General features: G+C 64.1%; 47 protein-coding genes and 2 pseudogenes (1 of these 49 only partly in view). 19 read left to right on the forward strand and 30 right to left on the reverse strand.

The window, feature by feature from the left end; translation table 11 throughout:
- Both P6U23_RS32955 and P6U23_RS32960 read right to left on the reverse strand, forming a co-directional pair.
- A protein-coding gene (locus tag P6U23_RS32955) for a hypothetical protein (protein ID WP_407176504.1) crosses the window boundary here: on the reverse strand, positions 1-371 show its 5' portion. It extends 52 nt beyond the left edge of the window; the window shows 371 of its 423 coding nt (coding positions 1-371); it begins with the start codon at positions 369-371; the stop codon falls past the left edge of the window.
- A gap of 54 nt (positions 372-425) precedes the next feature.
- Positions 426-1,850 (reverse strand): FAD-binding oxidoreductase, encoded by a 1,425-nt coding sequence (locus tag P6U23_RS32960; protein WP_407176505.1) that lies wholly within the window; start codon positions 1,848-1,850, stop codon positions 426-428.
- 84 nt (positions 1,851-1,934) lie between these two features.
- Here P6U23_RS32960 and P6U23_RS32965 point away from each other — a divergent pair, with 84 nt between their 5' ends.
- A complete protein-coding gene (locus tag P6U23_RS32965) occupies positions 1,935-2,453 on the forward strand; it encodes a thioesterase family protein (protein WP_407176506.1) in 519 nt (172 codons plus the stop codon).
- Between the two features lie 78 nt (positions 2,454-2,531).
- Here the strand turns inward: P6U23_RS32965 and P6U23_RS32970 are convergent, their stop codons facing one another.
- Positions 2,532-2,702 (reverse strand): DUF1328 domain-containing protein, encoded by a 171-nt coding sequence (locus P6U23_RS32970; RefSeq protein WP_407176507.1) that lies wholly within the window; start codon positions 2,700-2,702, stop codon positions 2,532-2,534.
- Positions 2,703-2,980: 278 nt separating this feature from the next.
- On the opposite strand from P6U23_RS32970, the gene P6U23_RS32975 reads away from it, so the two are divergent.
- From P6U23_RS32975 to P6U23_RS32995, 5 genes are all read left to right on the forward strand, one after another.
- Complete coding sequence (locus tag P6U23_RS32975; protein ID WP_407176508.1) at positions 2,981-5,551, forward strand: ATP-dependent helicase; 2,571 nt, start codon at positions 2,981-2,983, stop codon at positions 5,549-5,551.
- A 74-nt stretch (positions 5,552-5,625) separates the two neighbouring features.
- A complete protein-coding gene (locus tag P6U23_RS32980; protein ID WP_407176509.1) occupies positions 5,626-6,039 on the forward strand; it encodes a hypothetical protein in 414 nt (137 codons plus the stop codon).
- Positions 6,039-6,716, forward strand: a complete 678-nt coding sequence (locus P6U23_RS32985) for an OmpA family protein (protein WP_407176510.1) — start codon at positions 6,039-6,041, stop codon at positions 6,714-6,716. Before P6U23_RS32980 ends, P6U23_RS32985 begins: the two co-directional genes overlap by 1 nt.
- A gap of 279 nt (positions 6,717-6,995) precedes the next feature.
- Positions 6,996-7,919: an ABC transporter ATP-binding protein gene (locus P6U23_RS32990; RefSeq protein WP_407176511.1), complete on the forward strand. Its 924-nt coding sequence runs from the start codon at positions 6,996-6,998 to the stop codon at positions 7,917-7,919.
- Positions 7,916-8,677 (forward strand): ABC transporter permease, encoded by a 762-nt coding sequence (locus P6U23_RS32995; RefSeq protein WP_407176512.1) that lies wholly within the window; start codon positions 7,916-7,918, stop codon positions 8,675-8,677. Before P6U23_RS32990 ends, P6U23_RS32995 begins: the two co-directional genes overlap by 4 nt.
- 166 nt (positions 8,678-8,843) lie before the next feature.
- Here P6U23_RS32995 and P6U23_RS33000 read toward each other — a convergent pair whose 3' ends face one another.
- Positions 8,844-9,173 carry a hypothetical protein gene (locus P6U23_RS33000; protein ID WP_407176513.1) on the reverse strand — a complete coding sequence of 110 codons (330 nt, stop codon included), beginning with the start codon at positions 9,171-9,173 and terminating at the stop codon, positions 8,844-8,846.
- A gap of 286 nt (positions 9,174-9,459) precedes the next feature.
- Between P6U23_RS33000 and P6U23_RS33005 the strand changes: the two genes are divergently transcribed.
- Entirely contained in the window at positions 9,460-10,242 is a 783-nt protein-coding gene (locus P6U23_RS33005; protein WP_407176514.1) for a L,D-transpeptidase, read from the forward strand.
- A 249-nt stretch (positions 10,243-10,491) separates the two neighbouring features.
- On the opposite strand, the gene P6U23_RS33010 is transcribed toward P6U23_RS33005, so the two are convergent.
- Positions 10,492-12,768, reverse strand: coding sequence for a spermidine synthase (locus tag P6U23_RS33010; protein WP_407176515.1), 2,277 nt, complete (start codon positions 12,766-12,768; stop codon positions 10,492-10,494).
- Positions 12,769-13,000: 232 nt separating this feature from the next.
- On the opposite strand from P6U23_RS33010, the gene P6U23_RS33015 reads away from it, so the two are divergent.
- Entirely contained in the window at positions 13,001-14,608 is a 1,608-nt protein-coding gene (locus tag P6U23_RS33015; RefSeq protein ID WP_407176516.1) for a phytoene desaturase family protein, read from the forward strand.
- Positions 14,609-14,983: 375 nt separating this feature from the next.
- On the opposite strand, the gene P6U23_RS33020 is transcribed toward P6U23_RS33015, so the two are convergent.
- Positions 14,984-15,151 carry a Flp family type IVb pilin gene (locus P6U23_RS33020; RefSeq protein WP_407176517.1) on the reverse strand — a complete coding sequence of 56 codons (168 nt, stop codon included), beginning with the start codon at positions 15,149-15,151 and terminating at the stop codon, positions 14,984-14,986.
- Between the two features lie 155 nt (positions 15,152-15,306).
- Here P6U23_RS33020 and P6U23_RS33025 point away from each other — a divergent pair, with 155 nt between their 5' ends.
- Positions 15,307-16,209 carry a 50S ribosomal protein L11 methyltransferase gene (locus P6U23_RS33025; protein WP_407176518.1) on the forward strand — a complete coding sequence of 301 codons (903 nt, stop codon included), beginning with the start codon at positions 15,307-15,309 and terminating at the stop codon, positions 16,207-16,209.
- Here P6U23_RS33025 and P6U23_RS33030 read toward each other — a convergent pair.
- Positions 16,206-16,394, reverse strand: coding sequence for a hypothetical protein (locus P6U23_RS33030; RefSeq protein WP_407176519.1), 189 nt, complete (start codon positions 16,392-16,394; stop codon positions 16,206-16,208). The genes P6U23_RS33025 and P6U23_RS33030 overlap by 4 nt on opposite strands.
- 187 nt (positions 16,395-16,581) lie before the next feature.
- Between P6U23_RS33030 and P6U23_RS33035 the strand changes: the two genes are divergently transcribed.
- Complete coding sequence (locus P6U23_RS33035) at positions 16,582-18,414, forward strand: aminopeptidase P family protein (RefSeq protein ID WP_407176520.1); 1,833 nt, start codon at positions 16,582-16,584, stop codon at positions 18,412-18,414.
- Between the two features lie 354 nt (positions 18,415-18,768).
- Positions 18,769-20,049, forward strand: a complete 1,281-nt coding sequence (locus P6U23_RS33040; RefSeq protein ID WP_407176521.1) for a multidrug effflux MFS transporter — start codon at positions 18,769-18,771, stop codon at positions 20,047-20,049.
- Between the two features lie 150 nt (positions 20,050-20,199).
- Here the strand turns inward: P6U23_RS33040 and ligA are convergent, their stop codons facing one another.
- From ligA to rsmH, 19 genes are all read right to left on the reverse strand, one after another.
- Complete coding sequence (gene ligA / locus P6U23_RS33045; RefSeq protein ID WP_407181666.1) at positions 20,200-22,347, reverse strand: NAD-dependent DNA ligase LigA; 2,148 nt, start codon at positions 22,345-22,347, stop codon at positions 20,200-20,202.
- 172 nt (positions 22,348-22,519) lie between these two features.
- Entirely contained in the window at positions 22,520-24,193 is a 1,674-nt protein-coding gene (gene recN / locus P6U23_RS33050) for a DNA repair protein RecN (RefSeq protein ID WP_407176522.1), read from the reverse strand.
- 75 nt (positions 24,194-24,268) lie between these two features.
- Positions 24,269-25,159: an outer membrane protein assembly factor BamD gene (locus P6U23_RS33055; RefSeq protein WP_407176523.1), complete on the reverse strand. Its 891-nt coding sequence runs from the start codon at positions 25,157-25,159 to the stop codon at positions 24,269-24,271.
- A 278-nt stretch (positions 25,160-25,437) separates the two neighbouring features.
- Positions 25,438-26,397, reverse strand: coding sequence for a UDP-3-O-acyl-N-acetylglucosamine deacetylase (gene lpxC, locus P6U23_RS33060; protein WP_407176524.1), 960 nt, complete (start codon positions 26,395-26,397; stop codon positions 25,438-25,440).
- A 352-nt stretch (positions 26,398-26,749) separates the two neighbouring features.
- Positions 26,750-28,543: a cell division protein FtsZ gene (ftsZ, locus tag P6U23_RS33065; RefSeq protein ID WP_407176525.1), complete on the reverse strand. Its 1,794-nt coding sequence runs from the start codon at positions 28,541-28,543 to the stop codon at positions 26,750-26,752.
- An 87-nt stretch (positions 28,544-28,630) separates the two neighbouring features.
- Positions 28,631-29,953 carry a cell division protein FtsA gene (ftsA, locus tag P6U23_RS33070; RefSeq protein ID WP_407176526.1) on the reverse strand — a complete coding sequence of 441 codons (1,323 nt, stop codon included), beginning with the start codon at positions 29,951-29,953 and terminating at the stop codon, positions 28,631-28,633.
- Complete coding sequence (locus P6U23_RS33075) at positions 29,950-30,960, reverse strand: cell division protein FtsQ/DivIB (RefSeq protein WP_407176527.1); 1,011 nt, start codon at positions 30,958-30,960, stop codon at positions 29,950-29,952. The genes ftsA and P6U23_RS33075 overlap by 4 nt, the downstream gene beginning before the upstream one ends.
- 313 nt (positions 30,961-31,273) lie before the next feature.
- A complete protein-coding gene (locus P6U23_RS33080; RefSeq protein WP_407176528.1) occupies positions 31,274-32,272 on the reverse strand; it encodes a D-alanine--D-alanine ligase in 999 nt (332 codons plus the stop codon).
- A 76-nt stretch (positions 32,273-32,348) separates the two neighbouring features.
- Positions 32,349-33,269: a UDP-N-acetylmuramate dehydrogenase gene (gene murB / locus P6U23_RS33085; RefSeq protein ID WP_407181667.1), complete on the reverse strand. Its 921-nt coding sequence runs from the start codon at positions 33,267-33,269 to the stop codon at positions 32,349-32,351.
- A gap of 5 nt (positions 33,270-33,274) precedes the next feature.
- Complete coding sequence (murC, locus tag P6U23_RS33090) at positions 33,275-34,678, reverse strand: UDP-N-acetylmuramate--L-alanine ligase (RefSeq protein ID WP_407176529.1); 1,404 nt, start codon at positions 34,676-34,678, stop codon at positions 33,275-33,277.
- A 212-nt stretch (positions 34,679-34,890) separates the two neighbouring features.
- The gene (murG, locus tag P6U23_RS33095; RefSeq protein ID WP_407176530.1) at positions 34,891-35,991 is read right to left on the reverse strand and encodes an undecaprenyldiphospho-muramoylpentapeptide beta-N-acetylglucosaminyltransferase; all 1,101 of its coding nucleotides are present in this window, start codon (positions 35,989-35,991) and stop codon (positions 34,891-34,893) included.
- A 179-nt stretch (positions 35,992-36,170) separates the two neighbouring features.
- The gene (gene ftsW / locus P6U23_RS33100; protein ID WP_407181668.1) at positions 36,171-37,325 is read right to left on the reverse strand and encodes a putative lipid II flippase FtsW; all 1,155 of its coding nucleotides are present in this window, start codon (positions 37,323-37,325) and stop codon (positions 36,171-36,173) included.
- 197 nt (positions 37,326-37,522) lie between these two features.
- A complete protein-coding gene (murD, locus tag P6U23_RS33105) occupies positions 37,523-38,923 on the reverse strand; it encodes a UDP-N-acetylmuramoyl-L-alanine--D-glutamate ligase (RefSeq protein WP_407176531.1) in 1,401 nt (466 codons plus the stop codon).
- Positions 38,924-39,115: 192 nt separating this feature from the next.
- On the reverse strand, positions 39,116-40,225 hold the full coding sequence (gene mraY / locus P6U23_RS33110) for a phospho-N-acetylmuramoyl-pentapeptide-transferase (RefSeq protein WP_407176532.1): 1,110 nt from the start codon (positions 40,223-40,225) through the stop codon (positions 39,116-39,118).
- A 10-nt stretch (positions 40,226-40,235) separates the two neighbouring features.
- On the reverse strand, positions 40,236-41,675 hold the full coding sequence (locus tag P6U23_RS33115; RefSeq protein WP_407176533.1) for a UDP-N-acetylmuramoylalanyl-D-glutamyl-2,6-diaminopimelate--D-alanyl-D-alanine ligase: 1,440 nt from the start codon (positions 41,673-41,675) through the stop codon (positions 40,236-40,238).
- On the reverse strand, positions 41,672-43,132 hold the full coding sequence (locus P6U23_RS33120) for a UDP-N-acetylmuramoyl-L-alanyl-D-glutamate--2,6-diaminopimelate ligase (RefSeq protein WP_407176534.1): 1,461 nt from the start codon (positions 43,130-43,132) through the stop codon (positions 41,672-41,674). Before P6U23_RS33120 ends, P6U23_RS33115 begins: the two co-directional genes overlap by 4 nt.
- A 79-nt stretch (positions 43,133-43,211) precedes the next feature.
- Complete coding sequence (locus P6U23_RS33125; RefSeq protein WP_407176535.1) at positions 43,212-44,957, reverse strand: peptidoglycan D,D-transpeptidase FtsI family protein; 1,746 nt, start codon at positions 44,955-44,957, stop codon at positions 43,212-43,214.
- Positions 44,954-45,346, reverse strand: a complete 393-nt coding sequence (locus tag P6U23_RS33130; protein WP_407176536.1) for a hypothetical protein — start codon at positions 45,344-45,346, stop codon at positions 44,954-44,956. Before P6U23_RS33130 ends, P6U23_RS33125 begins: the two co-directional genes overlap by 4 nt.
- Positions 45,347-45,350: 4 nt before the next feature.
- A complete protein-coding gene (rsmH, locus tag P6U23_RS33135) occupies positions 45,351-46,346 on the reverse strand; it encodes a 16S rRNA (cytosine(1402)-N(4))-methyltransferase RsmH (protein WP_407176537.1) in 996 nt (331 codons plus the stop codon).
- A gap of 497 nt (positions 46,347-46,843) precedes the next feature.
- On the opposite strand from rsmH, the pseudogene P6U23_RS33140 reads away from it, so the two are divergent.
- From P6U23_RS33140 to P6U23_RS33150, 3 genes and pseudogenes are all read left to right on the forward strand, one after another.
- Positions 46,844-47,703: pseudogene (locus P6U23_RS33140) on the forward strand (N-acetylmuramoyl-L-alanine amidase).
- Between the two features lie 240 nt (positions 47,704-47,943).
- Positions 47,944-49,755 (forward strand): FAD-dependent oxidoreductase, encoded by a 1,812-nt coding sequence (locus P6U23_RS33145; RefSeq protein ID WP_407176538.1) that lies wholly within the window; start codon positions 47,944-47,946, stop codon positions 49,753-49,755.
- A gap of 108 nt (positions 49,756-49,863) precedes the next feature.
- Complete coding sequence (locus tag P6U23_RS33150) at positions 49,864-51,627, forward strand: MOSC domain-containing protein (protein WP_407176539.1); 1,764 nt, start codon at positions 49,864-49,866, stop codon at positions 51,625-51,627.
- A gap of 122 nt (positions 51,628-51,749) precedes the next feature.
- Here the strand turns inward: P6U23_RS33150 and bla are convergent, their stop codons facing one another.
- Positions 51,750-52,538, reverse strand: a complete 789-nt coding sequence (gene bla / locus P6U23_RS33155) for a class A beta-lactamase (RefSeq protein WP_407176540.1) — start codon at positions 52,536-52,538, stop codon at positions 51,750-51,752.
- A 280-nt stretch (positions 52,539-52,818) separates the two neighbouring features.
- Here bla and P6U23_RS33160 point away from each other — a divergent pair, with 280 nt between their 5' ends.
- Positions 52,819-53,307 (forward strand): VOC family protein, encoded by a 489-nt coding sequence (locus tag P6U23_RS33160; RefSeq protein ID WP_407176541.1) that lies wholly within the window; start codon positions 52,819-52,821, stop codon positions 53,305-53,307.
- A gap of 232 nt (positions 53,308-53,539) precedes the next feature.
- Here P6U23_RS33160 and P6U23_RS33165 read toward each other — a convergent pair whose 3' ends face one another.
- Complete coding sequence (locus tag P6U23_RS33165) at positions 53,540-53,911, reverse strand: cupin domain-containing protein (protein WP_407176542.1); 372 nt, start codon at positions 53,909-53,911, stop codon at positions 53,540-53,542.
- A 267-nt stretch (positions 53,912-54,178) separates the two neighbouring features.
- On the opposite strand from P6U23_RS33165, the gene P6U23_RS33170 reads away from it, so the two are divergent.
- The 4 genes and pseudogenes from P6U23_RS33170 to P6U23_RS33185 form a co-directional block, all read left to right on the forward strand.
- Positions 54,179-54,613: a MarR family winged helix-turn-helix transcriptional regulator gene (locus tag P6U23_RS33170; protein ID WP_407176543.1), complete on the forward strand. Its 435-nt coding sequence runs from the start codon at positions 54,179-54,181 to the stop codon at positions 54,611-54,613.
- 50 nt (positions 54,614-54,663) lie between these two features.
- Positions 54,664-54,993 (forward strand): hypothetical protein, encoded by a 330-nt coding sequence (locus tag P6U23_RS33175; RefSeq protein WP_407176544.1) that lies wholly within the window; start codon positions 54,664-54,666, stop codon positions 54,991-54,993.
- Positions 54,990-55,547 (forward strand): hypothetical protein, encoded by a 558-nt coding sequence (locus tag P6U23_RS33180; RefSeq protein ID WP_407176545.1) that lies wholly within the window; start codon positions 54,990-54,992, stop codon positions 55,545-55,547. Before P6U23_RS33175 ends, P6U23_RS33180 begins: the two co-directional genes overlap by 4 nt.
- Positions 55,548-55,697 (forward strand): annotated as a pseudogene (locus P6U23_RS33185) (BBE domain-containing protein); the annotation flags it as partial.
- Positions 55,698-55,825: 128 nt separating this feature from the next.
- Here P6U23_RS33185 and P6U23_RS33190 read toward each other — a convergent pair.
- On the reverse strand, positions 55,826-56,392 hold the full coding sequence (locus P6U23_RS33190) for an autotransporter domain-containing protein (RefSeq protein WP_407181669.1): 567 nt from the start codon (positions 56,390-56,392) through the stop codon (positions 55,826-55,828).
- Between the two features lie 497 nt (positions 56,393-56,889).
- A complete protein-coding gene (locus tag P6U23_RS33195; RefSeq protein ID WP_407176546.1) occupies positions 56,890-57,294 on the reverse strand; it encodes a DUF1330 domain-containing protein in 405 nt (134 codons plus the stop codon).
- Between the last annotated feature and the right edge of the window lie 377 nt (positions 57,295-57,671).

Consider the following 57,671-nt stretch of genomic DNA (forward strand, 5'->3'; position numbering starts at 1 on the left):
GCCTGGATCGCCCGAAACAGGACCCGCGCCGTTCTGAGATCATTGGCCTTCAGGCAGAGGTCCACGATCTGGCCGACCGCGGCGTCGCGCATGAGATCGTCGCAGACCTTCAGCGCGATCTGCATCGCACATCTTGCGGCACGTTCGTACCGCTCGGCGTCGTGCCCGCTGTCCCGTCGCGGCTTCTTTGTCTTTTTTGCCTTTCGGCCGCTGCCGTCGGCCAACACCGCACGGCCGCCGACGACTTCCGCGCTATCGGCGGCGGAGCGGCAGATGTTGCGGATGCGCTCTGCCGCCTCGATGTCGCCGATCGGCCATTTGATCTCTTCGTCCCAGATGTCCTTTGGCTCTTCCTTGCGAAACCACCACATCGCCCCTGCCCCAAAAGCACAGACGGCCGTGGTCCCCGTTGCGGCCGATGTGAATTACGCCGCCGGCACGATCTTTCCGGGATTGAAAATATTGTCGGGATCAAACGCGCGCTTGAGCGCACGCATGGCATCCAGCGCTTCCGAGCCCAGTTCGGCCTTCAGATATTTCTGCTTGCCCTGGCCGATGCCATGCTCGCCGGTACAGGTGCCGCCCATCGCCTGCGCGCGCTCGACCAGGCGGTGCATGAACTCCTCGCCGCGCCCCATCTCATCCGCATCGTTCACGTCGCAGATCAGCGAACAATGGAAATTGCCGTCGCCGACATGGCCGACGATCGGCGAGATCAGGTTCAGCCGCTTCAGGTCGGCTTCCGTCTCGGTGACGCAATCGGCAAGCCGCGAGATCGGCACGCAGACGTCGGTCGCGACCACGCCTATGCCGGCACCGGGTCGCAGCGCCTTCACCGACCAATAGGCGTCATGCCGCGCCTGCCAGAGTTTGGTCCGATCCTCCGGCTTGGTGGTCCAGGTGAAATCGCCACCGCCGCATTCTTTCGCGATCTCGCCGAAATTCTTCGACTGCTCGCCCACCTCGAGCGCCGTGCCGTGAAATTCGAGCAGCAACAGCGGTGTCTCCGGCAGCGTCAATTTCGAATAGGCGTTGCAGGCCTTCACCTGCTCGGTATTGAGCAGCTCGATGCGGGCAAGCGGAATGCCGGTCTGGATCGCGAGGATCACCGCCTGGCAGGCGCCGCCGAGCGTCGTGAACGAGCAGGCCGCGGCCGCAATCGTTTCCGGGATGCCACGCAGTCGCAAGGTGATCTCGCTGATGATGCCGAGCGTGCCCTCGGCGCCGACGAACAGATGCGTCAGATCATAGCCGGCGGAGGATTTTTTCGCCCGCGTGCCGGTCGTGATGATCTCGCCATCGGCGCGCACCACTTTCAACGCCAGCACGTTGTCGCGCATGGTGCCGTAGCGCACCGCGTTGGTGCCGGAGGCGCGGGTCGAGGCCATGCCGCCGAGCGAGGCGTCGGCGCCGGGATCGATCGGGAAGAACAGGCCCTGGTCGCGCAGATGCTCGTTCAGCGCCTTGCGCGTGATGCCGGGCTCGATCACGCAGTCCAGATCCTCGGCGTGGACTTCGAGCACCTTGTTCATGTCGCGCAGGTCGATCGAGATGCCGCCGGCCGGCGCATTCACCTGGCCCTCCAGCGAGGTGCCGGTGCCGAACGCGATCACAGGCACGCGGTGCTTGGCGCAGATCCGCACCACGTCCTGGATATCCGCCGTCTCCTGGGCCATCACCACACCATCAGGCGGCTGCGTGGGCAGCCAGGTCGTGGTGTGGGCGTGCTGCTCGCGCACGGCCTGCGAGGTGATCAGGCGGTTGCCGAAGCGGGCCGCCAGCGCCTCCAGCGTGCTTGCAAGCGCGGCCGGATCCGGCCGCTTCAAATTCTCGGTTATGGTGATATTCAAACTGTCCTCCCGGCTCGATCCGACCGTGGCAAAGCTGAGACGCGGGGTCAAGATTTTACGCCCGCCCGCGTACGGAAAGGTACCATGACAGGCCCACTTAGCGTTGAAGACCCGCTGCTCCGTCCGGTCCCGTTCTTGTCGTCGGTGATGCAGGTCGAGCCACAATGGATCGACTACAACGGCCATCTCAACATGGCCTATTATAACGTGATGTTCGATCGCGCCATCGATGAATTATGGTTCAAGCTCGGGATCGGTCCGGCCTATATGCGCGAGCGCCACGGCTCGACGTTCACCGCCGAATGCCACGTCCGCTATCTGCGCGAGATCCATCAGGGCGATCCCGTGCAGATCGCGATTATTGTCATCGCCGCCGACGAGAAGCGGCTGCACACTTTCGAGGAGATGCGCCATGCCAGCGAGGGCTGGCTCTCGGCGACCTCCGAGAACATGACCATCCACATCGATATGAGGGCGCGAAAGGTCGCGCCATTTCCGCCTGACATCCGCGCCCGCATTCAGGCGGTCGCGGATGCCCATGCCGCTATCCCGCGGCCCGACGGCCTCGGCCGCAAGGTCGGCATGCCAACCAGGACGGCCTAGAGCTAGCGCATGATCCGGACCGGTACGGCCACGCCCGCGCAAAGTGGGTACCGGTTTCCGAAAAGATCATGCGCAAACCTAGATTCGTCTGCCGCGCGCGACGTGGGCCACGGCCGAGATCAGGAACAACACGATCGCGATGAAGAAGATGATCTTGGCGATTTCGATCGACGCGCCGGCAATGCCGCCGAAGCCGAGGATACCGGCTATCAGCGCGATGATCAGGAAGGTGACGACCCAGCCTAACATGATCAGGACCTCTGTTTCCGAAAAGGATGGCGAACGTCGCTGAGGCGTCCGCCTTGACTGGGAGACCAATCCGGGCGGGGAACAATTCGTTCCGCGCCATTGCCGCTGAAAAACCGCGTGAGCGGCGGAACAAATCGGCCGTTGGAGGCCAAATCGCTCCCCTGGCCTGCCACAAAGCCCTGCAAAACCGGTCCAAAATCCCTATATGCCCGACAATCCTGCTAAGAAGGCTCAACTTTACCGCCCTGCGGTGCCATCGTGGGGCTAGATCGATTCGCATGACTGAGCCGAACAAGTTCAATCCTTCTCCCGTTTCCGACCACACGCCCGCGGCCGGCGGGATTGCCGCGCGCGCACGCGCTTCGTTCGCGCCGCGCTATCTCGACGGGCTCAATCCCGAGCAGCGCGAAGCCGTGGAGACGCTGGACGGTCCAGTGCTGGTGCTGGCCGGTGCCGGCACCGGCAAGACGCGCGTCCTGACCACGCGCATCGCGCATATCCTGAGCACGGGGAAAGCGCGTCCCGGCGAAATTCTTTCGGTGACCTTCACCAATAAGGCCGCGCGCGAGATGAAGATGCGGCTGTCCCAGATGCTGGGCCAGGCGGTGGAGGGCATGCCGTGGCTCGGCACCTTCCATTCCATCGGCGGACGCATCCTGCGCACCCATGCCGAGATGGCGCAGCTCAAATCCAATTTCACCGTCCTCGACGTCGACGACCAGGTGCGGCTGCTCAAGCAACTGCTGCAGGCCGAGGACATCGACGACAAGCGCTGGCCGGCGCGCATGCTGGCCGGCCTGATCGACGGCTGGAAGAACCGCGGGTTGATGCCGGGCCAGGTGCCCTCGGGCGAGGCCGCCGTGTTCGCCAACGGCAAGGGCGGCAAGCTCTATGCGAGCTACCAGGAGCGCCTGAAGATCCTCAACGCCGCCGATTTCGGCGACCTGCTCCTCGAGAACATCCGGATCTTCCGCGAGCATCCTGATGTGCTGAGGCAGTATCAGAACCGCTTCAAGTTCATCCTGGTCGACGAATATCAGGACACCAACGTCGCGCAATATTTGTGGCTGCGCCTGCTGGCGCAGGCGCCGAGTTCCCCCAAGACCACATCACCGGTCATTCCGGGGCGCGTCGAAGACGCGAACTCCGATGCGCAATTGCGCATCGGGGAATCTCGAGATTCCGGGTCTGCGCTTTCAGCGCATCCCGGAATGACGGAGAAGATGTCGGCAGCCCACCCCAAGAACATCTGCTGCGTCGGCGACGACGACCAGTCGATCTATGGCTGGCGCGGCGCCGAGGTCGACAACATCCTCCGCTTCGAGCACGATTTTCCCGGCGCGAAGGTGATCCGGCTGGAGCGCAACTATCGCTCCACCGGCCATATCCTCGCCGCCGCCTCCTACCTGATCGCGCACAATGAAGGCCGTCTCGGCAAGACGCTGCGCACCGAGGATGTCGACGGCGAGAAGGTCACCGTCACCGGTGCCTGGGACTCCGAAGAGGAAGCCCGCGCGATCGGCGAGGAGATCGAGGAGCTGCAGCGCAAGGGCGAGAGGCTCAACGAGATCGCGATCCTGGTGCGCGCCTCCTATCAGATGCGCGAGTTCGAAGACCGTTTCGTCACGCTCGGCCTGCCCTATCGCGTGATCGGCGGCCCGCGCTTCTATGAGCGGGCGGAAATCCGTGACGCGCTCGCCTATTTGCGCGTGGTCAATTCGCCCGCCGATGACCTTGCATTCGAGCGCATCGTCAATGTGCCCAAGCGGGGCTTAGGCGATGCCACCGTGCAGCTCCTGCACGATCACGCGCGCAAGCGCCGCATTCCCTTGTTCGAGGCGGCGCGCGCCGTGGTCGAGACCGACGAGTTGAAGCCGAAGGCGCGCGGGTCCCTGCGTGACCTGGTCCAGCAGTTCGACCGCTGGCGCGCGCAAGCCGAGGTCACCGCGCATACCGAGCTCGCCGAGATCGTGCTGGACGAAAGCGGCTACACCGACATGTGGCAGAAGGATCGCTCGGCCGATGCCGCAGGCCGGCTCGAGAACCTCAAAGAGCTGGTGCGATCGATGGAAGAGTTCGAGAACCTGCAAGGGTTTCTCGAACACATCGCGCTGGTCATGGACCGCGAGGACGGCGGCGAGGACGAGGCCGTCTCGCTGATGACGCTGCATTCGGCCAAGGGGCTGGAGTTCGACAATGTCTTCCTGCCCGGCTGGGAGGAAGGCCTGTTTCCGAGCCAGCGCACGCTGGACGAACAGGGCCGTGCGGGGCTGGAGGAAGAGCGTCGCCTCGCTCATGTCGGGCTGACCCGGGCGCGGCGGCGCGCGAAGCTTTATTTTGCGACCAACCGTCGCATCCATGGCACCTGGAGCACCACCATTCCCTCACGCTTCCTGGACGAATTGCCGGCGGCAAGCGTCGAGATCACGGAATCCAAGGGCGGCTCCGGGTGGGGCGGCGCCGGCGGCTACGGCCCCTCGCGCTTCGATAATGTGGAAAGTTTCGGCTCCAGCTATTCCACACCCGGCTGGCAGCGCGCGCAGGCCCGGCGCGGCGGCCAAGGCGGAGGGAGCCGCGGCGGCTTTGACGAGGAGCAGTCGCCGTTCTCGGGCGCGCGCGGCGGTTTTTCCGGCGGCTTCGGCCGCAACAAGCGTGCCCCCCTGACGATCGAAGGCGAGCTGGTGGCAAAATCCACCGGCACGGTCTCGGAATTTGCGCTCGACGACCGCGTCTTCCACCAGAAATTCGGCTACGGCCATGTCGTGAAGGTCGACGGCAACAAGCTCACCATCGCCTTCGACAAGGCCGGCGAGAAGAAAGTGGTCGATACATTCGTCGAGCGAGCGTGAGGCGTCGCGCTTATCCGCCCACAACCCCTTCGTAGCTCTTGACCCCCGCGGCACGCGTCGTATGACATGGCCGCATGGTCAGGGGAGGCATTTTCCTGTTTGTCGCTCTTCTTGCGGCGGCGCCGGTGGCGTCGGCGGAGACGATGAGCTTTGCCGATTCGGCCGCACTGCTCGCCAAGAGCTGCGGCGCCGAGATCGATGCCAATTGCCGCGGCGTGAGCCTCGATGCCAACCGCATGAGGGAGTGCCTGTCGCGCAACACCGACGTGCTGTCGGCGCAGTGCCGGACCGATTATCTGCGCGCCTTCAACGCGATCCAGAAGCGGATTGCGGCCCGCGTTACCGTCGCCAATGCCTGCTCGCGGGAAATCGTCAAGCTGTGCAACGGCTCGACCAAGGAAACCAGCAAATCGATTCCCTGCCTGATTGCAGCGCACGGCGTTAGCCGCAACTGCAGCCAGGCCATGGATGATGCGGGGTATCGGTGATGCCAGCAAAGCGCCTGCGCGGCATCGGCCTGCACCTTGCTCTTGTTGCCGCGCTCGCCGCGGCTGGCTCTCCGTCGCGCGCTCAGAGCGTGCCGGAGAAGGACGCGATCATCAGCCAGCTCAGCCGCTTTGATGCGGCGCCGGAGCTCGATATCGCGAGCTTGCGCCAGCGCATCCTCGAGAAGTCCAGATCGCGGTCGCGCAACGAGCCGGAGCCGTCGAAACGGCCGCCGATCGTGCCCGAGCTGCTCAATCTGCCGACCGTCGCACTCGACATCCATTTCGATACCGATACGCCGGTGGTCCGGCCCGATTCCTATAAGACAGTCGGTCGCCTCGCCGACGCGCTGGTCAATGCCAGCCTGCTGCCCTACGGCTTTCTAATCGTCGGCCATAGCGACTCGACCGGCAGGCGCGAGGCCAACGTGATCTTAAGCCAGCGCCGCGCGGACGCGATCCGCGACGTGCTGGTCAACACCTTCAAGATTTCCGCAAAGCGGCTGCAGACCCTCGGCGTCGGCGAGGAGCAGTTCATCGACCAGGCGCATCCGACCTCGCCGGCCAATCTGCAGATCCAGATTTTGACGGTGGCCAAAGTGCCGGAGCAGAGCGAGCAGCCGGGCCAGGCGGCCGCGGCAGCGCCACCGGCAGTGAAAAAGCCGGCGAAGAAGAAATAGGCGGTCGCGCAACCGTATGATGCGGCCGCGAACTCCGTCGCCTCTCCCCGCCGGGGAGAGGTGGACCGACTCCGCAGCACCGACCCACCAGATCCAGGACAACATGCTTGCCCTGATCGAACTGCGCGCGACCGCCCAAGTGGTCGCATAAAAATTCCACATCGAAGCCCGATTGCAGAACGCCCATAGCGTTCCTATCTAAAAAGCCCCGCCTTTCTCCTGCCGCAAAGCGGTCCGATGTGCCGCGTCCCCGCTTTCCGGCCCCAGCCACCAAATCCCATGTCATCAATCATTTCCGTCGCAAACCTGTCGAAGACCTATGGCTCCGGCTTCAAGGCGCTGAAGAACATCAACCTCGACATTCAGCGCGGGGAGATTTTCGCGCTGCTCGGGCCGAACGGCGCCGGCAAGACCACGCTGATCAGCATCATCTGCGGCATCACCAACCTGTCGGAAGGCCGCGTCATCGTCGGCGGCCAGGACATCAACAAGGACTACCGCACCGCACGCTCGCTGATCGGGCTGGTACCGCAGGAGCTGCACACCGACGCGTTCGAGACGGTGTGGGCCACCACCAGCTTTTCCCGCGGCCTATTCGGCAAGCCGAAGGACCCCGCGCTGATCGAAAAAATTCTCAAGGACCTGTCGCTGTGGGACAAAAAGGATTCCCAGATCCGCACACTGTCCGGCGGCATGAAGCGGCGCGTGATGATCGCCAAGGCGCTGTCGCATGAGCCGCAAGTGCTGTTCCTGGACGAGCCGACCGCGGGCGTCGATGTCGAGCTACGCAAGGGCATGTGGGACGTGGTGCGCGAGCTCCGGGCGTCCGGCGTCACCATCATCCTGACCACGCATTACATCGAGGAAGCCGAGGAGATGGCCGACCGCGTCGGCGTCATCAACAAGGGCGAGATCATCCTGGTCGAGGACAAGGCGACGCTGATGCAGAAGCTCGGCAAGAAACGCCTGACGCTGCATCTGCAGCATCCCATCGACGGCGTTCCCGATGCGCTCGCACCCTATCACCTCGAGCTTTGCGACGGCGGCCGCGCGCTGATCTACGACTACGACACCAAGAGCGACCGCACCGGCATCACCAGCCTGCTCAGCGACTTGCGCAACGCCGGCATCCGCTTCTTCGATCTCGATACCACGCAGTCTTCGCTGGAAGACATCTTTGTCAGTTTGGTGCACGCGCCATGAATCATCAAGCGATCCGAGCAATCTATCTGTTCGAAATGTCGCGCACCTGGCGCACGCTGCTGCAAAGCATCGTCTCGCCGGTGGTCTCGACCTCGCTTTATTTCGTGGTATTCGGGGCCGCGATCGGCTCGCGCATCAGCCATGTCGAGGGCGTGAGCTACGGCACCTTCATCGTGCCCGGGCTGATCATGCTGTCCGTGCTGACGCAGAGCATCGCCAACGCCTCCTTCGGCATCTATTTCCCGAAATTCGTCGGCACCATCTACGAAATCCTCTCCGCGCCGATCTCCTATTTCGAGATCGTGCTCGGCTATGTCGGGGCGGCCGCGACCAAGTCGATCATCTTAGGCTTGATCATTCTCGCCACCGCCGGCCTGTTCGTGCCGCTGCAGATCCACCATCCGGTCTGGATGTTGGCGTTTCTGGTGCTGACGGCGGTGACCTTCAGCCTGTTCGGCTTCATCATCGGCATCTGGGCCGACGGCTTCGAAAAGCTGCAGATGATCCCGATGCTGGTGGTGACGCCGCTGACCTTCCTCGGCGGCAGCTTTTATTCGGTCAACATGCTGCCGCCGACCTGGCGCACGATCGCGCTGTTCAACCCGGTGGTCTATCTGATCTCGGGCTTTCGCTGGAGTTTTTACGAGATCGCGGACGTCGATGTCGCCGTGAGCGTCGGCATGACGCTGGGCTTCCTGGTGACCTGCATGGTTCTGGTGTGGGCGATTTTCAAGACCGGCTATCGCCTGAGGAATTGAGCCCCACTGTCATTCCGGGGCGCTCGCAACGCAAGCGAACCCGGAATCCAGAGGTTGTGGCTGGAGATTCCGGGTTCGTGCTTCGCACGCCCCGGAATGACGGTGCCTGAAACTGCGAGCGCCCGGGGACGGCGCCTAGAACTGCCAGAGCGCGCGCGCAAAAAGATCACCTGTAGCAGTGATAGCGGCCATAGCCGTCGTAGAAGCCCCGGCAGTGGTGATGCCAATGCTGATAATGGGGAATCCCGAACACCCCCTCGACCGCGCCGACGGCGCCGCCGACGCCGGCGCCGACCGCACCTCCAACCACACCGCCCACCGGGCCGGCGATCCGGTTGCCTTCCGAGGCCCCTTGCTGCGCGCCGCGGACGAGGCCCTGGGCGTGGCCGGGATGGCTGGCTGCGATTAGCGCCAGCGCCAGCCCGGCGGTCGCGAATATGAATGGCAGCCGCAGACTCAAGGGCAGGTGCGTGCTCTTAACCATGGTCTTGTTCATCTGGATTTCCTAGCGATTCGGCAGCAACGACTTGCCGACAGGCGGGAATCTGAAACGCCGATGCGGCCAAATGGTTGCGCCTCTGTGACCAATTGGAGATCGAGATTGGCGGCGGCTCGCGAAAATGTCAGCGCCGCAATTTGCTCAAGCACATTGCTAAAGCCGCGCACTCCATTAACGATGCAGGTCCGGGCCGCTGGAACAAACCACGGATTCCAGGCATATTGCATGCCGGGGACGGAGAGACTGCGGCGTTGTGGAATTGGGCCAGGAGGCCAGAGGTAAGATGCGTACGTTCTTCGCTGCTTTCGCCGGTTTGACCCTGCTGACCTGCGCCGCTGCGCAGGCCCGTGTCGACATCACCGTCGACAAGAACAACCAGACGATGACCGTCGCGGTCGACGGTGTCGAGCGCTATCACTGGCCTGTCTCGACCGGCATTCCCTCCTACGAGACGCCGAACGGCAGCTTCCGTACCTTCCGCATGGAGGAGGACCATTACTCCAAGGAGTTCGACGACGCGCCGATGCCGCACTCGATCTTCTTCACCAAGATCGGCCATGCGATCCACGGCACCGACTCCGAAAGCAAGCTCGGGACGCCCGCATCCCACGGCTGCGTCCGGCTCTCGAAGGCCAATGCCACGACCTTGTATGAGCTGGTGAAGGAGCAAGGCGTGCTCAACACCACGGTCACGCTGACCGGCTCCTCGCAGATCGCGCTGGCGCGCAACCCGCGCCGCAACACCGCGATCGCCCGCACCGAGCCCCAGCAATATCAGCAGCAATATTCCGACTCCGGCGAGCCGGTCGTGCTGACGCCGCAGCCGCAGTACTATCAGGGCCGCCGTGCCCAGCCGCAGGAGCGGCCCGATGACGGCTACATCTATCCGGCCGACGGCAGCTCCACCGCGCAGATCTATCCGGCGCCGCGCTCGAGCCGCAGGCTCTACGATGCGCAGGCCTATCCGCAGCCGCAATATTACGGCAACCAGGGCTACCAGCAGGCGCCGCAGGGCTATTACCAGCAGCGGCAATATTATCAGCCGCGCGGCTTCTTCCAGGACTGAGGCGACCCGCGCTGCGCGCTACGCTTCATCATCAACATGAGAGCGGGATGACGGATGAGCATCCCGCTCTATCTTTTTGTTCGTGCATCGCTATTGCCGTCAGCCAGCGCCGATGCGAGCTGGGCGGCGCTGGCACCGGAAATGGCCAGAGTTAAAGCGGGATCTATTCCTCCTTCTCCCGGCATCCGCCTCCGCTAAAGCGTCGGCGGACGAGCGCGGGGCGAGGTGGCCCGCCATGCCCGGAAGGACTTACTCCCCGTCCCGCAGCCGCCGGTACACCGCGCCCAGAATGTTGGAATAATCGTCGGTCCAGACCCGCTGGTTCTCGGTGGGCTCGGTTTCAACCCATTTGTCCGAGGACGCGAGCGCGCCGACGTCGGCCTCCTCGCGGGCGGAGATCACGACGTCGGTTGCGAAGATATATTCGTCGTCGCGGCCGGAGTCTTCGTTGTAGACCCAGCTCTTCAGATGATTGGCATCGGCAATGCCGACCACGACGCTTTCGAGCTCGAGATGCCGGTTGGAGACATGCATCACCACCGCGCCTTGCGGGGCGAGCTTGTCCTTGTAGATCCTCATGGCCTCTTGCGTCGCAAGATGGATCGGAATCGCATCCGACGAATAGGCGTCGACGATGATCAGGTCGTAGATGCCGTCGGGCTCCTTCGCGAAGGTGAGCCGCGCGTCCCCGATCACCGGCTTGAAGTCCGGCTCGCAGTTCTGGACATAGCTGAAATAGCGGGGATCGCGCGCGGTATCGACCATGCTCTGGTCGATCTCGAAGAACTTCCAGGTCTCGCCACGCTCGGAGGCGCAGGCCAGCGTGCCCGCGCCGACGCCGATCACGGCGACCCGCAGCGGCGTGCCCTTGCGGGCCCGGATTGCGGTGATCGCCTGCCCGATGCCGCCGTCCTTGTGATAATAGCTGATCGGCTCGGGACGGCCTTCGACCTTCGAACCGTCATCGTTGAGGAATTTCTGCGCGCCGTGAATCGTGGTGCCGTGCATCAGCACGTGATACTGCCCGTCCGGCGTCACCACGATCTTGTGCACGCCAAAAAAGCTGCGCACGGTTTCCACGCGCCCGTTGTCCGACGGATAGGCACGGATCAGGATCAGCGCCACCACAATCGTCGCGAAGATCTTCCAGCGGCTGGCATTGAGCGCGAGCGCCAGCAGAGCGGCGAGCACACCGACGCCGCCGGCCACCCACGTCCGATGGTTCTCGAACCACAGGCCGATCTTGCCGCTTGAAGAGGCCGGTGCGATCAGCGCAACAGCGAGCACGGCAAGAAACGGCCAATACCAGCGGCTCCAGCGCGGCAGGCGTTCGCTCGCCTCCGGCCGGCACAATGCCGCCAACGCCAGCAGGATCGGATATTCGGCGACCCAGGAGAAGCTGTAGGGCGCGATCAGCCCGGCGAACAGGCCGCCGAGCATGCCGCCGAACGACAGCGCGACATAAAAGCCGGTGAGATATTTCGCGGCCGGCCGCGTGCGTGCGAGTTCGCCGTGACAGCCCATGGCGATGAGGAAAAAGCAGACTTGATGTCCGCCGAGCGTCAGCAACAGGTTCTGCTCGCCGCCGACCGCAAGCAGGATGACCACGCCTGCAATCGCCAGTGGCTGGACCATCAGCATCCATTTGTGCGGCAACAGCGGCCGCGACTGGAACACCAGCACCCAGGTCAGAAGATAAAGCGAGAGCGGCAGCACCCACAGCAGCGGCGCCGCCGCGACGTCGGTGGAGATATGCGCGGTCACCGCGATCAAGAGGCCGGAAGGCACCGCGGCCAGGAAGATCCAGCGCGCGCGCAGGCTCCAGGCGGGCGGCGGCGCGTCTGTGTCCTCGGCCTCCATGTCGGCGACGGCAAGGACGGGGGAACGCAGCAACAGCGCGCCGCAAGCAGCGATCAGAACGATCAGCAGCCCATAGCCGAAGGTCCACATCAGGTCCTGGCCGTGCAACGTGAACATCGGCTCCAGCAGCACCGGATAGGACAACAGCGCGAGGAAGCTGCCAATGTTGGAGGAAGCGTAGAGGAAATAGGGATCGGGTCCGGCCGGATGGCCGGTGCGGACGAACCAGGCCTGCAGCAGCGGATTGTTCGCGGCGAGCGCAAAGAACGGCAGGCCGATCGAGACCGCAAACAGCCCAAGCAGCCAGAATGCATAACCCGTGGTCGGCGGCTCGCCCCAGCCGCCGGCGATCGATAGCGGCAGCGTCAGCATCGCCACCACCAGCAGCGCAAGATGCACGGCAACGGGAACGGCACGGTTTCTGATCCGCATCAGAAAATGCGCGTAGGAATAGCCTGCCAGCAGCAGCGTCTGGAAAAACACCATTGCCACCGACCACACCGCCGGCGAGCCGCCGAGACGCGGCAGCACCATCTTGGTGAACAGCGGCTGCACCGAGAACAAGAGCAGCGCGCTCAAGAAGATCGACGCGGTATAGACCGACAACACCAGGCGGTTACGCGAAGCGGAGGGCTGATCCTTGGTGGGGACTTCGGGAGATCGCATGAAAACTCCGGCTGGGGACCCGCTTGGAGGCCGCAATGGAGCACATGGAACGGCACGGAGCAATCTGGCCCGCGATCAAACCGCTGTGCTGGATTGAACGAGTCCGCTATGTAGCGTGGATGTCATTCCGGGGCGTGCGAAGCACGAACCCGGAATCTCGAGATTCCGGGTTCGTCGCTGACGCGACGCCCCGGAATGACGGTGTAGCAAACAGACGGATCCTGAAGCGCGCATGAACGAGACGGACGTCGTCATCATCGGTGCGGGGCACAATGGGCTCACTTGCGCGGCCTATCTTGCCATGGCCGGACTGCGCGTGAAGGTGGTGGAACGGCGCAAAGTCGTCGGCGGTGCTGCGGTGACCGAGGAATTCCACCCGGGTTTCCGCAACTCGGTCGCGGCCTACACCGTCAGCTTGCTCAATCCGCAGGTGATCGCCGATTTAAAGCTTGCCCAGCATGGCCTGAAGATCGTCGAGCGCCGCGCGCAAAATTTCCTGCCTGCACCTGACGGAAGCCATCTGCTCACTGGCGAGGGCCGCACCTTGCCTTCCGTCGCGAGGCTCAGCGCGCGTGATGCGGAAACGATCACGACTTTCTCGCGCGACCTCGAGACCATCGCCGACGTGCTGCGCCAATTGGTGCTGCGCGCGCCGCCGAACCTGATCGAAGGTTTTGGTCTCGACGCGCTCCGTGAGAGCATCAACGCGTTCGGCACCGCTGGTATCCTGCGCAAGCTCTCGCTGGAGCAGACGCGCGATCTGCTCGATCTGTTCACGCGCTCCGCCGGCGAGATGCTGGACGAGCGTTTTGAAAACGATTTGGTCAAGGCGCTGTTTGGCTTCGATGCCATCGTCGGCAATTATGCCAGTCCCTACGCGCCGGGCTCGGCCTATGTGATGCTGCACCATGCCTTTGGCGAGGTGAATGGCAAGAAGGGCGTCTGGGGCCACGCCATCGGCGGCATGGGCGCGATCACGCAAGCGATGGCGCGCGCCGCGCGTCAGCATGGCGCCGAGATCGAGGTGAACGCCGCCGTGCGCGAGGTGATCGTGGAAAACGGTCGCGCGGTCGGCGTCCTGCTCGACAACGGCGAGACCATTCGCGCCAAATATGTCGCCGCCAACGTCAACCCCAAACTGCTCTACACAAGGCTGATCGACAGCGGCGCGCTGCCGCCGGAATTTCTGGCGCGCATGAAGCGCTGGCGTAACGGCTCCGGCACCTTCCGCATGAACGTGGCGCTGTCGCGCCTGCCCTCGTTCACGGCGCTGCCGGGCGAAGGCGATCACCTCACCGCCGGCATCATTCTCGCCCCCAGCCTCGCCTATATGGACCGCGCCTTTACCGATGCCCGCGCGCATGGCTGGAGTCGCGAGCCGGTCATCGAGATGCTGATGCCCTCCACGCTCGACGATTCACTGGCACCTGGAGGAGCGCATGTCGCGAGCCTGTTCTGTCAGCATGTCGCGCCCGATCTGGGGGGCGGAAGATCCTGGGACGCCCACCGTGAGGAGGTCGCCGACCTCATGATCGCGACGGTCGACAAATACGCGCCGGGTTTCGCGCAAAGTGTCCTCGGGCGGCAGATCTTGTCGCCGCTCGACCTCGAGCGCGAATTTGGCCTGCTCGGCGGAGACATCTTCCACGGCGCCCTGACGCTGAACCAGTTGTTCTCGGCCCGGCCGATGCTGGGCCATGCCGATTACCGTGGTCCGCTCAAGGGGCTCTACCATTGCGGCTCCGGCGCCCATCCCGGCGGCGGCGTCACCGGCGCGCCTGGCCACAACGCCGCACAGGTGATCTTGCGCGACCACCGGGCGCTGTTTGGGAGACGTTGAACATCTAAGACCCCGGCTTCTCCCAACGACGATGGGGCCGGCGTCCTGTGGACAGCCTTGTGGATGGTTTGTGGAAAACCGGTTTGTAACCGGTTAACGCATACGCTGAAAATTGATGTTCATCGCCGCGCCGGTGCCACCGCAACGGCCCTGCGGCATGAAGGCTGTGGAGACCAGCGCCGCCGGCCCCGCGCGTCGGAGACGCTACCAAAGCACCGGCACAATCCTGTGCGCAAGGTTTGGATAAGTGTCCCGGAACGTTTTGGAAAACCCGGTCTCAAAGCTAAAAACCCGCGCGAGGCATCGCGCGGGGTCTCGTTTTTATCCTGATTGCGGCAAAGGGAGTTCTCCCCCTGAGAAAGGGAGCGCCAGAAACTACTTCAGCGAACTGTTAATGGACGAGAACTTGTCGTTCAGAGTGCCCCCGATGCCGTTCACCACGAGGATGATCGCGAGCGAGATGCCGGCGGCGATCAAGCCATATTCGATCGCGGTCGCGCCCGAGTTGTCGGCCCAAAATTTCGAAAATAAAAGCTTCACCATGACCTCCGGATGGTTGTGTTGGTTCGATCCAACATCCGTAAATATACGGCGCGCATCCTAAGGTTGTTTGAACGGGGGCTCTCCAAGTTTTACGGATAATGCAAGGTGATCATTCCTCAAATTTTACGCAAAGTCCTAAGGCTTCACGCACACAAATGACTTCCAGCCACCCCCCTGCGACGTATCGGGCCAGCTTCGCGATCGGCGACGAAGAGGCCGCCAAGCGCGTCGTCGATGTGCTCACCGAGCTCTTCTTCGAGGCCGAGACTGCTGTCGCCGCGTTCGAGCGGCCGGACGGGCGCTGGGACGTGACGCTGCATTTTGCGGACGCGCCCGACCAGGCGCTCTTGCGGGAACTCGTCGGCAACACGGCGGGCGAGGACGTCGCCCGGGGCATGAGCTTCGATACGGTGGAGGCCAAGGACTGGGTCAAGGCAAGCCTCGACGACCTGGTTCCCGTGCCCGCGGGGCGCTTTGTCGTGCACGGGCAGCATGACCGCGCCCGCGTGCCGAGCAACAAGCTCGGCATCGAGATCGAGGCGGCGCTTGCCTTCGGCACCGGCCATCACGGCACGACGCGCGGCTGCCTGTTGCTGCTCGACCATGTCCTGAAGGCGCACCGCATCGAGCGCGTGCTCGACCTCGGCACGGGAACCGGCGTGCTCGCCATCGCCGCGGCCAAGGCGCTGCGGCGGAAGGTGCTGGCCAGCGATATCGATGCGGCATCGGTGCAGGTGGCGCGGGAGAACGCGCACCTGAACGGAGTCGGCAATCTCGTGACGGTGATCCGCGCGAGCGGGTTCGGAGCGCCGGATTTCGCGCAAGCCGGGCCGTTCGACCTGGTGCTGGCGAATATTCTGGCCAATCCGTTGAAGCAACTGGCTGGCCCGATGTCGGCCCATCTGGCGCCGCGGGCGCTGGTCATCCTGTCGGGACTGCTGACTCCCCAGGCGAGGGGCGTCATCGCCGCCTATCGCGCCCGTGGGCTGGTGCCGCTGCGGCACCTCAAAATCGAAGGCTGGAGCAGCCTCTTGCTCGGCTCAGTCGGCTCAAGCTAATCCGGCGACTTCGGCTCGCGGGTATCAAAAGGCTGCTTGCGGAGCGAGCGCCTGACCCGCGCCTCGGACAGACGGTCCAGGAGCTGGACGATGAGGCCGCGCGGGCGCTTCTCGCCAGCATCGGCTTGTGTGATCGGGTTACGCCGAACCGGCGGCGAAATCTTCTCAAAACTAAAGGCCGGCATTGTGTATCCCCTCGTCGTTGAGTTGAGACACCCTGGCGTTTCCAAAGATTATCATTTGACATCACTGTGACAGAAAACATTCGACCTCGTCAACGCAATCGCGCATTCCGCCAGGAGTTGTGCCAAGTTCCCCCAAATGGCATTCACGTGGCGCATGTCCTTTCACCATTCCTGAGATCGCCGGACCATGTTCGAAGCTCGTTTTCAAACGTTTGAGGAACCGGAGACCGGTGTCGCGCTGACAGCACGGCTGGCCGCCTTTCGCGAGGAGCTGAGACGGCGCAAGCTGACCGGCTTCGTGGTTCCCCGTGCCGATCAGCAACAGAATGAATATGTGCCGCCCTCGGAAGAACGGCTGGCATGGCTCACCGGCTTCACCGGCTCGGCGGGACTTGCGGTCGTGCTGCCGAACGAGGCCGCCTTGTTCGTCGACGGCCGCTATACCCTGCAGGCGGCCAAGCAGGTCGACGGCAAGGCGTGGGCGATCGAATCGCTGGTCGATCCGCCGCCGGAAAGCTGGCTCGCACAGCATCTGAAACCCGGCGACCGCCTCGGCTATGACCCGTGGCTGCATACATCCGCCGCGGCGGAGCGGCTGGCTGGGGCCTGCGCCAAGGCGAGCGCGGAACTGGTTGCGGTCGAGGGCAATCCGGTGGACGCGATCTGGACCGAGCGCCCGGCTGCGCCGCTGGCGCCCGTCGCCATCCACGACATCGGCTTTGCCGGCGAGAGCGAGGCCGACAAACTCTCCCGTATCAGGACTGAGATCGGCCGCTCCGGTGCGGACGCGCTGGTGCTGTCGGACCCGCATGCGGTGGCCTGGACCTTCAACATCCGCGGCGCGGATGTCGCTCATACGCCATTACCTCTATCCTACGCCCTGGTGCCGAAAGAGGGCCGGCCGACCATCTTCATCGACCATCGCAAGCTCTCCAATGCAACGCGCGACCATCTCGAACGGTCCGCCGACGTTCGCGAGCCGGATGCGCTGACGCGCGAACTCACCGCGCTGGCCCAACGCGGCGTGCAAGTCGCGCTCGACAGCGCAACAGCGGCGGACGCGCTCAGCCGGCTGATCGGTTCCGCCGGCGGCAAGGTCGTGCGCGGCAGCGATCCCGTCAGCCTGCTCAAGGCGGTCAAGAACGCCACCGAGATCGACGGCACGCGCAACGCTCACCAGCGCGACGCGGTGGCACTGGCGCGTTTCCTGGCCTGGGTGGACCGGGAAGCTCCCAAGGGCACGCTGACCGAAATCGACACTGTCGAGGCGCTCGAAACCTTCCGCCGCGAGACCGGCGCGCTAAAGGACGTGTCGTTTCCAACCATCGCCGGCACCGGGCCGAACGGGGCCATCGTGCATTACCGCGTCACGCGCAAAAGCAACCGGCGCATCGTGCCTGGCGACCTCCTTCTGATCGATTCCGGGGCGCAATATGAAGACGGCACCACCGACGTCACGCGCACCGTCGCCGTCGGCGACCCCACCGACGAGATGCGCGACCGCTTCACCCGCGTGCTGCGCGGGCATATCGCGATCGCCCGCGCGGTCTTTCCCGACGGCACCACCGGCGCGCAGCTCGACAGTTTTGCGCGGCAGTTCCTGTGGCAGGCCGGGCTTGATTTCGAACATGGCACCGGCCATGGCGTCGGCAGCTATCTCTCCGTGCATGAGGGGCCGGCGCGAATCTCCAAGCTCGGCACCACACCGCTCAAGCGCGGCATGATCCTGTCGAACGAGCCCGGCTACTATAAAACCGACGGCTACGGCATCCGCATCGAGAATCTGGAACTGGTGGTCGCGGCCGATCTCCCGGGCGCCGAGAAGCCGATCAACGCGTTCGAGACGCTGACGCTGGCGCCGATCGATCGGCGGCTGATCGATGTCGCGATGCTGTCGGAGGCGGAACTCGATTGGCTCAACGCCTACCACGCGCGCGTCGCGCGCGAGGTGCGCGGGCAACTCGACGCTGCGACCACGGCGTGGCTGGATCAGGCGACGGCGCCGCTTTCCGCCAGTTAGCCGTCTTTCCTCAAGGCCGTCATTCCGGGGCGCTCGCTCAAAAGCGAGCGAACCCGGAATCTCGCGCAACATATGATGCCGTCATCCCCCGCGCAGGCGGGGGATCCAGTACGCCGCGGCCTTTCCGCATTCAACTCAGGTCTCTGGAATACTGGATCACCCGCCTTCGCGGGTGATGACGACCCGGTGTGTAGTTGATCGCGGCTGACCACCACACACGCATCGCCGCCTCATTCCGCGCCACGTTATAATAACGGTCCCGCAAACGGCATGGCTGCATTCCGAAACAGGCGTATTCGTCTTGTGTAAGGACGCTACAGTCCGCGCCATGTTTACAGCGGATTTGAACTCTCGATGCATGGCGTGATGGGCAGGCCGCCAAGTGCGGCCACGGACAAGACGCCCGCGACCTCGTGCATCATGCTGATGCTGCTCGTCGTGATGACGGGCGTCGCCCCGATTTCCCTTTATCTGCTGGTGCCAGCGCTGCCGCTGCTCGCGGTCAGCTTCGGGCGCGATATCGCCATCGCGCAGATGACGGTGTCGCTCTACATGGTCGGCATCGCCTGCTCGCAGATCGTCATGGGGCCGCTGTCGGACCGGTTTGGCCGCCGGCCGGTGCTCCTGGCCGGGCTCGGCCTGATGGTGGCCGCCAGCATCGGCTGCATCTTCGCGCAATCCCTGCCGCAATTGATCGCGGCGCGGTTTCTGCAGGCGCTCGGCGGCGCGTCCGGCATGGTGATCAGCCGCGCCATTATCCGCGATCTCTATCCGCGCGAGCGCATCGGCGCCATGATCTCGCTCGTCATCGCCGTGATGATGATCGCGCAGATGCTGAGCCCCCTGACGGGCGGCCTGCTGGAGACCGCATTCGGCTGGCGCGCGATCTTCTACGTCATTACCGCATTCGCGCTCGTGACCGCGGTGGCGATCGCGCTGGCGCTGCCGGAAACGCGGCGCGAGGGCAGCGGCAAGAGCGGCTTTCGCGGCGATGTCGGCAAGCTCCTTGGGAGCCGCGCCTTCGTCGGCTATATGCTGTGCCAGGTGCTGGCCTCCCAGATCATCTTCGCGTTCGCCGGCGGCGGCCCGTATATCGTGGTGACGCAGATGGGACGCTCCAGCGCCGAATACGGCGCCTGGTTTGCGACCACCGCCTTCGCCTATCTGATCGGCAACGTCTTCTGCGTGCGCTTTTCCCCGCGCCATTCGCTGGAGAAGCTGATCTGGTTCGGGCTCGCGCTGCAGGTCGCGGGCAGCCTGTTGAATTTCCTCTTGAGCCTCGGCGCAGTGAACCAGGTGCCGTCCTGGCTGTTCGGCACGCAGATGATCGTGATGTTCGCCAACGCCTTCGTGATGTCGAACTCGGCGGCCGGCGCGATCAGCGTGCGCCCCGAAGCCGCCGGCACCGCTTCGGGCGCGATGGGTTTCCTGCAGATGGGGCTGGGCTCGCTGATCTCGCAGCTAGGAGCCTATCTCGGCGGCCATTTCGTCACCACGCTGCCTTTGACGAGCGCGATCCTCGTACTCTCCGCGGCTTGCGTCTCGACGATGATCTTCATCGTGCCGCGCCAGAAGGTGATGGTGAGCGAGAGCTTGATCGAGCAGGCGGAGGAAGAAGAGTCGGGGATGCCGTGACGGGCGCGGTCGCGAGCGAGCGACCCGCCACCCAAGCAAAAGGTCCTCATGCCCGGGCTGTCCCGGGCATCCACGTCTCAACGATGTCGCGGCGAGAAAGGCATGGATGGCCGGGTCAAGCCCAGCCATGACGAGAGGAGAGGCCGCCCCTCACTCTCCCACCAGCTTCAACCACTCTTCTTCCGTCAGCACGGCGACGCCGTGCTTCTTCGCCTCGGCAAGCTTCGAACCGGCGCCGGGGCCGGCGACGACATAGTCCGTTTTCTTCGAGACCGAGCCCGAGACCTTTGCGCCCAGCCGCTCCGCCTTCGCCCTGGCCTCATCGCGCGTCATGCGCTCCAGCGTTCCCGTGAACACCACCGTCTTGCCGGCCACCGCCGAATTGCTCTTCGGCCTCTCGGCGTCGAGAATGGTGACTTCCTTCGTCAGCCGCTCGACGATGCCGCGGTTGTGGCTTTCCTTGAAATAAGCGGCAATGCTGTGGATCACGGTGTCGCCGATCTGGTCCAGCGCATCCATGTCGGCGATCGCCTCCTCATCGTCCCGCGCGACCTTCAGGCAGGCCTCATGAAAGGCCTCCCAGGAGCCATAGCCGCGCGCCAGCGCCAGAGCCGTGGTTTCGCCGACATGGCGCATGCCCAGCGCATAGATGAAACGCTCCAGCGCGATCCGGCGGCGCGCCTCGATCGCATTGAAGAGATTGCGCACCGAAGTCTCGCCATAGCCCTCGATCTCTTCCAGCTTGATCTTGGCGTTGCGGGCAGAAAGCGTGAAAATATCGGCGGGCTCCTTCACCCAGCCCTGCTCGAAGAAAAATTCGATCTGCTTCTCGCCGAGACCATCAATGTCGAACGCACGGCGCGAGCAGAACAGCTTTAGGTGCTCGATCTTCTGATAGGGGCAGGCGAACTCGCCGGTGCAGCGCGCCCGCGCGCCCTCCTCGCCGGTCGCCGTCTCCTCGCGGACCACGTCGGTGTGCAACGGGCACGGACATTTCTTCGGAAACTGGAACGGCCTGGCGTCCTTCGGCCGTTTGTCGATGATGACGTCCACCACCTGCGGGATGACGTCGCCGGCGCGCTGGATCACGACGGTGTCACCGATCCGGATGTCGCGCCCCTCGCGCAGGCTCTCGCCCTTGTTGCCGACGCCCTTGACGTAATCCTCGTTGTGCAGCGTCACGTTCTGCACGATGACGCCGCCGACCCCGACCGGCTCGAGCTTGCCGACCGGCGTGAACGAGCCGGTGCGCCCGACCTGGATCTCGATGTCCTTGAGCACGGTCATGGCGCGCTCGGCGGGGAATTTGTGCGCGATTGCCCAGCGCGGCGTGCGCGACACGAAGCCGAGCCGCTCCTGCCAATCGATGCGATCGACCTTGTAGACCACGCCGTCGATATCGTAGTCGAGCTCGGCGCGCTGCTCCTCGATCTTGTGGTGGAAGGCGAGCAATTGATCGACCGAGTGACAGAGCTTTGTCAGCGGATTGGTCTTGAAGCCGCAGCGCTCGAACCAGTGGATCATCCCGGTTTGCGTCTGTTCCGGCATCGCGCTCATCTCGCCCCAGGCATAGGCGAAGAAGCCGAGTGGGCGCGAGGCGGTGATGCTCGGATCCTTCTGGCGCAACGAGCCCGCGGCGGAGTTGCGCGGGTTGGCGAACACGGTGTCGCCCGCCGCCTTCTGCCGCTCGTTCAGCGCCAGAAAAGCATGCTTGGTCATGTAGACCTCGCCGCGCACCTCGCAGATGTCCGGGATGTTGCGGCCCTTGAGTTTTTGCGGCACGTCTTCGAGGGTGCGGATATTGGCCGTCACGTCCTCGCCTTCCGCGCCGTCGCCGCGCGTCGCGGCGGTGACGAGCTCGCCGCCTTCATAGCGCAGCGACATCGAGAGCCCGTCGATCTTCGGCTCGGCGGAAAAATCGATCCTGTCGTCGGCGAGTTTGAGGAAGCGCGCGATGCGGCCGACGAAATCGCGCACATCCTCTTCCGCAAAGGCGTTGTCGAGCGAGAGCATCGGCAGCGCATGGCGGACTTTCCTGAACCGCCCCAACGGCGCGGCGCCCACCTTCTGCGACGGCGATTCCGGCGTGACGAATTCCGGAAAGCGCGCCTCGATCGCATTGAAGCGCGCTCGCAGCGCATCATATTCGGCGTCCGAAATTTTCGGCGCGTCTTCCTGATAGTAAAGCCGATCGTGCTCTTCGAGCTCCAGCGCCAGCCGTTTCCATTCGGTCTTGGCCTGGGCCTTGGTGAGATCGGCGACGTCAGGAAGGGTCTTTGCTTTTGCTGCTCTGGCCATCATGCATATTATGGTTCGTCATTCCGGGGCGATGCGCAAGCATCGAACCCGGAATCTCGAGGTTATGAGCACCGTCATGGCTTACTATGTATATATTCTCGCCAGCCAGAAGGATGGGGCAATTATCTTGGTGTGACGAACGACATGAGCGCCCCGGAATGACGCGCGTCCCTTACGCCGTCGCCGCCTTTAACAACCGCTCCGCCGCCGCCCTCGCCTCCGCGGTGATCTCGGCACCTGCCAGCATGCGGGCGATTTCCTCGCGGCGGTGGTCGGCGGCGAGTGCGTTGACGCGGGTGGCGACGCGCTTGCCCTTGTCGAGCGCGTCCTTGGAAATCAGGAAATGCCGATCGGCGCGTGCGGCCACCTGCGGCGCGTGCGTCACCGCCATCACCTGCACCTGGCTCGCGAGCCGCGCCAGCCGCGCGCCGATGGCGTCCGCGACCGCGCCGCCCACTCCGGTGTCGATTTCGTCGAACACCAGCGTCGGCGCCGAGCCGCGGTCGGACAGCACGACCTTCAGCGCGAGCAGGAAGCGCGACAGCTCGCCGCCGGAAGCGACCTTCATTAATGGTCCCGGCTTGGTCCCCGGATTGGTCTGCACCCAGAACTCGACGCGATCGAATCCTTCCGGCCCCGGCGCCTTCTCATCGCTCTCGACCTGGGTCATGAACTTGGCGCGCTCGAGCTTGAGCGGCGCGAGCTCGGCATTGACGGCCTTGTTGAGCTTGTCCGCCGCCTTGGCACGCGCGGCGGACAGTTTTGCCGCGGAGGCCCGGTAGCGTTCGTCGGCCTCGTGCGCCGCGGCTTCCAGCTTCTTGAGCTGCTCGGCGCCGGCATCGATCAGCGCGACGTCGGCGGCGTATTTGGCGGCGAGCGCGGCAAGCCCATCCACCGGCGTCGAATATTTGCGGGAGGCGGCGCGCAAGCTGAACAGGCGCTCCTCGATTCGCTCGAGCTCCAACGGATCGAAATCGGCGGCGGCAAGCGCCGCGGAGAGATGCTGGTCCGCCTCCTCCAGCGCGTTGATCGCCGCATCGATCGCCTTCACCGCCGGCTCGACCAGCGCCGGCGAATTGGCCGCACGGCGCTCCAGCCGCCGCACCGCCGCCGAGAGCGAAGCGATCGGCGAATGATTGCCGCTGACGGCATCTTGCGCCTCGCGCAAATCGGCGGCGATCTTCTCGCCCTGCATCATCACGGTGCGACGTTCGGCGAGCTGCGTCTCCTCGCCGTCCTTGGGCGCGAGCACCTTCAGCTCGTCGGAGGCATGGCGCAGATAGTCGGCCTCGCGCGCGGCGCGCTCCATCCCGGCACGGTGCTCGTCGAGCGCGGCATTGGCGGTGCGGCGTGTCTCCCAGAGGCGCTCCAGCGCGGTGACATCCTTTTCCAGCCCGGCGAAGGCATCGAGCAGGCGGCGATGGGTCGCGGCGTCGACCAGCGCGCGCTCGTCATGCTGGCCGTGGATCTCGACCAGCGCGGCGCCGACCGCCTTCAGCGTCTGCACGCTGATCGCCTGATCGTTGATGAAGGCGCGGGTGCGCCCGTCCGCCATCTGCACCCGGCGCAGAATCATTTCGCCGGTGTCCTCGAGCCCGTTCTCGGCGAGGATCGCAGTCGCCGGATGGTTCTTCGGCACATCGAAGACCGCCGTCACTTGTCCCTGCTCGGCGCCGTGGCGCACCAGGCTCGCATCGCCGCGGCCGCCCAGCGCCAGCGCGAAGGCATCGAGCAGGATTGATTTACCGGCGCCGGTCTCCCCGGTCAGCACGGCCAGCCCTTTGGAGAATTCGATATCGAGCCGTTCGATCAGGACGATGTCACGGATCGACAGACGCGCCAGCATGGAAGGCAAGTTCCCTAGGAGATTCGAAGTTCGCTTGAGTTTAGCACGCTGCCGGCGAACCCCGCTTCCGGGACGCTAGCCCAGGCCAACTTTCTTGAAGGCCCGGCTGATCCAGGATCCCTGATTCTCGGTCGGCTCCGCACCGCCGGATTTTACAAGATTATAGGCGTCCTGGTACCAGCGGCTATCGGGAAAATTGTGCCCGAGCACGGCCGCCGCCGTCTGCGCCTCGCCGACGATGCCGATGGCCATATAGGCCTCGGTGAGCCGGAACAGCGCTTCCTCGACATGGCGCGTGGTCTGGTACTGCGTGACGACGGTCTTGAAGCGGTTGATCGCCGCCGTGTAGTCACGCTTTTCGATGTAGTAGCGGCCGATATCCATCTCCTTGCCGGCGAGCTGGTCGCGCGCGGCCTGCAGCTTGGCCTTGGCGCTGACGGCGTATTCGGAGGTGGGATATTTGCGAACCACTTCTTCGAGCGCGGCAATCGCCTTCTCGGTGCGGTTCTGGTCGCGGGAAATGTCGGGAATCTGGTCGTAATGCGAGGACGCGATCAGATATTGCGCATAGGCCGCATCCGGGCTGCCGGGGTGCAGCGTCACGTAGCGCGTCGCGGCCCCGATGCAGCTATCATAGTCGCCTGCCTGGTAGAACGAGTAGGCCGACATCAGAAGCGATTTGCGGGCCCAATCGGAATAGGGATGCTCGCGGTCGACTTCCTCGAACTTCTTCGAGGCCGCCTTCGGATCCTTCTTCTGGTTCATCAGGTACAAGCCCTCGTTGTAGAGCTTGTCCGCCGGCTCATCGACGAAGGTCTCGTCCTTGGCCAGGAACTTGTCCCACAGCGGGCCGGTGCCGCAGCCACTCAGGGGAATGGCGAGCGCGATCAGGGATGCGGCCAGCCGTAGCTGCCGCGCCTTGGCCACGCCCTTGCGTCGTTCACGCGTTACAGGGATTGCCGCCATCGCCTACGAACCTGACCCGTGTGTACTGCGGCGCCTGCTGCCCGCGATAAAAGACGATCACGCAATGATTGCGGTGCCGCAGATTGCCCGAAAGCTCGTTGACCGGACCTTGACGCCTGCCATGCGACCAAGACCCCTTAGCTGAAAACGCTCCGTCAACCAACCGCATAGGGACGTATTTCGCCCGGATTAAGGCGGCGCGAGGGCATGCAAACCGTCATCATCCGCTTTACAGGACATCTGGAAAGGACGCCCTGACAAGGGCCGGCGGTCGCCGCTTAGGACACGTCCGGGCCATAGGCCGGCGCCACCAGCCCTCCGGCCATGCCACGGCCAACTTCGGCCTGGGTGCGGGGGCGGCGCGCCGCCTCGCCTTCGACCAAACGCCAAGCTGTGCGATCGGCAAGGAGCGCCGTCAGCACCGCGTGGTTGAGCTTGTGGCCGCCGCGGAACGAGCGATAAGCCCCAAGCAGCGGACGCCCTGCCAGCGCAAGGTCGCCGATCACATCGAGCACCTTGTGACGGGCACATTCGTCGGCATAACGCAGCCCTTCCGGATTGAGCAGTCGCTCGTCATCGAACACGACGGAATTTTCGAAGGACGCACCGAGCGCGAAACCGGCGCTCCACAGCCGCGCCACGTCGTTCATGCAGCCGAAGGTGCGGGCGCGGGAGACCTCGCGGCGGAAACCTTCCGGGCTGACATCGAGGCTGTATTGCTGGCGGCCGATCACCGGATTGGCGAAGTCGATTTCGACCTCGGCGCGGAAGCCGCCTGCATAGGGACGGAATTCGCCGAACGAATCGCCCATCGCGACTTTCACGGGTTTGAGCACCTGAATAAAACGACGCGGCGCGGATTGGGCGACAATGCCGGCCTGCTCGATGGCATTCACGAACGGCGCGGCGCTGCCGTCCATGATCGGAACTTCCGGACCGTCGATTTCGATCGTTGCGTTATCGACGCCCATTCCGCGCAGAGCCGCAAGGACATGCTCCGCAGTGGAGACGAGCGGACCTTCGCGATCACCGAGGACCGTTGCGAATTCGGTGGAGATGACCGAGTCGGCAGTGGCGCGGATCGCGCGGTCACGGCCATCAAGGCCGGAGCGAATAAAGATAAAGCCTGCATCGATCGATGCAGGGCCGATGGTCAGGCTGACGGCCGAACCGGAATGAACACCAACGCCCGACACAGTGGCTTGCGCACGCAGCGTTGTTTGCCGGCCAAATTTCATTGGAAACCCGCCCACCACGACATTTACCTTACAGCTCGATTCACCGGAGTTCCGGCTGCGTCGAGCCAAGGCATCCCCAAATCACGCGCAGACGATAGCACCGCCCCCAAGAGCGCCAACTCACGCTTTTTTACGGATTGTTACCCTATCTCCGCCGTATTCGCGCCAAAGCTTAACCAAATTGAACCTGCGCTGGACACGATTTCCGCATCTGCATCAAAACCAGGAATAGATAATTAATCATTTAAAATCAGCCGCTTGCAAAAATGATTCGATGCCGCCGCCGGTGCAAAAGAAGAGGCCCCGGCGGCTTTCACCAGGGCCTTTTCCACAAGTTCGCTTGTAACAATTGTCAGGTTGCCTGCCGGCGCAGGAAGGCGGGGATATCAAGATGATCGTCTCCCTGTGGCGCCGGCGCAACAGGTGCCGGACGGCCATGCGGGTCCAATCCCTGTGGAGTCGGCCGACGCGCGTACTCTGATACCGGCTCGTTCGCCGCGATTTGCTGTTGCACGCTGCGCTGGGGCTTGCGCTCCGGCAGCGGCGGCATCGCCGGCATGGCGGGCCCTGCGGCGCGGGCGGCGACCGGCGGCTCGCTGTCCTCGTCACGACGGCCGAGGCCGACATTGGCGAGGCGCTGTAACAAGGAGAGCCGGCTCTTCTGCGGATGCTCTTCCTCGGCCTCGCCACGGGCCTGCCGAATCTCGGCCTGGGCCGGCATTGGCAGTTCCTCGAATTTCGGCATCCGCGGCGCGCGCGGGGGCGCCTTCTCCGCCGCCTGCGGAATGAAGGTTTCCGGCGTCATCGGCTCGCTGGCCTCGGCCCGCGCCACTTCGGGCTCGGGGAATAGCGAAGGCTTCGGAGCGATCGGACGGACCGTGACATCGCCATAGGAGGCCGGCTGCACCGGCGCGGTCGGGGCCGCCATCGGGGCTTCCGGGGCGACCGCCGCGGCGATCGCGGCCAATGCGGCGCGTTCGACATTGCCGGCGCCACGCGGCGGGTGGACACCATGTGCCGTCGCAGGCACCTGGGCTTCGAGCTTGGCCGCGCGTTCGGCAAGCCGCTGATTGTCCGCACGCAGACGCGCCGTGAGGTCGGCGAGCCGGTTTTCCGGCGAGGCATTGGTGGCAGGCGCGGCGGCTGGCGCCGAGGGACCTGCGATGCGGTGCGCGATCTGCGACTGCTCGATGCCGGTCGCAACCACCGAGACCCGAATCAGGCCGTCGAGCGCCTCGTCGAAGGTGGCGCCGACGATGATGTTGGCATCCTGATCGACCTCCTCGCGAATTCGCGTAGCGGCCTCGTCGACCTCGAACAGGGTCAGATCCTTGCCGCCGGTGATCGAGATCAGAAGGCCCTTGGCGCCCTTCATCGAGGAATCGTCGATCAGCGGATTGGCGATCGCGGCTTCCGCGGCCGTGAGCGCCCGCTTCTCGCCGGAGGCTTCGCCGGTGCCCATCATCGCCTTGCCCATTTCGCGCATCACGGCGCGGACGTCGGCGAAGTCGAGGTTGATCAAGCCTTCCTTCACCATCAGGTCGGTGATGCAGGCCACGCCCGAGTAGAGCACCTGGTCCGCCATGGCAAAGGCGTCGGCAAAGGTGGTCTTCTCGTTGGCGACCCGGAACAGGTTCTGGTTCGGGATGATCAGCAGCGTGTCCACCACCTTGTGCAGTTCGGAGATGCCGGATTCCGCGGTGCGCATGCGACGCCCGCCTTCGAAGTGGAAAGGCTTCGTCACCACGCCCACCGTGAGGATGCCCATTTCGCGCGCGGTCTTGGCAATCACGGGAGCGGCGCCGGTGCCGGTACCGCCGCCCATGCCGGCGGTGACGAACACCATGTTGGCGCCGGAGAGATGGTCGCGGATCTCATCGATTACCTCTTGCGCGGCGGCAGCCCCCACGTCCGGCTGCGACCCCGCCCCCAGGCCCTGGGTCACCTGGGTGCCCATCTGGATGATGCGCTGCGCCTTCGACATCGTGAGCGCCTGCGCGTCGGTGTTGGCGACGACGAAGTCGACTCCCATGAGGCCGGCCGTGATCATGTTGTTGACGGCATTGCCGCCCGCTCCACCGACGCCGAATACGGTAATCCGCGGCTTCAACTCGTGGATGTCAGGGGGAGTAATATTGAGTGCCATGGTTGCCTCTCGATCACGCGCGCGTGGGTTCACCCCGGCCGGCGGCCGCGGGAGTTGGTGGAATGGATGAGGGACGGAACGAAGCCATCAGAAGCCCTCGCGAAGCCATCGTCCGACCTTTCCGAAGTAACCGTCCGTCCCTGTCCTGAGCTGCCGCGTATGCCGCGGTTCGACATGTTCAAGGTGAGCGTATTGCGGATAGACCAGGAGCCCGGTGGGCACCGCGAAAGATGCGTTCTTCGCCTCGCTCGGCAGGCGGCCGAAGCCGAGCGGCCGGCCGAGCCGCACCGGGCGGTTGAGGATCTGGGTGGCAAGCTCGACGACGCCGGTGAGCTGCGCCGCTCCGCCGCTCAAGACAACGCGCGCCTTCGGCTCCGCCGCAAAAGGAGAATCCGCAAGCCGGTCCCGGACCATCTCAAAAATCTCCTCGGCACGATGACGGATAATGCTTCCGATCGTGGCGCGGGACACGATCTGCGGAACGTCCCGCTCTTGGTCGCCGGCCGTCGGCACGGACATCAGCTCCCGCGCATCGGACCCGCCGGTCAGCACGGTGCCATATAACGTCTTGATTCGCTCGGCATCCGCAATGCACGCCGAGAGGCCGCGTGCAAGATCCATCGTGATGTGACGGCCGCCGACGGCAAAGCCCGAGGCATGAACGAAGCGGCCGCCGGAATAGATCGCGATCGTCGTCGTGCCGGCGCCCATCTCGACCACGGCGGCGCCGAGATCGGCTTCGTCGTCGGTCAGGACCGACAGGCCCGCCACATAGGGACTCGCCGCCATCGCCTCGACGTTGAGATGGCAGCGCTCCACCACCAGCATCAGGTTGTGCGCCACGGTCGCGTCCGCCGTCACGACATTCATCTCGACGCCGAACTGGCGCGCCACCATGCCCTTGGGATCGCGAACGCCCTTGACGCCGTCGAGCGCGTAGCTGGTGGGCAGCGCGTGCAGGACGGTGCGGCCGACGCCGGTGGCGTGGCGCATGCCGGTCGAGGTGAGCCGCGCCACATCCGCGGCCGTCACGGTGCCGCCGCGGATATCGGTGGCGGCTTCGATCATGTGGCCCTGCAGGCGGCCGCCGGAGACCGAGAGCAGCACGGATTCGACGCGCACCTTGGCCATGCGTTCGGCGAGCGACACCGCCTGGCGCACCGCCTGCTCGCATTCGTTGAGATCGACCACTGCACCGGCCTTAACGCCGCGCGACTGGATCTGGCTGTAGCCGATCAGCTCGGCCACATGCGTCCGCCCGCGCAGCGCATCGCTCGGCGGACAGGGCCTCAGCCGCGCGATCATGCAGGCGATCTTGCTGGTGCCGATATCGAGCGAAGCGACCAGCGCCGTGCGCTTGTGCGGCATCGGACGGGTCTTCGGGGTCTGGGCGCGATCAAGACCGGTCATGCGTCACCGGCCTTCTTCTTGGTCTTCTTGTCGTCGTACAGCTTGTCGCGCGCCTTCGCCGCATCGTCGGACAATTGCACGACGAGCCGGTCCGGCAGGCGCATGTCGACCGCGACGATGTCGCGGGAGAACAGCTTTTCCTCTTTGTCGAGCCGGCTCAATTCGGCCAGCGCATTGCCGACGTCGTGCTCCGGCAGGCGAATGTCGAGCCCGTCCTTGAGCCGCAGATTCCAGCGCCGTTCCCCGACGTAGATCGCGGCCTTGGTCACATCATGCACCTGCGGGTAGCGCGCGAGCAGCGCCAGGAAATCCCGCGCATGGGTTTCGGCTCCCTTGCCGACCACCAGCGGCAAGGTGAGGAAGCGGCGCGAGACATAGGGTTCGAGGACGGCGCCGTCCTCGGCGATGACGGCGAGCCGGCCGTCCTCTTGCCAGAGGGCGAAGGCGGTACGCTCGACGAGGTCGATCTGGAGCTGGCCGGGATAAAGCTTCAGCACGGTCGCATCCGCGATCCACGGATTGGCTTTCAGGCGGTCGCGCACCGCGGCGGCGTCCAGGAACAGCAGCGAGGAACGGCCGTTGACGCCGCCGATGCCGAGCACCTCGTCCTGGGTCAATTGCCTGCGGCCGTTGATGACGACCGAGGTGATTCGGAAGCCCGCCGAATTGGCAAGCGCGTTGCGGGCATCGGACAGCGCCGCGTTGAACTCCTCGGCGTGGCCGCCCTTGACGATGCCGAGCCAGAGACTGCCGAGCAGGAGCATGACGGTGGCGGCCAGCCCGGCGCGGCGCGGCACGTGGCGCTCGATCCAGGCGACGATGCGCGGCGGCGGCTCACGTTCGATCACAGGTTTAACGATCGGCTTGACCAGCGATTTGACGGGGCCGACGCGACGAACGAAGAGGCGCTCGCGCAGCAAGATCAGCGCGCCGATTGCGGCCGCTTTCAGATCAGCTTGGGGCCCCAGCGATCTCCCAGATCGGGCGAGGCGTCCGGCACCATCCATTGCACGAGCTCGTCAAATAATGTGTCCAGCACAGATGACGTCTCGGCTCGGCCGGGCTGGGTGTTGAAGGCAGAAGAGGCCCTTTTTCCCCTCGTGCGGTGGTCGAAGCGGAATACCGCGACAGCTCACGCCCGGCAGCCAAGCGCCATATGCGCCGCCAGCGTTAACCTTCGGGCTTCCTGGTAAACAAAAGGTAAAACGAATGGGGACGGGACGCTTTTTACGCAGTTCTGTGAGATGTTTGCCCCAAAATATTAAAGATTTTACCCATAGGGTTCCCAAACAGGGTCTGCCGACCCCTTTGGAGGGCCCCCTAGGTTGGGGTACGCCGTTCGGCCAGCGTAATTTGCTGGCGCAGGAAGTCGACGAAATCGATTCCTTGCGCCTTCAGCGCCTTGGGATAGAGCGAGGCCTTGGTCAGGCCCGGCAGGGTATTGGTCTCCAAGAACACCGTGCCCCGCTCCGAGACGATGAAATCGGAACGCGAATAGCCGCGGCAGGACAGCGCCCGGTGGGCGCGCAGCGCCTGATCCATGATTTGCGCGCTGACATCGGGGGCAAAACGTCCCGGGCAGATCTCCTGGGTCGCCTTGGCCAGATATTTTGCCCGGTAGTCGAAGCCGAAACCGCCATCGGCCGGGATGATCTCGATCGGCGGCAGTGCGATCACCGAGCCGTCTTCCTGCTCCAGCACGCCGCAGGTGGCTTCCGTCCCCGCGATGAAGGGTTCAATGACATATTCTTCGTGCCTGGCGGCGTTGCGGACCGCCACGATGTCCTGTCCGGAATTGACGAAGATCAGGCCATAGCTCGAGCCGTCACGCACAGGCTTGGCGATCAGCTTGCCGTATTGGGCGAACGCAGGCTCGATGTCCGCGAGTGCGATGCCGGGCGCGCAATTCGCGCCGCCGATCGCCGCAAAACGCTTGGCCGCGATCTTGTCGAAGGCGAGATGCGAGGACGCCGAGCCCGAGCCGGTGAACGGGATGCCGCGCATTTCGCACATCGCCTGCAACTCGCCGTTCTCGGCCCTGCCCCCATGCAGTCCCAGCACCAGCAAGCGGGCATCGGCTTTCGCATAGTCGAGCGCGGCCTCGATGGTGCTGCCGATGCGGCGGGCATCGGGCTTGAACGGATCCTCGAACGGGCGCGCGTGCGCGAGCAGTGTCGCGGCCCTGGTTTCATGCACGCTGTCGTCGACGTCCCAGAACCAGAGATCGGCCTCTGGAAGCGCGGAATGCAGCGCCTGGGCCGAGGCGACCGACACCAGGCGTTCCTTGTTGGTGCCGCCGAACAGGATGGTGATGCGCATCGTTCAGATCCGTTTACTTGTCATTCCGGGGCGCTCGTGACGGCAGCTAATCTGCTAACCTCCGCGCCGGCGATAACTATTGCGCAATCCCGACGCGTTTGATTTCCCACTGTAGCTCAATTCCGGATGATTCCTTGACACGCGCGCGCACGGTCTCGCCCAGCGTTTCGATGTCATGGCCACTGGCCTCGCCGGTGTTGATCAGGAAATTGCAATGCAGCTCCGACACCTGGGCGCCGCCGAGGCGCAAGCCGCGGCAGCCGGCGGCGTCGATCAGCTTCCAGGCGCTGTGGCCCGGCGGATTCTTGAAGGTCGAGCCGCCGGTCTTTTCGCGAATCGGCTGCGCCGTCTCGCGATGGCTTTGCACCTCGTGCATGCGGGCGCGAATCGCTTCCGGCGTCGTGCGCAGCCCACGAAAACGGGCGGCGGTGAAAATGATCGAGGGATCGACGCCGCTGCTGCGGTAGACGAATTTCATCTCGGCGTTGGAGAAGCTATGCCGCTCGCCTCGCCGATCGATGCCGGTCGCCTCAATCAGAACATCCTTGGTCTCAGCGCCATTGGCGCCGGCGTTCATGCGCAGCGCGCCGCCGATGCTGCCGGGAATGCCGAAATAGAACTCCAGCCCGCCGATATCGGCCGATGCCGCGGCTTCCGCCACGCGTTTGTCCAGCGCGGCGGTGCCCGCCACGACATCATCACCTTCCACCCTGACCTCGCCGAAGGCGCGCGGGCTGAGACGGATGACGATGCCCGAAATGCCACCGTCGCGCACGATCAGATTGGAGCCGACGCCGACGACATAGACCGGAAGCTCGCGCGGGAGATTCTTCAGAAAATAGGCAAGATCGTCTTGATCCGCCGGCGTGAACAGCACCTGCGCCGGACCGCCGACGCGAAACCAGGTGAACGGCGCGAGCCTTTCGTTAGCAAGCAACCGCCCGCGCAAGTGCGGCATCGCTGCTTTCAGCTCCGGCGTGATGTCGGGAAAGCCCAACGCCATCATCCCTGCGCCTTCAATTCATTGGGCAACGCGTAGGCCCATTGCGTGATGTTGCCGGCGCCGAGACAGACGACGAGATCACCGGGGCTGGCGAGGCCCTTGACGATGCCGGCGAGATCCGCCGGCCTTTGCAAGGAGATCACATCCCGATGGCCGTGCGCGCGCAGGCCGAGAACAAAGTGATCGCGGTCAATGCCTTCGATCGGCGCCTCGCCGGCCGGATAGACCTCGGCAACGATCACGGCGTCCGCATCATTGAAGCAGGTGCAAAACTCCTCGAACAGCGACTGCAGGCGGGTAAAGCGGTGCGGCTGCACCACGGCTATGACCTTGCCGTTGTAGGAGTCCCGCGCGGCTTTGAGCACCGCGGCGATCTCCACGGGGTGATGACCGTAGTCGTCGATGATGGTGACGCCGTTCCATTCGCCCGTTTTGGTGAAACGCCGCTTCACGCCGCCGAAGGACGCGATGGCCTTGCGGATCGCATCGTCGGAAATGCCGAGCTCATGGGCGACCGCAATCGCCGCCGTCGCGTTCGAGGCGTTGTGCCGGCCCGGCATCGGCAGCACGATGTCGGCGATCTCATGGGTCGCGCCGGTCTTGCGGTTGCGGAAGACGACCTTGAACGTCGAACCGCCGCCGCCGGCGGTGAGGTCGACCAGCCGCGCATCGGCCTGCGGGTTTTCGCCATAGGTGATGATGCGGCGATCCTCGATCTTGCCGACGAGCGTCTGCACGACCGGATGATCGAGACACATCACAGCGAAGCCGTAGAAGGGCACGTTCTCCACGAAATTCCGGAACGCGTCCTGCACCGCCTCGAAGGTCTTGAAGTGGTCGAGATGTTCAGGATCGACATTGGTGACGATGGCGACATCGGCCGGCAGCTTGAGGAAGGTGCCGTCGCTCTCGTCGGCCTCGACCACCATCCAGTCGCCGGCCCCGAGCCGCGCGTTGGTGCCATAGGCGTTGATGATGCCGCCGTTGATGACAGTGGGATCGAGTCCGCCGGCGTCGAGCAAGGTTGCAACCATCGAGGTCGTGGTGGTCTTGCCATGGGTCCCGGCGATCGCGACGCAGCTTTTCAGCCGCATCAACTCGGCAAGCATCTCGGCGCGGCGCACCACGGGAATGCGCTGGGCGCGCGCCGCCATCAATTCCGGATTGTCGCGCTTGATCGCGGTCGACACCACGACGACATCGGCGCCGTCGACATGCTCGGCCTTATGGCCGATCGAAACCTTGACGCCCTTCTCGCGCAGCCGCGCGACATTGGCGTTCTCGGACGCGTCAGAACCCTGCACGCGATAGCCGAGATTGCACAGCACCTCGGCAATGCCGCTCATGCCGATCCCGCCGATCCCGACGAAGTGGATGGGTCCGATCTCGCGCGGCAGTCTCATGTGGCGCCTCGTTCTCTCCGTCATGCCCCGGCTCGTCCCGGGCATCCACGAATCTTAGCCCTTCATGCAAGACGTGGATGGCCGGGACAAGCCCGGCCATGACGCCAGAACGTCGAAATACGTCGTTTTTTCGGTCATTCCGCGGCGCTCGCGGCGCCAGCGAACCCGAAATGTTGAGATTTTCGGATTCGCGCGCTCCGGAAAGACCGACGTCAAATACCGGCCACTTTTAGGACCAGATCGGCCAGTCGCTCGGCTGCATCGAGCCGGCCCGCTCCGCGCGCGGCTTTTGCCATCGCGTCAAGGCGCGCCGGCTCGGCCGCGAGAGCAGAGATTTCGGACGCGAGGCGATCCGATGTGAACCCCGATTGCGCGATCCGCAAGCCGCCACCCGCATTCGCCAGCACGCCGGCATTGGCAAATTGATCCTGGTCGATCGAACCCGGCAGCGGCACCAGAATCGAAGGCCGGCCGATCGCCGCAAGCTCTGCGACGGTGCCCGCACCGGAGCGCGACACCACCAGGTGATTCGATGCAAGCCGCGCCGGCAGGTCGGTGAAGAACGGCGCCAGCTCGGCATGGATCTTGAGCCGATCATAGACGGCGCGAACGCGCGCCATGTCCTCCTCGCGCACCTGCTGGGTGAGAATCAGGCGATTCCACAAGGATGGCTCGAGCCGCTCGATCGCGCCGGGCACGACATCGCTCATCACCCGTGCGCCCTGGCTGCCGCCAACCACCAGAAGGCGGAACGGGCCGGACGCATCGGGCGGGTTGTACGCAATCGCGGCCGCCGCGAGGATCGCGGGCCGCATCGGCGTGCCGACAGTGGTGGTTTTCTGGCCGAGCGCCGGATCGCGGTCGAGCACGCCCGGCAGCGAGGTCGCGACCGCATTGACATGGCGCGACAGAAAGCGGTTGGCGCGGCCAAGCACCGCGTTGGAATCGTGGATGACGCTCGGGATCCGCAACAGCCGCGCCGCGACCAGCGGCGGCACGGTCGGATAACCGCCGAAGCCGACCACCGCGGCGGGTTTGAGCTTTCGCACCAGGTTCAATGCCATCGCGGTGCCGAGAGCGAGCGTGATGCCGGTGCGGGCGAGTTGCCAGGGCGAGCGGCCGCGCATGGTTTCGCTCGGCACGACATCGATCATGTCCTTGGAGAACAAGCCGCTGTAACGCACCGCGCGGGAATCGGTGACGAGGCGAACGCGCAAGTCGCGTTTCATCAGTTCCACGGCGAGCGCCTCGGCGGGAAACAAATGTCCGCCGGTGCCGCCCGCAGCCAACAAAATCAAAGGCGCAGTTTCCATGAGGGCACCTTCTATAGCTAACGCGCTGGCATTGCGAGAAGCTAAGGGACGCACAAATCAAAGCACGTCGTTCCGGGGCGGTCCGTCAGCATCGAACTCCGATGTGCAACTGCACATCCGAGAATCTCGAGATTCCGGGTTCGCCTCGACGAGGCGCCCCGGAACGACGGAAGATCCACTTAAGCGAATCCGCGCGCCGCTCCGGGCTCGCCGACCGGCGATTGAATCTCGCTCTGCGGGCGCAGCCGCGTCAGCGCCAGCATCATTCCGACCCCATAGGCCAGCGATACCATCGAGGAGCCGCCATAGGAAATGAATGGCAGCGTCATGCCCTTGGCCGGGATGAGCTGCAGATTGACCGACATATTGATCGCTGCCTGCACCCCGAACAGGATGGCGAGCCCTGAGGCCGCAAAGCGGGAGAACATATCTTCGTTGCGGTAGGCGCGCGACAGCGCGCGGATCACGACGAAAGCAAACAGCGCCAGCAGCGCCAGGCAAAGCACGATCCCGAACTCTTCCGCCGCGACCGCAAACACGAAATCGGTGTGGCTGTCAGGCAGGTTGCGCTTGGCAATGCCCTCGCCCGGCCCAAGCCCGAGCCAACCGCCATTGGAAAAGGCCTCCATCGCAGTATCGACCTGGAACGTATCGCCGGAGGCCGGATTCATGAAGCGCTGGATGCGGCCTGCGACGTGCGGCACCAGGAGATAGGCGCCGAACAGGCCGGCGCCGGCCGCACCGGCAAGGCCCAGCACCCAGATCATACGCATGCCCGCGATGAAGAACAGCGAACCCCACACCATCAGGATCAGCATGGTCTGACCGAAATCGGGTTCCATCACGAGCAGCGCCACCAGAGTCAGCAGCAGCACCAGCGCCATCGAGGTCGCCGGCATTTCCGGCCGCTTGGTCGATTCGGCGAACAGCCAGGCGGCGATCACGACAAAGGCGGGCTTGGCGGCTTCCGAGGCCTGGATGTTGACGCCCAGCAGCGTGATCCACCGCCGCGAGCCCTTCACCTCGGGGCCGATCAGCAGCGTCACCACGATCAGCGCGATGCTGATCGCGAACACGATCAGCGCACTGCGGCGGATCTGCCGCGGCGACATGAAGGAGACGCCGATCAGCACGATGAAGGACGGCAGCAGGAAGAAGACATGGTGGTTGAAGAAATGGAAAGCATCGAGCCCGATGCGGGTCGCCACCGGCGGGCTCGCCGCCAGCGACAGAATGACGCCGCTCAGCATCAGCGCGATGATCGCCCCTAACAGCGGCCGGTCGACCGTCCACCACCATTGGGAAAGAGGATTGCGTTCTTCGCGGGAGAGCATCGGCGGACCTATGGCCACGGAAGCGTCCATTGGTGGCCCATGTTGGTTTCTGAAGAGTTAACGGATTCGGTATGTTTTAGTGTGGCACTGCCTTCTCCACCCGTCATGCCCGGGCTTGTCCCGGGCATCCACGTCCTTCTTGCTGTGGCTTTCGTGGATGGCCGGGACAAGCCCGGCCATGACGACAGCGAAGCTCGTCACACGACCGGCTTCACGCCGGGCAGCGCGTTGACGAGATCGCGGAACCTGGCGCCCCGGATTTCGAAATTGCGGTATTGGTCGAAGGAGGCGCACGCAGGGGACAGCAGCACCACCGGATCTTTGAGGCCGGATGCCTCCGCGTCGCGCGCGGCGTGATCGACAGCCGTGTCCAGCGTTTCGCTGATCTCGTGCGCCACGCGATCGGAGAGCGTCGCCGCAAATTCGTTTGCGGCTTCCCCGATCAGATAGGCCTTGCGGATACGCGGAAAATAGCCGGTGAGGCCGGTGATGCCGCCCTGCTTCGCCCGGCCGCCCGCGATCCAGAAGATATCGGCGAAGGACGACAGCGCGTGCGCCGTGGCATCCGCATTGGTGCCCTTGGAGTCGTTGACGAACAGCACATTGCCGCGGCGGCCGACCTGCTCCATGCGATGCGCCAGCCCTGGAAAGCTGCGCAGACCATCTTGGAGAGTCTCCTGGTCCAGCTCCAACGCAAGCGCGCAGGCTGCAGCGCAAGCGGCATTCTGCGCGTTGTGCAAGCCGCGCAGCGAACCGATGCCGCCGATCTGCGCGACCTTGCTCCGCGCTCCCCTGGCGGCGCGCAATATCGTCTCATGCTCGACATAGATGCCGTCGGGCAGCGGACGCTTGACCGAGATGCGCACCACGCGTTTTCCGGCCCTGTCCAGGCGATCCGCGATGGCACGGCTGAAATCGTCGTCGACGCCGACGATCGCGGTGCCCTCAGCCTGCACGCCGGCGACCAGACGCTCCTTCACCTCGGCGTAATGCGCCATCGTGCCGTGGCGATCGATATGGTCTTCGCTCAAATTGATCAGGATGCCGACGGTCGGATCGAGCGAGGGCGTGAGATCGATCTGGTAGGACGACATCTCGATCACATGCACGCGCCCCTTGCGCGGCGGCTCCAACGACAGGATCGCGGTGCCGATATTGCCGCCCATCTGGGTGTCGTAGCCGGAAAAGCGCATCAGATGCGCGATCAGCGCGGTCGTCGTCGATTTGCCGTTGGTGCCGGTGATGGCCACGAAGGGCGCGTCCGGCGCATGGCGGGCCCGTTCGCGGCAGAACAACTCGACGTCCCCGATCACCTCGACGCCGGCTTCGCGCGCCAGCAGCACGCTCCAATGCGGCGCGGGATGCGTCAGCGGCGCGCCCGGGGTGAGCACCAGCGCTGAGACATCGCGCCAGGAAATCGTGCGCAGATCCGCGGTCGCGATCCCGGCCTGCGCCGCCTCGGCAAGCCTGTCCGCGCCATCATCGCCCGCGACGACATCGGCGCCGCCCGCCTGCAACGCGCGAGCGCTCGCAAGGCCCGAGCCGCCGAGACCGAACACCGCGACTTTCTTGCCGGCGAAGGACGTGACTGGAATCATGGTTGGACCACCGTCATTCCGGGGCGCTCGCCCCGAACTCGGGCCTACCCGAGTTCGGCAATTTGACTTGTCCAAGTCGGCACCAGCCGACTTGGATGCGAGCGAACCCGGAATCCCGAGATTGTGGAGCGAGATTCCGGGTTCGATGCTGGCGCATCGCCCCGGAATGACGATCGCGTGGAGAGGAAAACATCACCGCAGCTTCAGCGTGGAGAGTCCGGCCAGCGCCAGCATCACGGCGATGATCCAGAACCGGATCACGATCTGCGGCTCGGTCCAGCCCAATTGCTCGAAATGATGATGGATCGGCGCCATCTTGAAGATGCGCTTTCCGGTCAGCTTGAAGGAGGCGACCTGCACGATCACGGAGACCGCTTCGAGCACGAACAGCCCGCCGATCACCGCCAGCACGATCTCATGTTTGACCGCGACCGCGATCGAGCCGAGCATGCCGCCGAGCGCGAGCGAGCCGGTATCGCCCATGAAAATGGAAGCCGGCGGCGCATTGAACCAGAGAAAGCCGAGGCCGGCGCCGAGCACCGCCCCCGATAGCACGGCGAGCTCGCCTGTGCCGGGAACGTAATTGATCTGAAGATAATCGGAAAACACGACATTGCCCGCGAGATAGGCGATCAGGCCGAAGCTTGCGGAGGCGATCATCACCGGCACGATGGCGAGCCCGTCGAGACCATCGGTGAGGTTGACCGCGTTGCCGGCGCCGACGATGACGAAGGCGCCGAAGAGGACGAAGAACCAACCGAAATTGATGACGACGTCCTTGAAGAAGGGGATCGCAAGCGACGTCGACGACGGATCGCGTCCGAGTCGCACCAGCGCGTAGCAGGCGGCGAGCCCGATCAGCCCCTCCAGCAGCAGACGGGTGCGGCCGCCGAACCCGCTCGAGGTCTGCTTGGTCACCTTCAGGTAATCATCGTAGAAGCCGACGAAGCCGAACCCCAACGTCACCGCAAGCACGATCCAGACATAGGGATTGAGCGGATTGGCCCATAACACGGTGGCGACTACGAGCCCCGAGAGGATCATCAGCCCGCCCATCGTGGGCGTGCCTTTCTTCGTTAGGAGATGCGACTGCGGCCCGTCCGCGCGGATTGGCTGGCCCTTGCCTTGACGAACGCGCAGGTGATCGATGATCCAGGGACCGAACAGAAAGACGAACAGCGCGCCGGTGACCACCGCGCCACCCGTGCGAAAGGTGATGTAGCGAAAAACGTTCAGTATCGTACGCAACCAGCCGAGACCGGGAGGGAACGTACTGGACAGCTCAATCAACCAGTAGAACATTCATTCTGTCCTATCCCGCGGCGACATCGCGCGCGGACCTAGCGGGAAAGCGCTTCTCCAGCGCATTCACAATAGTTTTCATTTTCGAGCCGAGCGACCCTTTGATCATGATCGCATCGCCCGCACGGATCGCGGCAACCACCTGGGATTCCAGGCTCGCCGAATTCTCCGCATAGCCGCCCCGTTTAGCCGGGGAAAGCGCATCCCACAAGTTACGCATCAAGGGACCGCAACAATAGACAAGGTCAACGCGATTGGTTTTGACGATATCGGCAAGGCCGCGATGCAGCTCGGGTCCTGCGGGACCGAGTTCGAGCATGTCGCCGAGAACCGCGATGCGCCGTCCCTGCGTCCCGACATCCGCCTGGCCCAGCACATTCAGCGCCGCGGCCATCGAGGCTGGATTGGCGTTATAGCTTTCATCGATCAGGGTGGCTTCGCCATTGCCGAGTTCCAGCGCGCGGCGCGCGCCGCGGCCGGCGGCCGGCACGAGATTCGACAGCGACAGCGCCGCGAGCGCGAGATCCGCGCCGGCAAGGGAGCTGCCTGCAAGGACGGCGAGCGAATTCATCGCCATGTGGCGGCCGGGCATGCCGAGCTTGTAGGTCACGTCATGGCCGAGGATGCTGGCATGCACGGCCGAACAGGTGGCGTGCAGCGAGAGATCCAAAAGCCGCGCATCGGCGTTCGCGTCGGCGCCGAAGGAAACGATGCGCGAGATATCGTGTTGGTGCGCACGCCGGCTGAGCCGCTCGAACTGCGAATTGTCGCGATTGAGCACCACCGCCCCGCCCGGCTCGAGCCCGGCAAAAATCTCGGCCTTGGCATCGGCGATTGCCTCCAGGCCCGAGAAGAACTCCAGATGCACCGGCTCGACGGTGGTGATGATCGCAAGATGCGGCCGCACCATCTTGACCAACGGCTCGATCTCGCCCGGATGATTCATGCCGATTTCGAACACGGCAAAGCGCGTGTCGGCCGGACAGCGCGCCAGCGACAGCGGCACGCCCCAATGATTGTTGAAGGAGGCGACCGAAGCATGCGTTGCGCCCTGCGCGGAAAGCACGTGCCGCAGCGCCTCCTTGGTCGAGGTCTTGCCGACCGATCCCGTGACCGCGATGACGCGTCCGGAGAGACGCGCCCGCGCGGCGCGCGCGAGATCGCGCAAGGCGGCAAGCACGTCCTCGACCACGAGCAGCGGCGCATCGCTCGCAAATTTGCCGGCCCGCGCTGTCTCGACCACGGCCAGCGCCGCGCCGGCCCTCAGCGCCGCCTCAACGAAATCATGGCCGTCATGCACGTCGCCCTTGATCGCGAAATAGGCTTCACGAGGCTGAATGGTGCGGCTGTCGATGGAAAGCCCGGTCACGGCATCGGGCAACGCGCCGCGGCGCCCGGCATGCATGGCCTCGGCCATTTCCTTGGAGGTCCATAGCGGCGCCGCGTTCATGCGACCCTCGGAGCCAACGCGGTTGCGACCGCTTCGTGATCGCTGAACGGCAGCACGCGGTCGCCGATGATCTGCCCAATCTCATGGCCCTTGCCGGCGATCAGCAGCGCATCGCCCGGCTGCAACGCATCGATCGCCGCCCGGATCGCGGTGGCGCGGTCGCCGATTTCGCTGGCGCCTTTCGCGGCGCTCAAGATCGCGGCGCGGATCGCTTCCGGGTTCTCGCTGCGCGGATTGTCGTCGGTGACGATGACGCTATCGGCATTCTCGCTCGCGATCGCACCCATCAGCGGCCGCTTGCCCGCGTCGCGATCGCCTCCGGCGCCGAACACGACGACCAGCTTGCGCTTGGCGTAAGGACGCAACGCCTGCAGCGCCTTGGCCAGCGCGTCGGGCTTGTGCGCATAGTCGACGAAGATCGGCGCGCCGTTGCGCTCGCCCACCCGCTCGAGCCTGCCTTTGGCGCCTTGGAGCTGTTCGAGCGCTGCGAATACCGCATCTGGCTCGCTGCCGGTTGCAATCGTAAGGCCCGCGGCGACCAGCGCGTTCTCGATCTGGAAATGGCCGACCAGCGGCAGGTGCACGGAATATCTCTTGCCGCGATGTTCGAGCAGGAGTTTTTGCGCAAAGCCGTCGATCGCAGCCTCGACCAGCCGAATGCCCTCGCCCGCACCATCGCCTTGGCTGCCGACAGCGAGGATACGCAGGCCGCGCGACCGCGCCGCATCGAGCACTTGCGAAGAGCAGTCGTGGTCGGCCGAGATCACGGCGGCACCGCCGGGCGGGATCAACTCGCGGAACAGACGCAGCTTCGCGGCAAGATAATGCGCGATGTCGGGATGATAATCCATGTGATCGCGCGAGAGATTGGTAAAACCGCCGGCAGCGATGCGCACCCCATCGAGCCGGTATTGGTCGAGCCCGTGCGACGAGGCCTCAAAAGCGAGATGGGTGACGCCGTCACGCGCGATCTCGTCGAGCTGGCGGTGCAGCGCGATCGGATCGGGCGTCGTCAGCGAGCCGTAGACGGTGCGTTTGTCCGACACCAGACCAATGGTGCCGATGCTCGCGGAGACATGGCCGAACCGCTGCCAGATCTGTCGCGTAAAGGCCGCCACCGAGGTCTTGCCGCTGGTGCCGGTCACCGCCGCAATGGTCGCGGGTTGGCGGGGGAAGAATGTTGCCGCCGCCAGCGCCAGCGCGAGCCGCGCATTCGGCGTGACGATGAAGGGAACGCGGCAGCCATTGGGCGGCGGATGTTCCGCTGCGACCGCGACGGCGCCGGCGGCGATCGCCGCATCGACGAAGCGCGCGCCATCGGTCTTGTGGCCGGCGAGCGCGAAAAACAGGTCGCCAGGTTTTACGGCCCTGCTATCCACGGCGAGACCGCCGACGAGGATCGCTCGCGCCTGCGTATCGAGGCGCGCGTCATCGCCAAAGAGCTCGCCAAGCTTCATGATGTTCCAGTCCACCCCGGGGCTGTGAGAACGCGGTCGATGCCGCGAGGACTCAAGAAGAGCGGCGGCAACCTCGTGCTTACTGCGTTGTCCTTGATGCCGCAAGAATAAGGCGGTCAGGCGGCGGCAGGTCGAAACGCGGTTCAATGCCCAAGAGCGGCGCAATCCGGGAGATCACGTTGCCGGCGGTCGGCACCGCGTTCCAGCCCGAGGTGATGAACCCGTAGGTTTCCTTCAGCGGCTGCGGCTCGTCCAGCATGATCAGGAGCTGGTAGCGGGGTTTATCCGCGGGAATGATCGCCGTAAAGGCGGTCAGCACGCGCTTCTTGGCGTAGCGCCCGTTGATGACCTTTTCCGCGGTGCCGGTCTTGCCGCCGATATAGTAGCCCTTGACGTCGGCCTTGCGCGCCGTGCCGACCTCGGCATTGAGCCGCATCAGGAACCGCATCTTTTCGGAGGTTTCGGGCTTGATCACGCGCTTGGCCAGCGCCATGGCTTCTTCCTCGCTGCGCTTTAGGAAGGTCGGTGGAATCAGATAGCCGCCGTTGACCAGCGCACTCACTCCCATCACCGCCTGCAGCGGCGCCACCGCCATGCCGTGCCCGAACGCGATGGTGATCGTGTTCAGGTCGCCCCAATGCCTCGGCACGATCGGAGCGGCACTCTCCGGCAATTCGGTGCGCAGCCGCTCGAGCTGCCCCATCTTGCGCAGGAACGCCTTGTGCGCCTCGACGCCCTGTGACAGCGCAATGCGCGCCGCGCCAACGTTGGAGGAGAAGGTGAACACCTCCTTCATGCTGAGGAACCGGCCCTTCGGCTCGTCGTCATGGATTGCGAACTTGCCATAGTGCAGCGGCCCGCGCGCATCCCACATCGAGTTGAGGTCGTATTTGCCGGTATCCAGCGCCATCGCCAGCGTGAAGGCCTTGAAGGTCGAGCCCATCTCATAGACGCCGGTGGTCAGGCGATTGATGCGGTCGGGGTCGTGCGCTTCCTTCGGATTGTTGGGATCGAAATCCGGCACCGAGACCATCGCGACGACCTCGCCGGTCCTGACATTGGTGACGAGACCAGAGGCCGCCTTGGCGTGAAACTTCTCCTTCGCCTTCAGAAGCTCGTCGCGCAGCGCGTGCTCGACGCGCAGATCCACTGACAACTCGATCGGGCGCTGCAGCCGGTCCGTTGCAAAGCCGGCGCGGTGCAAATCGGCAAGCCCGTTATTGTCGAGCCACTTCTCCATGCCGGCGATACCCTGGTTGTCGATGTTGACGAGGCCGATCAGGTGCGCGACCTCGTTGCCGGTGGGATAGACGCGCTTGTTCTCACGCAAAAAGCCGATGCCGGGAATGCCGAGGCGATGAATGTCCTGCTGCTGCTGCGGCGTGATTTCGCGCTTGAGCCAGACGAATCCCTTCTTCGATGAAAGGCGGTCGCGCACCTCGGCGGTATCGAGATCGGGCAGCGTGGCCGTCAAGAGTTCAATCGCCTCGTCCTTGTCGATGATGCGGCGCGGCTCGCCATAGAGACTCGGCGCCTTGACGTCGGTCGCGAGAATCTCGCCATTGCGGTCGATGATATCGGGGCGCGCGGTCGCAATCGCGTCGCGCGAGCCGCCCTGGCGCGCGCCATGCGCGTCCGCTCCGATCGCGAACATCACGAGGCGCCCGCCGATCACGGCATAGGCCGCCGCGAAGGCGAGAATGGCAAAGCCGACGCGAGCCCGCGCCTTGGCGGCGCGATCGACATTGCGCCCGTAAAGCAGGCTGCGGATCAGCCGCTGTCGCCATGGTTCCGGCTTGGTCTTGGCCTGCGCCACATCCGTCATTGCTTCTTCTCCGGCTGCGGCACCGAACCGGTGACATTGGCTGCATCGAGCGCCGCATCGATGGTCGTGATCATCGATCCGATCGGATCGGGGTCACCCGGCTTCACCAGGGTCGGCGGCCGCTCGGGAAGGTTTTTGAGATCGTCATACTGGCGGGCGTTGATCGGCTTCAGCGGCAAGTGCCGCTCGGCGAGCCCTTGCAGGCGCTGCGGCGCGTCGAGCTTGGCCCATTCGGAGCGCAGCGCCGCAATCGCATCGCGCTGCTCGCGGATTTCGGCATGCAGCTTCAGCACGCGCTCGGTGCGCGCGGTCGAATCCATCTTGATCCGATAGACATAGGCCGCGGCAAACACCAAAAAGCCGATCACGAGCAGGTGGAGGATCCGCATCGCGCTAGCCTCCCCGCATCACATCGGCCAGTCGCGGCCAGGACGGCAAGGGATGGGGCGGATGCGCTGATGCCGCGGTGCGCTCGGCGGCGCGGAGCTTTGCACTGCGCGCGCGCGGATTGGCGGCGAGCTCTGTCTCGTTCGGGGTCAGCGGCCGGCGCGTGATGAGCCGAAAGCTCGGCGCGGCATGCGCCACCTCCGGCAGGTGGCGCGAGCCGCCGCCGGCCTTGCTGCGCTCGTTGAGAAAGTTCTTGACGATGCGGTCTTCCAGCGAATGAAAGGAGACGACCACCAGGCGGCCGCCCCCGCTCAGCACGCGCTCGGCCGCCTCCAGCGCAAGCTGCAACTCCTCGAGCTCTTCGTTGACGAAGATGCGCAGCGCCTGGAAGGTCCGCGTCGCCGGGTGAATCTCGCCCGGCTTTGAGCGGACGTTGCGCGCGACGATATCGGCAAGCGCGCGTGTGGTGGTGATCGGCGCCTCCTTGCGCGCGGCGACGATGGCGCGGGCAAGCTTGCGCGAATGGCGCTCCTCGCCGAACAGATAGATGATGTCGGCGAGCTGCGCTTCGCTCGCGCGCGCGACCACATCCGCGGCGCTCGGACCGCGATCGCTCATCCGCATGTCGAGCGGCCCCTCCAGGCGGAAGGAGAAGCCTCGCTCGGCCTCATCGAGCTGCATGGAGGAGACGCCGACATCCATCACCACGCCGTCAACGCTTGCAACGCCCTGCCCGGCGCAGACCTCGGCCAGATGCGAGAAACGGTCCTCAACCAGCGTCAGCCTGCCCTCGAACTGCTCGAGGAGCGCGAATCCGCCGGCAACCGCGCTGCGGTCGCGGTCGATCGCGATCACGCGCGTGCCGGGCGTCTTGAGGATCGCCCGGCTGTAGCCGCCGGCACCGAAAGTGCCGTCCACATAAATGCCGCCCGTGCGGGGCTGCAGCAGTTCCACCGCCTCGCGGCCGAGCACCGGGACATGGCGCGATAAGTCAGCACTCATGTCCCTTTGCCTCGCGAAAGCTGGCGCCGCCAACAGTAACTGGATGGTCGCCGGCCCATGGCGCCTCAAATCCTCGCGCTTGTCCTTGCGCTTGCCCCGAAGTTCCAGAACGCGCCGCCGCTCCGCGCCGTTGCTCACCCCACGCATCCCGTCTCGCAAACCCGGTTTTCCGCATGGAATTGGCTGGGCTGACATCGGATTTCGAGCGTGAAAGAGGGCTGGCCGTCCCCCACAACCGGTTCGGCTCTTCACCACTTAGTAACGGCAGATAGACTTAAGAAAGGGTTGATGGGACGGTGACAAATCCCGAAAGCGCCCAAGCCTGACCGAGTTCCACCTCCGAAAGGCTCGTTAAGCCTTCCCCGGAGAAAATGCGAGGGCCGCTTGACCGGAGTGATCGCGCCGCCGCTATAGTCGCTATAGTAAAGGAACAGTTTAAGTCTTTATCCCCCGGAGCAAGGCCGGACGCCGTTGTCCTGCCTGTTTTGAATTGCCAGATGCCGCCTGGTCCGTTCACATCCGACGAATCCGATTCGAAGCGCCCTCGTGCCTTCCGATTCCGAAGGCCGTCGCGAGCATGAAGACCTTTACCCCTGATACCTCGATCGCCTCCGACGTGATCGCCTCGCCGAATTACGGCGAGCGAAGCCAGGGGCGCGAGCCCGACATGATCCTGCTGCACTATACGGGCATGCCCGACGCCGAAGGCGCGGTCGCGCGGCTCTGCACGGCGGGCAGCGATGTCTCCTCGCATTACATCGTGCTGGAGGATGGCCGCATCCTGCAATGCGTTCCGGAAGCCAAGCGCGCCTGGCATGCCGGCGTCTCGTCCTGGGCGGGCGAAGAAGACATCAATTCCTGCTCGATCGGGATCGAGATCGTCAACGGCGGGCATGATTGGGGTTATCCGGATTTTCCGCTGCGCCAGACCGCCGCCGTCATTGCGCTCTGCCGCGGCATCATGCTTCGCCGCAAGGTGCCGCCGCAGCGCGTGCTCGGCCATTCCGATGTTGCGCCTTCGCGCAAGAAGGACCCCGGCGAAAAATTCCCCTGGCATTCCCTCGCCAATTCCGGCGTCGGCCACTGGGTGCAGCCGGCGCCGATCGTGCGCGGCGAAGCGCTGATGCTCGGCACCATCAGCGAGGACGTGCAGAACATGCAGATGGCGCTCGCCAAATACGGTTATGGCGTGCCGGTCACCGGCAAATATGACGCGGCGACCATGGACGTGGTGACCGCCTTCCAGCGCCACTTCCGCCCCGCGCGCATCGACGGCATTGCCGATCACTCGACGCTGATCACGCTGCACGCGCTGCTTTCGACATTGCCGGCGGCGGCCGTGACGACGGCGGGATAACGCCTCGACGCAAATCGGACGTAACGGTCCCCTTTCGCCGGCCGTTTTCCTCGCCTCAATTACAGCAACTTCTATTCCGAAAAATGCCTCCACCGGTGCGTGTCGTTGCAGGCCAGGGCCCGCTGCACCCATCGAGCTGTGTGAGCGTCGATCAGCGCAAGAGACGCCAGCGTCCGAGCGCGCGGATCAAAAGCATCAGGTCTCTCTGACGATTTCGACATCTCAGACGAGGGCTCGCCAATGGATAGACGCACTTTCCTAAAGGCGGCGGCTGTGAGCGGCCTCGCTTCACTTGGCGGCGCGGCACCATCGGTGATCGCCCGCGGGGCAATGCCGTTTGCCAGGGTCCGTCCGGGGGATCCCGCGTGGCCGTCGCAGGCGCGCTGGAATAGTCTTTTCAATACGGTGGGCGGCCGGCTCGTCAAGCTCGACGACCCTCTTGCCTCGTGCCGCGCCGCGCCCGAGGGCGCCGCTTGCCAGGCTGACTTCAAGGAGATGCGCAACCCCTATTTCATCAGCGAGAATCCGGCCCTTACCGAAACTTCGGGCTGGGTGGATGCCTGGAATTCCACACCGAGCGCCTACGCCGTCAAAGCGCAATCGACAGCGGATGTGGTCGCGGCGGTCAACTTCGCGCGGGAGAACAATCTGCGCCTCGTCATCAAGGGTGGCGGTCACAGCTATCAGGGCACGTCCGATGCGCCGGATTCGCTTCTGATCTGGACGCGCGAGATGAGCGGAATAAGGCTCCACGATGCCTTCGTTCCGGATGGTTGCGACGCCACACACGCTCCGCAACCCGCAGTCACCGTCGAGGCCGGGGCGCGCTGGCTCGCCGTCTACGACGCGGTCACGACGCGGGGCGGACGCTATGTGCAGGGCGGCGGCTGCACGACTGTGGGTGTTGCAGGGTTCATTCACGGCGGCGGCTTTGGCAGCTTCTCCAAGAGGTACGGGCTCGGCGCGGCCGGTCTCTTGCAGGCGGAAATCGTCACGGCAGATGGCGCTGTCCTCACCGTGAACGCTTGCAACCACCCCGACTTGTTCTGGGCCATCAAGGGCGGTGGCGGTGGCGCGTTTGGCGTCCTCACCAGGCTCACATTGCGCACGCGCGAGCTTCCGATCACCTTCGGTGCAGCGTTCGGTACAATCAAGGCCGCCTCCGACACGGCGTTTCGCGACCTGATCGATAAAACTCTCTCCTTCTATGCGGATAGACTGTTCAATCCGCATTGGGGCGAGCAGATCGCCTTCGGTAAGGACAACACCGTGCATGTCGCCATGGTGTTCCAGGGGCTTGGGCAAGCCGAGGCCGAGAGCGTGTGGGCGCCCTTTACCTCGGCGCTGTCGTCGACGAAGGACATCTCGATCGAGAGGCCGCTCGCCTTTTTCGCGGCGCCGGCGCAGCACTTCTGGGACGCCGATTATCTGCGCAAAGTCCCCGGCCTGATCGTGCAGGACGATCGGCCCGCCGCGCCGCCCGGAAACATCTTCTATGTTGGAGACAGCGGACAGGTCGGGTTTTTCATTCACGGCTACAAATCGGCATGGCTGCCGGCATCGCTGCTTCAGGAGAGCGAGCGGCAAAAGCTGACGGACGCGGTCTTCGCCGCATCGCGCCACTGGCCGGTGGCCTTTCACTTCAACAAGGGACTGGCTGGAGCGGCAGCAGAGGAAATCGACGCGGCGCGCGATACCGCAATGAACCCGGCTGTGCTCGAGGCGTTCGCGCTTGTCATTATAGCCGGTCACGGGCCGCCCGCATTTCCAGGCATCCCTGATCATGAGCCGGACTTGCCGCGTGCGCGCGCCGACGCGCAGGCCATCAGCCGCGCGTTCGAGTCGCTCGTGACGGTCGCGCCCGGTGCGGGTGCCTATCTCTCCGAAGCCGATTTCTTTGATCCGAATTGGAAGACAAGTTACTGGGGGCCAAATTTCGATCGCCTGGCTGCGATCAAGAAGCGCTACGACCCGGACGGGCTCTTCTTCACCCATCACGGCATCGGCAGCGATGAATGGAGCGCCGACGGGTTCACGCGGCTACGGACGTAACCTCGATGCCCGCCGAAGTCATCCACGAGCGGGCACCGGATGGTGGATCCGCAACGGCTGCGAGCGGTTGGGAAGACTTGCAGTCCCCCATCAAAAGCGGAGGGGAACATGGCTCGACTACTATCGGTGAATGTCGGACTTCCGCGCGATATCGAGTGGAAGGGTCGAACCGTACACACCGGAATCTGGAAAAATCCGGTGCGTGGGCGCCGACGGGTCGGCCGCTTGAATCTGGAGGGAGATGGTCAAGGCGACCTGGCCGGTCATGGCGGTGAGCAGCGCGCCGTCTTCGTCTACCAGATCGAGTCGTATCGCTACTGGCAGGAGCAGCTCAAGCGGACCGACTTCGTCCACGGACAGTTCGGCGAGAACCTCACGATCGAAGGATTGCCCGATGAGACGGTTTGCATCGGCGATCGTTATCAAATCGGCAGCGCAGTCTTCGAGATCACTCAACCTCGCGTGACCTGCTATCGCGTTGGCATTCGGATGAATGAGCCGCGGATGCCGGCATTGCTGACATCCAGCGGACGGCCGGGGTTCTATTTCCGCGTGCTGCAGGAGGGCGAGGTCGGCGCCGGCGACGAAATCGTGAAGCTAGGAGAGGCGAACGAGCGAATGACCGTCGCAGAGGTCAACGCGCTTCTCTATTCGCCCAATCATCCGCGCGACGGATTGCAGCGCGCCTTGCGGATCGAGGCGCTTTCGCCCGGATGGCGCGCGTCCTTTGAGGCGTTGCTGCAGAGCCAAACGACCGCCCAGGGAAGCGGCAACGCGGGGCTGGCGCCGGCTGCAGCCGCGCATCCCGCCGCTGCCGGATTTCAGCCGCTCGCGGTGGCGTCGATCGATCAGGAGTCCGCGGATGTCATCTCCCTCTCGATGCGGCATCCCGACGGTCAACCGCTGCCACCGGCTCTACCCGGGCAATACGTCGTCTTGCGTCTTGCACGGACGGGCGGCGGTCCGCCACTGTTCCGCAGCTACTCGCTGTCAGGGCCCCTCTCGACGGAGTACTACCGGATCAGCGTGAAGATCGAGCCGAATGGGGCTGCCGGAACTTACCTGCGCGAGCATGTCTGCCTGGGCGATGTTCTCGACGTCAGCTCGCCGCGCGGAAGCTTCATCCTGCAATCTGCCGAGCGGCCGGTGGTGCTGCTCAGCGCGGGAATCGGAGCGACGCCCGTTCTGGCGATGCTGCACGCCCTGGCGGAGGCCCAATCGACACGACGGGTCTTGTGGCTGCACGCCGCTCGCGACCGGCAGCATCATCCATTTGCCACCGAAGTCCGTCGCCTCATGCCCGCGCTCGCCCACGGCCGCAGCTACGTTTGCTACAGCAGGCCGGGCCCGCGCGACAGAAAAGGCGAAGATTTCGACGCCATCGGTCACCTGTCGCGATCGGTCTTCGACGAAGTCGGCATCCCGACGGAAGCGGACGTCTATCTCTGCGGACCTGTTCGCTTCATGGGGGACATGAAGCAGGCGCTCGCAGCCATGAACGTGGCGCCGGAGCGGATTCACGTCGAGATCTTCAATGGCAGCGAGTCGATGACCCCTGGCGTCGTCGGCGCAGCGACGCGATCCCCACATCTGCCTGCGGACGACGCCGACACCGGCCCATTGGTATCGTTCGCACGAAGCGGCATCGCCGCGCACTGGAAGCCGTCGGCCTACCAGAGCATCTTGGAACTGGCCGAGGCATGCGACGTTCCGGTCCGTTGGTCGTGCCGAACCGGCGTTTGTCACAACTGTGAAAGCGGTTTGGTTTCGGGCGCGGTCGCCTATGAACCGCAGCCACTGGAGCAACCCGCCGACGGCAACGTTCTCGTTTGCTGCTCGCAACCGGTTCGGGACGTCGTCATCGATCTGTGAATCGCGACCAGGATTCGATCTCTGACTTAGGGCCGGTCACGACTCAGTTTCGGGAGCGTGTGCGCCTGCCACCAAAGGCTGGAGCGCTGCAATCTCCCATAGCGAATGACGCCCTCAATTATTCAGCCTTGGGCCCATTTTACGAAGACCGATCCGGTCTCGTGAAGGACGACTTCGCGGTCCGCGATGCTCAGCTTCGGCGCGTTGTAGTAAGCGGCTATGAGCAAGGGGGCACGACCAGGGGGTCGAACGATCGCGTAATCGTTTGATTCGCCCTTGATGCTCGTCCCAGGCCGGTCTCCCGCAATCCAGCCGGACGGCAGCGCCGCCCGGATGCGTTTCAGTCCCGGCGTACAGGCGATCATCCCGGCTTCGAGCCACTGCCGCGACTCAGGCTTGAGCACGTTGTCGAGCAGTATCTTCCGAACCGAGCCGACGATCGCCCGTGGCGTCGTTGTGTCAAGGATTCCGCTGTCCTCGTTCGACTTCGGCTCGTACCGATCCGAACGCGTCACCGTATCACCAAGACCGCGAACGAACTTGGTAAGGCCAGACGGGCCCCCAGCGCTTCGCATCAGAAGAATGGCGGCGGTGTTGTCGCTCACCTCCAAGAGGGCCTTGGTCAGATCGCCAACCGACAGCGCTCCTTTCCCGACATTGGCCTTTGTAATCGGCGACGTGAATATCAGGTCTTTCTCGCCATAGGGAACCATCCGCGACAGCGTCTCTTGGCCAGCGTCCACTCTGGCTAGAACCAAGGCCGCGAGAAGCCCTTTGAAAGTGCTGCACATCAGGAAGCGTTCGTCCGCCCTGTGGGCGAGGGTCCGCCGCGTTCCGGTATCCACCGCGAACACTCCAAGCCGACCGCCGTAGCGCTTCTCGATCTCGGCAATCGGAGCGTCCTCGGCCATCGCGCTTTGGGCTCCGAGCCCGATGAACAGGGGCGCGCCAACGATAACGCCTCGGCGTGTCATCGAAACCACGTCGTCAATCTCCAGCTAAGGCAGGGACATTAAGTCGGCCTCAGTTGTGGCCAATTTCATTTCGAATGTCACCTGTTGGCGGGGCGCAAGGCGGTGGAACGTAAAGCTGCAACCAATTATGAAGGAGCATCTTCGCGGTCCCACCTACGCCGAGCGACGAGCGACATAGTCGCGTACGATCGATTCGTTTGAACCGAAAGGACTTGCAATGGCAAAGAACACGATTTGCCTCTGGTACGACAAGGACGCCGAGGCTGCTGCCCGTTTCTACGCTGAAACCTTCCCTGACAGCGTCGTAGGCGCCGTCCATCGGGCACCCAGTGACTATCCGGCCGGCAAGGCGGGCGACGTGCTGCTGGTCGAATTTACGGTTGCCGGCGTCCCCTGCATCGGTCTCAACGGCGGCCCCGCGTTCAAACATAACGAAGCCTTCTCGTTCCAGATCGCCACCGACGATCAGGACGAGACCGACCGATATTGGAACGCCATCATCGGCAATGGCGGGCAGGAAAGCGCGTGCGGCTGGTGCAAGGACAAATGGGGCGTTTCCTGGCAAATCACGCCGCGCGTGCTCACTCAGGCGTTGGCGGCTGGCGGCGATGAAGCAAAGCGCGCATTTGATGCGATGATGGGTATGAAGAAGATCGACGTCGCCGCGATCGAGGCGGCGCGGCGCGGTGCTCAATCAAAGAGCTAGAGATACAGTCTGGATTGCTTCCGCCTACGCGCAAAGGCGCTTCGGCGGGACTTCACGCCTCGCCATAGCTCGCGCAGCGCGCGACGGCGGGTCGTCGCTTTCGCTCCTCGCACTGACGGGCCTGGTTGAAGGCGCCCGCCCGGCTCTGCAACTTGATCGGCGGATGCTTTAAAGCGCGATGACGATTCAACTCGATCTCATCGCGCTTGAGCGCATGATCCGGATCATGCGCTCATGGCTCCATTGTGTAGGAGCGCCCGGGCTCGAGCACGTAGACGGTCAGAAAGCGGAGCGGGCGTTCCGGGTCACAATTGCGAAACAGCGTGTGTGGAATATCGGCCCGATCCTGCAAGGTCTCGCCTGCTCGATACTGTTGCGGGTCATCGCTGCCATAGGCTGACTCGGCAACGCCTTCAACGATGAAGACCACTCCCCCAACCGGATGTCGGTGAAGCGGAGCTACGCCACCGGGTGGATAGGTCACCTCAGCCACGACAAGTTCCCGATGATCGCCGGGCAACGCAAGGCGTTCGAGAACCTTACGCGTGACACCTGCAAACCCCGCTTGCTGGGCGCTTGCCTGGCCGTCGATATTCTCACCCATTGGACACCTCTTATAGTCAAACGTCGAGCCGTCGTATCTCGATCGGATCGCGGCGCGAATGACTATGGGGACGTCTCGCCAAAGCAGCAAGGTGCCCGAGCGCCAGTTCTACATCACGGCTCATGGCCCTTAGCGACGACCGCAAATGCCCTTAAACCGGTTCAGGAAGGCCGGCGTCATAGCAGGAGACGGCTAGAAATATCTTCAGGTGTCCTTTACAGGCAACCTGAATAGATACAATATGTCCTCATGAACGGCCGAACATCTATGCGTGGAACCGAGCTTGCGAAGACGCTCGCTGTCGAGATCCGGGCGGTACATCGCACGCTCAAGCTGCGCGTGCGCGAGCACGGCGGCGGCAAAGACCTAACGCCCTCTCAGGTTTCCGTCCTCGTCCGGCTCGAGAAGGATGGTGCGGCCACTGTGTCCAGTCTGGCGCGGGCCGAGGGAATGCGCCCGCAATCGATGAGCGAGATCGTCGCACCGCTGCAGGAGGCGGGCTTCGTCAGCGGCTCCCCCGACCCTGATGACGGGAGACAAACCCTGATGTCCCTCACGCCCAAGTGCGTGAAGTGGATCAAGGAAGGCAGGGCCGCGAGCCACGACTGGCTCACCGAGGCTCTCTCGGAAAAGCTCACGGTGCCCGAACAGCGGAAGCTTCGAGAGGCGCTCGAACTGCTACGGCGGGCGATTGAGGATTAAGCGCGCCTCCGCCGGTCGTTCCTATTCCCTTACCAGAGGAGGTCTAAATCGTGAATTGGCTTTGGCTCGTTTCCTACTTCTTCGCCGGTGCATTCGCGGAAAACGCCATCCCCCACTTCGTCTCCGGAGTGATGGGGCGCCCATTCCAGAGCCCGTTCGCAAAACCTCCGGGCAGAGGACTTTCCTCGTCCAAGGTCAACGTGATCTGGGGCTTCGCGAATATTGTCGTGGCGTATCTTCTGCTCGCGCAGGTCGGATCGTTCGATTGGCGCACGACGAACCACGTCGTCGCGTTCGGCTTGGGTCTGCTGCTCAAGGGCATCGGTTCGGCGCATCAATTTGGCAAGTTCAACGAAGGCAATCTGCCGACGTCCGCATGACCGACGTATCCGGATGCGGCCTTCTTCAGATCGCGGCCTTGCTAACGGCGGCGGCTCTATGCCTGTCGATACTGGCCTTTCAATTCAAAACCGGTGTTCCGCCGGTTTCGTCCAACGCGCTCGAAGGCGCGAACGTCGTCGCGCTGTTGAAGCAGGCCGGCCTGGCCGAAGGGGCGGTGGTGTACGAGCTCGGCTCCGGCTGGGGTTCGCTTGTGATCGCCGTAGCGCGGGCATTTCCCGCGGCCGAGGTTCGAGGCATCGAGATGTCGCCTTTGCCCTATTGGGTCTCCCGATTCCGCACCCGAAACATGCCGAACGTGCTACTACGCCGTGGCGACTTCTTCGATTGCGATCTCTCCGACGCCCGCGCCGTGACGTGCTATCTCATGACCAAGTCGATGCCGAGGATCGCGGAATTGCTCGATAAGGCCCTCGCTCCCGGCACTCCGGTCGTATCGCTCTGCTTCCGGTTTCGCGGCAGGCGCATCGCCGCGTCCTGCGAGAGCGCCGGTCCGCTGCATGCCGTGGCTCTGTACTATTGGCCCGCCAACTAAGCATATCTCAATTATCTCGACGATGACGAGGCGGGCGATCCTGTCGCTGCCGCGTATGGACCGAACTACCGGCGTCTGCAGCGGATCAAGGCTCAATATGATCCGAAGAATTTCTTCCGCATGAACCAGAACATCCGTCCGCTGGCCTGATCACCAAGGGAGGGCATTTCGTCTCTCTCATCCTGGTCCAGGATGTCGGTAGATGGTCCACACGCTGCCGCCGGCCGATGACGACGGAGAAATCATCGGCTTCGCGTGAAGCTGGGTCGGCGTTCGAACTACCACGTGTAGTGCACGCCGAAGTCGCCCTTGACGCCGTCGCGCCTGCCGCCGTTGGTCCCGCTCACTGCGAACTGGTAGCCGGCCTGGCCGTAGAGGCTGAGGCCGGGAAGAATCTTCGCGCTGAGGCCGCCGGCGAACTCAAGCCGCGTCGCCTGCTCGGCCAGGAGCACCGAGTCGGAACCGAACATCGTGTTCGCCCCGGCCCCCCAGTCGCGCCAGATATTGGCGAGTACGTAAGGCTGCCACACCCGCCCGGCGGGATCGCTGATCGTCCACTTGCCGCGCAGGCCGAGCCGCCCGCTGGCTCCGGACGTGGTGCCGAGCCCGACCGGGCCCAAGCCGTCATTGTCGTCGCGGAGGGAAACCTGCTGCCAGATGATCTGGCCCTCGGGCTCCAGCACGAAGCCCGGCCCGAGCCACGGCAGCGGGATCGGATAGCCCGTCTCCAGCGAGGAGATGAAGCCCGTGCCGTTGATCGGCAGGTTCGCAAACTGCGTGGCCGCGTTGCATTCACGGTGCTGACCGTAATCGGCCCCGGGGCGGGGGCGGGCCCGCGCCCGGATCGAAGGTCAGAGTGCCACCACTGAGATTAGCAGCTACGGAGCCTGAAGGCGGCGTCCATTGTGTTGAGCCGAAGACTGTCCTGCTAATGTTAGTGTTCATGGTCATGCTCGTTATCACCGAGCCTGCGCCGATCGTCTGCTGCGCTCGAGCTTGCTCCGATGCCAGCAGGACCGAAGCCAACGCCGTCAAAAAACAAATGTGCCACAGGTTCGGCGACGCCAGACCGGACCGCGCCAGCCAGCGCCGAAATTGCCGCCCAGGACGGATTGCCTGGCGGTGCATGCTCGGACTATTTGCCTGCCACTCGATGCGAAGTCTTGCCACCAACTCGATCACTCCCCCTCTGGTCGGCCCGCCAGTCACCAAGGTCCGCAACACGTCAAGCCGCGCGGCAGGTTCAAATTGCCATGCCCGTCGCAGCGTGGTGCACACCGCGCACTCAGCAAAACGAGGCCGCCGGTTAGAGCGGCCTCGCGGTCGTAATCATTAGAAGGAGTTATTGCGGCACGCCATCAACCGCAAAGGAGCGGAATTTCGCGTACTTTTCGCCCACATTCTTTCGGAGCTCGACATATTCTGGGTTGGCCCGCCACGCCTGAATTTTGTCCATGCTATCCCAGACCTGAACGATAACGCGCTTCGGCGCATCACCGTCAAATGCTGTCACCTTTCCTCCGGTCGCGGCGGTTCCTCCGATAGCTAGAAAGCGACCGCCTGCGTCCTTGATGATGGCTTGAGCCTTCGGAACGTATTCTTTCGCGTAAGCGTCCGGATTGGTCACATCGATTTCTGCGACGAAATAGACAGGCGGTTTGGCTTGGGCATGAAGACCTTGAACTGCAAGAGCACCAAGCGCGACACCTGCGAGCAATACCAGTGCGCTTTTGTAATAAGACGACATGGCATTTCCTCCTTGAGCAAGCTCAATTCTGGAACAATGGCAATACGGCACAGGTACCCTAGACATGAGTCACGATGGCGAACTGGAGGTTCAAAAGCAAACGCGCGACACTGACCTACTTGTCGGCGCCGCAGACCGGCAAAATCTAGGGCTTCCTGACCATGGAAGCGAATGCGGTGGTGCAGCCGATCCATCCCAAAGCGAAGCCGGTGATACAGCGTTGAGATGTCAGCGCAGACCGGACATCGCCGAAGCGCAAGTGATTTGCCCGACGAGCGCGCTTGCAAAATTCCTGTCCAGCCCCTATAGAAAAAATATTTCTGTTTTTCAGAAACGTCTCCCGTGGTAGCTTTCGCGCATCCCGCCTTGATGAAGGG

Origin of the sequence: Bradyrhizobium sp. STM 3562, assembly GCF_045571435.1 — a bacterium.
In the GTDB taxonomy this organism is placed as follows: domain Bacteria; phylum Pseudomonadota; class Alphaproteobacteria; order Rhizobiales; family Xanthobacteraceae; genus Bradyrhizobium.

What these genes read in the sequence shown, in the direction of transcription:
- P6U23_RS32965 (WP_407176506.1), top strand. Translation starts at nt 1,935, where the DNA reads ATGACAGGCCCACTTAGCGTTGAAGACCCGCTGCTCCGTCCGGTCCCG.
- P6U23_RS32970 (WP_407176507.1), bottom strand. Translation starts at nt 2,702, where the DNA reads ATGTTAGGCTGGGTCGTCACCTTCCTGATCATCGCGCTGATAGCCGGT.
- P6U23_RS32975 (WP_407176508.1), top strand. Translation starts at nt 2,981, where the DNA reads ATGACTGAGCCGAACAAGTTCAATCCTTCTCCCGTTTCCGACCACACG.
- P6U23_RS32980 (WP_407176509.1), top strand. Translation starts at nt 5,626, where the DNA reads ATGGTCAGGGGAGGCATTTTCCTGTTTGTCGCTCTTCTTGCGGCGGCG.
- P6U23_RS32985 (WP_407176510.1), top strand. Translation starts at nt 6,039, where the DNA reads ATGCCAGCAAAGCGCCTGCGCGGCATCGGCCTGCACCTTGCTCTTGTT.
- P6U23_RS32990 (WP_407176511.1), top strand. Translation starts at nt 6,996, where the DNA reads ATGTCATCAATCATTTCCGTCGCAAACCTGTCGAAGACCTATGGCTCC.
- P6U23_RS32995 (WP_407176512.1), top strand. Translation starts at nt 7,916, where the DNA reads ATGAATCATCAAGCGATCCGAGCAATCTATCTGTTCGAAATGTCGCGC.
- P6U23_RS33000 (WP_407176513.1), bottom strand. Translation starts at nt 9,173, where the DNA reads ATGAACAAGACCATGGTTAAGAGCACGCACCTGCCCTTGAGTCTGCGG.
- P6U23_RS33005 (WP_407176514.1), top strand. Translation starts at nt 9,460, where the DNA reads ATGCGTACGTTCTTCGCTGCTTTCGCCGGTTTGACCCTGCTGACCTGC.
- P6U23_RS33010 (WP_407176515.1), bottom strand. Translation starts at nt 12,768, where the DNA reads ATGCGATCTCCCGAAGTCCCCACCAAGGATCAGCCCTCCGCTTCGCGT.
- P6U23_RS33015 (WP_407176516.1), top strand. Translation starts at nt 13,001, where the DNA reads ATGAACGAGACGGACGTCGTCATCATCGGTGCGGGGCACAATGGGCTC.
- P6U23_RS33020 (WP_407176517.1), bottom strand. Translation starts at nt 15,151, where the DNA reads ATGGTGAAGCTTTTATTTTCGAAATTTTGGGCCGACAACTCGGGCGCG.
- P6U23_RS33025 (WP_407176518.1), top strand. Translation starts at nt 15,307, where the DNA reads ATGACTTCCAGCCACCCCCCTGCGACGTATCGGGCCAGCTTCGCGATC.
- P6U23_RS33030 (WP_407176519.1), bottom strand. Translation starts at nt 16,394, where the DNA reads ATGCCGGCCTTTAGTTTTGAGAAGATTTCGCCGCCGGTTCGGCGTAAC.
- P6U23_RS33035 (WP_407176520.1), top strand. Translation starts at nt 16,582, where the DNA reads ATGTTCGAAGCTCGTTTTCAAACGTTTGAGGAACCGGAGACCGGTGTC.
- P6U23_RS33040 (WP_407176521.1), top strand. Translation starts at nt 18,769, where the DNA reads ATGCATGGCGTGATGGGCAGGCCGCCAAGTGCGGCCACGGACAAGACG.
- ligA (WP_407181666.1), bottom strand. Translation starts at nt 22,347, where the DNA reads ATGGCCAGAGCAGCAAAAGCAAAGACCCTTCCTGACGTCGCCGATCTC.
- recN (WP_407176522.1), bottom strand. Translation starts at nt 24,193, where the DNA reads ATGCTGGCGCGTCTGTCGATCCGTGACATCGTCCTGATCGAACGGCTC.
- P6U23_RS33055 (WP_407176523.1), bottom strand. Translation starts at nt 25,159, where the DNA reads ATGGCGGCAATCCCTGTAACGCGTGAACGACGCAAGGGCGTGGCCAAG.
- lpxC (WP_407176524.1), bottom strand. Translation starts at nt 26,397, where the DNA reads ATGAAATTTGGCCGGCAAACAACGCTGCGTGCGCAAGCCACTGTGTCG.
- ftsZ (WP_407176525.1), bottom strand. Translation starts at nt 28,543, where the DNA reads ATGGCACTCAATATTACTCCCCCTGACATCCACGAGTTGAAGCCGCGG.
- ftsA (WP_407176526.1), bottom strand. Translation starts at nt 29,953, where the DNA reads ATGACCGGTCTTGATCGCGCCCAGACCCCGAAGACCCGTCCGATGCCG.
- P6U23_RS33075 (WP_407176527.1), bottom strand. Translation starts at nt 30,960, where the DNA reads ATGGATGGTGCCGGACGCCTCGCCCGATCTGGGAGATCGCTGGGGCCC.
- P6U23_RS33080 (WP_407176528.1), bottom strand. Translation starts at nt 32,272, where the DNA reads ATGCGCATCACCATCCTGTTCGGCGGCACCAACAAGGAACGCCTGGTG.
- murC (WP_407176529.1), bottom strand. Translation starts at nt 34,678, where the DNA reads ATGAGACTGCCGCGCGAGATCGGACCCATCCACTTCGTCGGGATCGGC.
- murG (WP_407176530.1), bottom strand. Translation starts at nt 35,991, where the DNA reads ATGGAAACTGCGCCTTTGATTTTGTTGGCTGCGGGCGGCACCGGCGGA.
- ftsW (WP_407181668.1), bottom strand. Translation starts at nt 37,325, where the DNA reads ATGCTCTCCCGCGAAGAACGCAATCCTCTTTCCCAATGGTGGTGGACG.
- murD (WP_407176531.1), bottom strand. Translation starts at nt 38,923, where the DNA reads ATGATTCCAGTCACGTCCTTCGCCGGCAAGAAAGTCGCGGTGTTCGGT.
- mraY (WP_407176532.1), bottom strand. Translation starts at nt 40,225, where the DNA reads ATGTTCTACTGGTTGATTGAGCTGTCCAGTACGTTCCCTCCCGGTCTC.
- P6U23_RS33115 (WP_407176533.1), bottom strand. Translation starts at nt 41,675, where the DNA reads ATGAACGCGGCGCCGCTATGGACCTCCAAGGAAATGGCCGAGGCCATG.
- P6U23_RS33120 (WP_407176534.1), bottom strand. Translation starts at nt 43,132, where the DNA reads ATGAAGCTTGGCGAGCTCTTTGGCGATGACGCGCGCCTCGATACGCAG.
- P6U23_RS33125 (WP_407176535.1), bottom strand. Translation starts at nt 44,957, where the DNA reads ATGACGGATGTGGCGCAGGCCAAGACCAAGCCGGAACCATGGCGACAG.
- P6U23_RS33130 (WP_407176536.1), bottom strand. Translation starts at nt 45,346, where the DNA reads ATGCGGATCCTCCACCTGCTCGTGATCGGCTTTTTGGTGTTTGCCGCG.
- rsmH (WP_407176537.1), bottom strand. Translation starts at nt 46,346, where the DNA reads ATGAGTGCTGACTTATCGCGCCATGTCCCGGTGCTCGGCCGCGAGGCG.
- P6U23_RS33145 (WP_407176538.1), top strand. Translation starts at nt 47,944, where the DNA reads ATGGATAGACGCACTTTCCTAAAGGCGGCGGCTGTGAGCGGCCTCGCT.
- P6U23_RS33150 (WP_407176539.1), top strand. Translation starts at nt 49,864, where the DNA reads ATGGCTCGACTACTATCGGTGAATGTCGGACTTCCGCGCGATATCGAG.
- bla (WP_407176540.1), bottom strand. Translation starts at nt 52,538, where the DNA reads ATGGCCGAGGACGCTCCGATTGCCGAGATCGAGAAGCGCTACGGCGGT.
- P6U23_RS33160 (WP_407176541.1), top strand. Translation starts at nt 52,819, where the DNA reads ATGGCAAAGAACACGATTTGCCTCTGGTACGACAAGGACGCCGAGGCT.
- P6U23_RS33165 (WP_407176542.1), bottom strand. Translation starts at nt 53,911, where the DNA reads ATGGGTGAGAATATCGACGGCCAGGCAAGCGCCCAGCAAGCGGGGTTT.
- P6U23_RS33170 (WP_407176543.1), top strand. Translation starts at nt 54,179, where the DNA reads ATGCGTGGAACCGAGCTTGCGAAGACGCTCGCTGTCGAGATCCGGGCG.
- P6U23_RS33180 (WP_407176545.1), top strand. Translation starts at nt 54,990, where the DNA reads ATGACCGACGTATCCGGATGCGGCCTTCTTCAGATCGCGGCCTTGCTA.
- P6U23_RS33195 (WP_407176546.1), bottom strand. Translation starts at nt 57,294, where the DNA reads ATGTCGTCTTATTACAAAAGCGCACTGGTATTGCTCGCAGGTGTCGCG.